This is a genomic window from Pseudoalteromonas piscicida, assembly GCF_002208135.1.
Taxonomy (GTDB): Bacteria; Pseudomonadota; Gammaproteobacteria; order Enterobacterales; family Alteromonadaceae; genus Pseudoalteromonas; species Pseudoalteromonas piscicida_A.
In genome coordinates this window covers 761,887-819,557 of record NZ_CP021647.1, presented here as the reverse complement: position 1 = coordinate 819,557, position 57,671 = coordinate 761,887, and the positions used below count along the sequence as shown (strand labels likewise).

Here is a 57,671-nt window from a genome sequence, read left to right as displayed (position 1 = left end):
ATGAAATTCCAGTCTTTTAAAGAGTGCTTGCTCAATAATTTCATCCAGTGTTAAATCATGATTTTCTGGCGCGCTCACAGTAGCAGTATTCATGGATTGCAACGCTGAGTGCGGTGTAGAGTTGAGCGCCAAATCACTGGCAAATACCTGAGCATTTGAACAAGTAAACACCGCGCGCTCCATCATATGCTTAAGCTCTCTCACATTACCTGGAAAATCGTATACATTCAGTGCTTTAGCTGCACAAGGCATGATGCTCGGTAGTGGTTTTTTATAATCATAGCTAAAGCGCATTAAAAAGCGCTCTGCTAATGGCAAGATATCCTCTGGGCACGCTCTTAAAGGCGGTATTTCTACTTCTATAGTATTTAATCGATAATATAAGTCTTGGCGAAACTGATTATTGGCAATCGCTCCATTGAGTTGGCAGTTAGTGGCAGAAATAATCCTCGCCGTATTGTCCAAGACTTTGTGACTGCCAACCGCCACGTACTTTCGCTCCTCTAGCACTTGAAGCAATTTTGCTTGAGACTGCAAAGATAAATTAGCGATTTCATCTAAAAACAACGAGCCATTACTGGCGAGTGTAAATGCACCCACGCGATCTGCTTTCGCATCAGTAAATGCCCCCTTTTTATGGCCAAATAACTCAGAGTTAAATAGCTCGTCGCTCACCGCCCCCATATTAATCGAGATAAAACTACCACCAGCACGGCTAGAGTGCTCGTGTACATACTGCGCGTAATAGCTCTTTCCTGTGCCATTTTCACCGGTCAGCAAGATGTTCATATCGCTTTGCGCTAACTGGGTGAGCTGTGTCAGCACACGCTGTTTTTTCTCACTTTGCGTAACAAAATCTACCGTTTGTTGGGGCTTTTTAAGGCGTTCGTTTTCAGCAGATAGCCGCGCTAAATGTTGTCTGTCAGCTCGCTTTTCGATTTGTACTTTGATGCTATGAGCAAGGCGCTCATCATCCCATGGCTTTTCAATGAAATCGGCCGCTCCTTGCTTTAACGCAGCGACGGCAAGGTCTAACGTCGCCCAGCCAGTCATCACCACAATGGGTAAGAGCGGATCGATTTGAATGAGCTTAGCGATCGCCGCCAGCCCTTCTTTGCCACTGGTGGTGTCTTGGGTAAAGTTCATATCCAATAGCACCAAGTCCACTTCCTGTGCACTGACATAATCAAATGCTGCCTCTGGTGTAACCACACCGTGACAAGCGTAGCCTTCATCCTCAAGTAAAAACTTCAGACTCGCTTGAATATCAAGCGAGTCGTCTACTATTAGCACCTTTTTCAAATTCTTATTCCATTCTTAAGCTAACCGCAGGTTGGACTTTTATGCTGCGTTTCACTGGGATATATAGCGCAAGGCATACCGCAGCAAATACCAGTAGTAAAGTGATACTACCCGCACCAAACATAACACTAAACGGCACAATACCGCGGAAAAAGTCTACAGCAAGATAACACAAGATATAGAAAATGAATGCAGAAATAGTCAGCCCCGTAACCGTATGGGTTAGATTTTTCTTGATAAATAACAACATGATCTGGCGATCTTTGGAGCCAAGCGCACGGCGAATGCCTATTTCATAGCTAGACTTATTGATATTACTCAAGCCCATGGCATAAATACCAATTAAAGAAAGCGTCAAGGCAAATCCACCCACTATCAAAAATACGTAAATGATGCTGGTGAAAGCTCCCATCATGGAACGGTGGTTGTCGTAGTGATCAAAAATATAGCTGGTTTCGAGCCTGCTTGAGAGCCTACCTAAAACACGATAGAAGGCTTCGTAACTTTGGCTTGGCGGCAGCTCGGTAATGAATTTAACCGTCATTGCGTTTTTCTTTGGCGCATATTGACGAAAACTAAAATAAACCTCATGACGACGATCACTGGCGACAACGCTCATTTCATCCACTGCAATACCAACTATTTTAGCGCTTGGCCATTTTGCATCACGTAACATCAGTGAGCGCCCTAATACATCTTCACTGCCAAACAAAGCGTGTGCGAGAGACTGGCTAATGATCACTACGGGCGCCGCTTCTGTGTTGTCTTGTGCCGTGAAGTTCCGACCGCTTTGCAGTTCGCGTTTAAAAAGATGAGACACCGTTTCAATATTTATGATTTTATCGGTATAAACTTCGCCCTCGCTTGTTAGCACATCAAGCTCCATCTCACGTTGATACACGCGCCCTTCTTTGAAGGCCGGATCCAATGTCATTCCCACGACCAATGCGTTTGCCATTGCGACCGCTTTATCACTCGAAAACTCGCTTTCAGTTTGAAATTGCAGCTCAGTTGAGTACACCCCTTTGAGGGTCTCGCCGTCAATATTTCCCGCCATAGAATACATCACATAGCCTATGGTGCTCGACGCCATCAGCATAAAGCTCACTAAGGTCACCTGCAAAGACAGTAGGCGTTTTGACATCAATCCCGCTTGTTTTCCGGTTGCGCCGCGTGTGCCGTCTCGCAATACATCATTGATGTTAAAGTTAGCTGTTTTCACCGCAGGTAACAGCACAGCAATAGCAAATACCAAGTTTATCAGCAATAGTGACACCAAAATGGTGATTGTATTTAGCTGCCAATACCACCAGTACGGCATTTTGCCACCAAACATCATATTCATAAAAAAATTCAGCGCTCGCAAACCAAGATCCGTGAGCAGTAGCGCCACGACCCAACTGCTAACGCAGTAAACCAAGCCCTCGCAAGCATGCTGCTGAACCACCCTTAACTTTTTCGCGCCGATCGCGGCGCGAATAGCCGATTCTTTTTGTCTCTCGATGATTTTGGCAAAAAGTAAGTTGCCAATGTTAATTGAGGAAATAAGCAAAATAAGTACGATACCAGCCATAAACAGGGTAAATATAAATACCGCTTCACCGTCGGTGTTGTATTCCACCAAGGTCATAGATTCAACACGAACGGTTTTATCTACCTCAAGTGCTGACTGGCTAACTCGTTGCTTTGCATAGTCAGTGAAGAATAGACTTAAACGCTGCTCAAGCTTTGCCTCAACCGTCTCATTTGGCATCTTATAAATAATATCGATGGTATCAGCAGGTGCTGTGTTATTGCCTTTAAGTGGCAGCCAAAGTTTAGAAAATATCGGGAAGTTATTGTGTTTGGGCATCACACCGATTATCTCGTAAGGCTTTTGGTCAACGACCATTGTGCGCCCTATGACGTCTTTGCGACCTTGAAATAGGTGCAACCAGAGATAGTCTGAAATCACGACCACATTTTGAGCTGCTCCCACAAAGTCCTCAGCAGTATAAAATCGCCCAAGAGCAGGTTTAATGTCCAGAAACTGAAAAAAGCGTTCATCAACATAGGAGCCTCGATAATGATTGCCTCGTTCAGCGTCACTTACCCAAACACTCGCTGGCGCAATATAAAGCCACTCCTCAAGTTGTTTAACTTCATCAAGTTCTTGTAGTTGTGGCAGCATGCTGTATTCAAACCGATTTTGCATGCTGATAGGGTTACGAACCTTAAAGATCCTGATTTCTGGGCTGTCACTACCCACTTGGCTATGTGAAAATGCCACCGTATAAATATAGTTAAAACCAATCAAAGATATGGTCAAACTGCCAACCATGATAAACATCATCAATAACGTAAACCGCATTGATTTGGCGATGTTTCTCAGTGCGTAACGAAAGTCTAGAAGTAATCCCATACTAAGCTCCTACGACTTTACTTGCGTGCTCAAGCTGCTTTTTGTCTCTTAAAATTGTGCCATCTAGCATAGAGATAACACGGCTAGCGTAAGTCGTAGATTCGATATCATGCGTTACCATACAAATCGTTTTGCCAGCAGCATGAAGCTCGCTTAACAGCCCAAGCACTTGCTGCGCATTATGTGAGTCCAAGTTACCGGTCGGCTCATCGGCGAGGATGAGGTCTGGGGAGTTAATCAAGGCTCTTGCAACTGCAGCGCGCTGCTGCTGACCGCCTGAAAGCTGAGAAGGAAAATGATTGATGCGGTTTTCTAATCCCACCATCGCCAGCGCGTCTTTGGCTTTTTGCTCCATTTCTTTTTGGCTAATGCCGCCGATATAAGTCAGCGGTAACATGACATTTTCGAGCACGTTTAAATCACTGATAAGATTAAAGGCCTGAAAAATAAAACCAATATGATTAGCACGAATGTGAGCACGCTCGTCCGAGCTTAAATTAAATGCTTGGTTACCACTGATAAAGTACTCACCGTTACTTGGTTCATCAATCAAGCCCAAAATTGACAGTAACGTTGATTTGCCGCACCCTGACGGTCCCGTGATAGCCACAAACTCGCCGGGCTCTACTACGAGATTAATGCCGTCTAGCGCTTGAGTTGCAATTTCGTCCGTCTGAAACCGCTTTTCGATATTATTAAGTTGAATGACTGAGTTCATAATGATGTCCTGTTAACGCACTAGCACTTGGCTATCTTGAGTATACTTTTCCATATCGGAAATAATGATAGTTTGATTTTTATTAAGTCCTTCAAGCACTTCGATGTAGTTTACCGAACGCTGACCAAACTTAACCGTTTTTTTCGTGGCGAGGTGTTCATCAACAACAAACACGCTAGCTTGATTATTTGCAACAGCATTGGCTGGCATTGCGACGAATATCGCCTCGGCCTTATAGCTCGTTACAATAACCCCTTCAATGTTGAGTTTATCTCTGGCTTCTCTTGGCAAAGTACCTTCAATGCTCAGCTCCACTTCAACTTGGCTGTTGGTAACTTTTGGGGAAACGCGTTTTACGATGGCGTTAAAACGCGAGGTGTAAGTATCGATTATAGCCGACTGCCCCACTTGTACATGGGGCGCATCTAGTTCCGCGATGTTTATCTTAGCAACCAGCAAACGTGGATCTGCCACCTCTGCAACCGAGCTGGTATTAGACAATTGCATGCCTACTTCAATCAACACATCCTGAATTTGTCCAGTGATTGGCGAGCGCACATCAAGCGCTGCGATATTCTCTTCAAGTAGCTTTATTTCGGAACGTAGACTTGCTTGCTCAGCCAGCTGCGCTTTGGCTTTAGCCTGTTGCACTTCTTGCTGAGTGGCAACCCTCGCTTGCTGTAACTCCACTTGCTTTTGACTACGCTGCATTGCAAACTCGCTGCGTTGATGGTCAAGCATAGAGATAGTGCTATTGCCCTTTTCTATTAAGGTTTTTTGCGCCTGCCACTGAATTTTGTCGGCTTTATAAGCCAGCAAAGCATCATGATATGCGGTGTGGGCCTCTTGCACTTTTGCCTTTAATTCTGCAAGTTCGGCCTCATGTTGCGCTGAAATTTTGGTAAGTTGGCTATGTTTTTGAATGAGCGCTTCGCGCAGTGATGGGTTTTCAAGCCGAGCAAGTAGCGTACCTTGAGTGACCATTTCACCCGGTTTAACCAACACTTCAACGACTTTCCCACCACTACTACTGGTAACCAAATGGCGTTTTTCCAATGCAAGACTACCAAGTCCCTTAACACTGAGTTCAAACTCGCCCTGTTGGACTTTAGCAATGATTAACTCTTCTTGGAAAACCACGTTTGATGCACTTTGGGTATATGCTTTGGCAAAAAGTACCAAACCGACCACAAATAGCACAATAACAAGCAATGCGAGCTTCTTAAGCGGCATGCGCTTTGGTTTCGCCAGTTTTATATCCATACTCTGTACTCCACTTTGAGAATACAGATGATGAATCAAATTTCAGGCTAAATGTTTTTCATTTAAAAATCAATACAATACAATACAATTGAGTTCGTATTCGATAAAATATGTGTCGAAATCGAGACACTAAAAACTTAATAACTGTGTCGGAAGTGGTACATTTGTATTTGCTGATAATCGTAGAGCGAAATTCCATGCTTTTTTAATGGGAACATCACTACAGTATTCAAGGCTCATATTTTACTTTCACATCGACTCTTAAACTACGAATGCACTAAGTGCAATACGTTACGAGCTTCAAGCCATGCAACTAATCCATTCTGATATTCCGTTGCGGGTTGCGCCAATTGAATACCGTAGCTAAATAAACGATAAGCAAGCACAGCATAAAATGCATCGACCATAGTTGGCTTTGCAAACATAAATGGGGAGTGAGCCGCAGCAAAAAGAGTTTCTACCCTTTTTAGCTCGCACTTTGCCGCATCCGACAAATTTATTGACGTATTTGGCGTGAAAGAAAAAGGTAATTCACAGCGTAGCGCAGTGAAGCCAGCGTGCATCTCAGCGACAAGACTACGTGCCTGTGCACGCTCATAAGGGTCTTGTGGTAGCAAACCGCCTTCACTAAGGTCGTTGAAGAACTCTGCAATCGCGAGTGAGTCAGCAATGACATGACCTTCCACGAGCAAAGCTGGTACTTGTTTAGTCGGCGATACATTGGCCAAATTTGCTTTGTCAACACAAGAGGTCAAATCGATAAGTTCAATATCTAACTCAATATCTAAGATAGACGCACATAATAGCGCTCTTAATGACCAAGTTGATTCGGTCCCAATCACCAATTTCATTTAATTTCCTTGATATTTCTGAGCATGTTGCTGTTTGCGCCTCGTACAGTATGCCAAGACTTTGAGCTTTTCATCTTCGCTGTAACTTGTCCAACTGGTGATTTCATTCAACGTTCTAAAGCAACCTAAGCACACATCTTTATCATCCAAACAACACTTTCTGATGCAAGGGGATTGGACTAAATTACAACTTGAGTGTGACATCGCAGCTCCTTTAAATAGATTTACTCAAAATAACTTGCCGGAAAACAAGACTCTCTCTTTTTGCCTTTAAAATGATGGCAGACCTCTCCCGTCTCAGTATTAATCAAAAAAGAGTGGTCAATATCCTTAAAGTAAAACCAAATGAACTCCATGCCTTCTTCTAAGAAGTGTTGTTCAAAAGTAGGCTCATCAAAGTGCGCTGCTAGCACATCAATATCCGTTATTTCATCGTAGCTTACGGCATAGACAGCTAGGCTCGTGAACATGGATAAAACAAAAAATACCTTAACTAGGCCAATATGCATCTTAATACCTTTAGTCATTTTATTGGACGCAATACACCATCTTCATCAATCAATATACAAATTAGGGCTATCCCCACCACATGCGCACTACCTGTTGCGCGTCGTTTAACTCAATATTGAGTCGCTGAGGTTGATGATCTTGGGTAAGCATATCTCCAGATTGGTACACTCTAACCACCTTACCAACGATTGTTTGTAGGGATTTTGAATAATCAATATCTTGCACCATTTTATCCTCATTTATGCTGGAAGTTTAAAGCCAACGACGCACTCTAGCTCGATAGCGTAAATAGGCGTCTCCAAAAGTTTGTTCCATCATCTTTTCTTCAAACCGAATGTACCATCTGTCGGTAATAAGTAAAAAAGCCAACTATTTCACTATCTGAGTGGATTGTTAAATAGTGTATGTTGGATTCAGAAAATAACTGCTGATGAGCAAGCAGCGAATTGCTCAAGATAAATTCCTTATTATCATCCGCATTCTCCATTTTGCTCAAAGCTGGAAGTTGTGTAAAAACACCTCGAACTACTGTGACCATCTCATTCGCTTTTATACTCAAGTAGGAGTTTCGAGTTAAGTTCACTAATAAAAAGGCTATCCTGTAATCTCGATTCTTGCTCGATCAACCATGCTTCAAAAACTTCTAATGTAGCTGATTGATAAAGCTTCGATAGCCAATCTTGGAGCGATACATTGAAAGCATCACATAAAGCTTGCTGACATAACCAAATATTTTCAGGCATCGCCACATCCTTACCATACTTGATGAGCTGAGAATGCTGAAAAGCACTTTTTACTCCAACCAGACCTAGCTTTCCAACCTCATCTAACAGCACAAGCTTACTTTCTAATACAAAACGTGGGGGTTTTGGAAAGTCAAAAACAAATTCAGGAGATTCATAATTGGTGTATTCATATTTGACAATAGCGCCAGCTGATAAATTAGTTGCTTCACATGGGATGGTAAACGGAATATTGAGACTGCATTCATTTTCACCAAGTGCATAGCGATCATAAACGACGATATCCGTTTGCAACTTAAAGCCATCTCCTGGCTGGTAGCTATCTGGGATAACCAGCTTCCCACTTAATAGCGTGTCGTCACCACCACTGAGTTTCTGTACCGAAGATTTCTGTAAGTTAAAAAACTCTCCAATGTGTATTTGCTCCCCTTTTCTATTCAATGTTGCCGATAATGCGATAGACTCAGGGATCAAAATACCGTCTTCCTTGAGGTAGGGAAATAGATGTTTGAAGATCCAAACTTGTGGCTCTCTTTTTAGTAGTGCTGTCATCGTCTCGGAAATCACGATATCAAAGCTACATTTTTCTTCACCTTGCCATTTTAATGCATCGCAACAAACCAGCTGTTCGATACAGTGCTCGACATCAAAAGTATCAATTAACTTTTTCACCGCTACGACATTTTCTGGGTGTATATCAATTAGGGTGGCTTTTATAGGAAGACTGGGGTGTAGTGCTAACAATGGAAGCAATAGTGTAGCGTAAGGACCGGTGCCTGCGTATAGAATACGAACTTCGGATAAGCCTTCACGCAGTTTGTCTTCAATCGCTGCTTTTACGCCCTGCATAAAAACCAAACTGCGCAGCTGTTCTTGAGAGCATTTTGCGGCCTGAACAGGAGAAATAGCAACACCATATTCAGTGTGAACACTACTCCAATCATTCATATCAAACTGAGTATCAATCCCACTCAATTTACCAAAAAATGTGATGAACTCACCAAACAGAGTAGTCAATTCAGGTGATTCCTTATTTGCCGCAAAAATACTTGCTAAACACCCGTCTTTAAAGCCATTAAGCTCCATCTTTTTTTTCCTGTGATATATCATGCTAGTTATATTAAGCACTTATTCTTATTCAAGTATTATTAAAGGATAGCGTGTATATGTTTGCAATAAAAACCTTCAATTAACTTACCAAATCGCTTTTTATTCCTTAACCTGCAACTAGCTGTCGCACTTTGACTCCACCACCTCTGTAACATCCCACCGAATAAAATAGACAAAAGACATACTTCCCACATCAGCCCCCAAAAACGGTCCATTGTTAACAAAAAAAGGATAAAAACGTAAAAAACCAGTTTTTACATAACAAAAAGTTGAAATACCAACCAAAAAGGGACTATATTTGTTCAAATACTAAAATAAGATGTAAATAAAATAATTAAAAACCATAACAAGCATGATGGGGAAATCCGATGTCAACTATAAACAAGTCAGCACTCACCCTCGCTGTAGTTACCGCTTTGTCTTCTTCTACAGTTTCTGCTGCGACGTACAACCAATATAATTTTGAAAATAAGCCATCTCTAAAAAGTCAATATCCAGAATTGAAGGATAAACAGACAAGGAAATCGACACGGAACGTCGTAACATGGTTAGTTAAATTAACAACGCCCTCGGTTGCTGAACAAAATCTCGCCGGTATTAGCTTCAAAAATGCAACTTCAAGTATTCAGCAAACTCAACAAAGTGTAGAGGCTGCAATCGCTAGCACTAGCCCAACACTTCAAGTTGTAGCGAAAACATCTAAGCTATCCAATGCAATTATCGTCAATGGCGAAAAAGCAGAAGTTAACAAACTACTGAACAATCCTTTAGTACATTCAGTGTTACCTGTATTTGATTATAAATTGAATGTGGCTGACAGTGCTGATTACATAAAAGCAACGCCTTTAGTTTCAACAGGTGAAGTTACAGGTGAAGGAGTTCGTGTAGCAGTACTCGATACGGGTATTGATTACACTCACCAAGCATTTGGCGGAGCCGGCACAGCTGAAGCGTATGAAGCCGCAGCAAGTAACCCATCAGACACTCCAGCTTGGCCGCAAGGCAAAGTGCTAGGTGGTTATGATTTTATTAATAACGATCCAGATCCAATTGACGTAGGTACTAACCACGGTACTCACGTATCTCACTCAGTAACAGGTATCGCACCGAATGTTGAGTTATTTGTCTACTCTGTCTGTGCTGAAAGCTGCCCAGGTTTAGCGCAGCTATTAGCACTAGAGTCTGCCATGGATCCAAATGGTGATGGTGATATTTCCGACCGCGTGGATGTAATAAATATGTCACTAGGCGGAGACTTTGGTGATAATCGTGCAGGGGCGGTACAAGAGCTTATTGATAAAGCCGTGATGCTAGGTACTAACGTTGTTATCTCTGCAGGTAACGATGGCCCTACGCCATTTATCGTTGGTGGCCCTAGTACAACAGATAATGCGCTTTCTGTTGGTGCGATGGAGCACTCTGTTATTAAAGGTAAACACATTTTAGCAACCTTAATGGGCGAAACGACTGAAGCTGGTGCGGCAAGTTTTAACCCTGAGAACTTTGAAGAGTTTGAATTTAGTAGTGACACAACCCCACTAGCATTCGTTGAGACTGAAAAAAATGACCGTGGAGATGCAACATCCATTGCTTGTGATCCTTTTGCTGACGACGTTGACTTTACAGGTAAAGCAGTCCTAGTTGACCGAGGGGGCTGTAATTTCACTCAAAAAGTACTAAACGCCCAAGCGAAAGGCGCTAAGTTGGTGATGATTGCCAATAATGTCGAAGGTGCTGGTCCAACAGAACCCGGTGGCAGTGCTCCAGGTATTGAGATCCCAACGATTGGTTTGAGCTACAGCCAAGGTAAAGCACTTAAACAACAGTTATTGGCTGGAAACAATGTTGCCTATAATGTGAGTGCCACAGTCATCCTAAAAAAAGGCATGATCGCGTCATTCACCTCTCGCGGACCTTCTATCAGCGGACGATTAAAACCAGAAATCACAGCGCCGGGAGTTAGCATTATGACTGCGCATCCGGGCCTTGGTGATGGACTTACCCCAGCGAGTGGAACTTCATTCTCTGGACCTATTACAGCTGGCGCCATGAGTATGCTTAAAGAAGCACTACCAAATCGCAACGGTTTTGAACTAAAAGCGACATTAATGAATGCGGCTAACTTAGATGTTACCGTTGAACCTCGCTCGCAAAACCCAAATGCAGCGCTTGCGCCAATCAGCTTTATCGGTTCAGGTCTTGTGGACGTTGAAAAAGCGGCAAGCCTTCCGGTTGCAGCATGGGCTGAAGATACTATGCAAGCGGCGCTATCATTTGGCTTGGTTTCACTATCTGAAACTTCATCTATCACCAAAAAGGTAGTCGTTAAAAACTTCTCGAATCAAGAGCAAACTTATACCTTAGCATATGAGCAGCGATTTGCAGACGACGCCGAACGCGGTGCACTTAGTATGGCTTTCCCAGAGTCGATCACCGTTCCCGCAGGACAAACCATTTCGTTTGACGTTACGGCAACTATAGATCCAACTAAACTACCTGAATGGACTTTAACTTCTGCCAACATGGCATTCTTGGATGCAACACACGACCTTACAACGTTAGAGCTTGACGGTGCCTTGAACTTTATGTCTGGCGACGAAAAAGCGCTGCACTTGGTTTATCACGTGATACCAAAAGCCGCTGCCAACGCGAAAGTTATGCCTGTCGTTGATGACCAAGGTGCTAGACACGTATTAACCAATACAGGGGCTGCAACATTAGAACCATTTTTTGCTCCGACTGTCGCAAAAGATGAAGCAGGTGATAGCGAACGTTTGGATATAATTGGTGCTTCTGTAGAAACAACTTCAGTTCCAACTAGCGTTTGTGATACCGGTTACATGCTTTTCACGACCATGGTCACTAATCAACCTATTATCCACACCTATCAAGGTGGATTTATGGCTGATTTCGATTTGCCTGCAGAAGGTGGTACGTCGCCAGATGGCACTTATGATGTAACTGTTCAAAACGGCAAGCTAGAATGGTTTGGCAATTACTTGTCAGGAAGCGCCATTACCTTCACTCACCCTTATGGCTCATCGAGCGGTTCAATTACCAATATTAATTTTGCATCAGGTAATAATTTCGTCACCATGAGCAGTTGTGCCGACGCGTTTGGACTTACAGCTGAGCAGGTTGCGACTGGAGTTGAAACCAAAATTCGCTTCCGCACGGAAGAAGAGACTTGGATGCCGATCCCATCAAATTCTCTAGACGAAATGTTCGCTGATAGTTTCATGATAAAAGCACCAGCAATGGAAGTAGCTACAACTGAGGCAGAAGGTTTAGCTATGCTAGTTGATGATGCTGGTAATGAAGTGACAGAGCTTGCTCCTGGTGAGTCAGCAAACCTAACGTTCTCCGACAATGATTTCATGATTCTATCAAGTAACGGAGCGGTGCCAGTTATTGTTTCTCCGTCAGAAGAGTCAGCAAAAGCGCCAATCATTACTGCTGATCAGTCATTCTCGGTTGAGGAAAATACAGCGGTAGATACCGTTATTGGACAGTTAGAGGTTGAATACGCATCTGACTTTGCGAACCCGGTTTCTGAGTTTATTGTTATTGCTTCTACTTCTTCAGCTATCACGGTTAATGCATCAGGACAGGTCGTTGTCGCCAACAGCGAGCAACTAGACTTCGACTCAGGACTAGAAAGCGTTGAGCTTGAAGTCGTGGCAACAGATACTGGTGGCAATGTATCTGAGCCTGTAAAAATTATGGTCGAGGTAACAAACTTAATGGATGAAGAGTCAGAACAGCCGACTCCAGATCCAACGCCAACGCCTACACCATCAAAATCTTCAAGTGGTTCACTGTTTTGGTTACTACTAGCTGCACCACTGGCGCTGCTACGTAGAAGAAAATAACTCCGTACTTTTTGTAATTAAGTAATGATATGGCGAGCATTGTGCTCGCCATTTTTGTTTACTCTCTTCTTATTCGTTGTTTCGGATCAAATTGCTCCTAGTTATAACTGCTAAGCTACGATCAACTCAATCAAGGAGCAAAAAGATGAAAGCAGCGTTAGTGCACCAATTTAAGCAACCATTAGAAATTAAAGAAATTGAAAAACCGGAACTCACTCAAGGGTCGGTCATCGTTGAAATAGCTGCCTGTGGCGTTTGTCACACTGATTTACACGCCTGCCATGGCGACTGGCCTGTTAAGCCTAAATTGCCACTTGTTCCCGGCCATGAGGGTGTTGGTACCGTTATCGCAAAAGCTGATGATGTTAAACACCTAGCCGTTGGTGATAGAGTGGGTGTACCTTGGCTACATAGCGCCTGTGGTCATTGTGAACACTGCCTCAAAGGCGATGAAAACTTATGCCCTGATCAGTTAAACAGTGGTTATTCAGTTGACGGCGGGTACGCTCAATTTTGCAAAGCTGACGCAAACTACGTAATAAAAATTCCAGAAGGGTTATCATTTGTCGATGCTGCTCCGCTGTTTTGCGCTGGCGTCACCACCTATAAAGCGTTAAAAGTATCAAAAGCCAAACCCGGTGAATGGGTTGCCATTATTGGTGTAGGAGGCCTTGGTCACTTAGCAGTGCAATACGCCAAAGCGATGGGGCTGAACGTGGTTGCGGTTGACACTGGCGAATCAAAATTAGCACTGGCAAAGGAGCTTGGCGCCGATTTATGTATCGACTTTAAACACAAGGATCCCGCAGAGTTGATGCAACATAAGCTAGGGGGTGTCCAAGCAGTGGTCTGTACCGCAGTCTCAAAGCCTGCATTTACCACTTCATTCAATAGTGTAAAGCGTGGCGGCACATGCGTTTTAGTTGGTTTGCCTCCTGAAGAAATGCCAATCCCGATTTTTGATACTGTGCTTAAAGGTATCAGTGTGGTTGGCAGCATCGTTGGTACCCGTCAAGACCTCACTGAGTGCTTGCAGTTTGCAGCTGAAGGCAAGGTAAAGGCCATCATAGAAACCAAACCTCTAGAGCAAATCAACGATATATTTGACGATATGCTTAACAGTGAGATTAACGGCAGAGTCGTACTTACTTTCGACTAGACCCATCGAGCAGCCAAATACTTGTTATCCATTTGGCTGCTTTCTCACTTCGGCAAAGTGACAAAAACCTAGAACGACCAACCAAAACATGGGATGACAACGGCCAAAGAACAAATTGTTATTCCGAGCTTAGGTTAACAATACTTTGTGTATTCGAGTCTTAACAACGTTGAATACATGGCAGCCAGTCAAAGCAACATACTTCACCCAAGTCAGTCGTTTAGCTTTAAGTACTTCTACCATATATCAGCGCTCTCCATGCTGCTTTTTTTTCTTTCTGTGGTGTTCACATTTTTGGCATTCGTCAATAAAGAAGAGCAAGAAATAGAAAGAAATAGAAAGAAATTTTAATCTTGTTCGTTTATACCAAGAGTTAAGACTCAGCTCAGATCAACTCACCATGATGGCTTGGGCTTAGGGCTAAGCGTTGCGCTCGCTATTGTCACTCAGTATTTTAATGGCGTAATTGAGTGTGAAACGGAATCTAATTCCGGAACATGCGTAATTATCAAGTTGCCGAGCTAACGGACCCAGCCGATACTTAACAACACTCGAGTACCAGCTTCTACTTTAGAAACGGAATGCTCTGATTTATCAAAACCTGAACACGAGATAACAACTTGTTCTCTAGCAGCTGTTATCCCTTACTACTGCGTTAAATTTGCTTGCAATAGGCCAGCTATTGACGCACAAATTTGCCTTGTATTAAGAAATAACTTCTGGCTAGAGTGATATTACGCTTTTGAACTTAGGTATTTTAGTGAATTAACTAACTTCTTATCCCGAGTTCAGGTTCAAAAGTTTGATGCGACTACTGCTATAAAGCGGATCTTTACACTTAAATTCACCGCCTAACTTCGCCCGCTTTAACACAATATTTAACCTGAAATGTTTCCCTGAAACGACTTTATCGGTATGTGGTGGTACTTCGCATCCAGTTGGAAACATTAGTAAATAACCTGAGGTTTGGATAAGATATGTTCTAACTGGTTGTTTTTAAACTAAAATAAAATTATTTCCTTATCTAGCCAGAGAGTTTTGGGGATAACAAGGCGAATTTACGTACTAATAGCTGGCTATTGGAAGTGAATTCAACGCAGTTAGCGCGAAAACTGGCTGCTAGAAAGGCATAGATTATCCGAAGCTCAGGTTAAATACATATCAAACTTAACTGGCCACATCGCGCTTGCTAGTAACATTTTTTGATAGCCGGACTGTTGTCTGCCAAGTTGCCAGCGAAAATACTTTGGTTTACTTTCCATAAATGCACACTTTAAGCTTCCCTATTATTGCGGTAGCGCTTTGTAAATAGAATACAAAGGAACAACACACTGCCACTCTTCTTGGGAGATAGAGTACACAGCAAGGTCAAAGCACTCGTTCCGATAAACACCTTCGCGACGTAATATACCATCAAAGTCCGCGCCCAACTTTTCTAGCTGCCGGCGTGCTATACTGTTACGCTTGTCGACTCGAAACTCCACAAGTGCCAACTTGAGATTATTCAAATACTCTGTCACCAGTACACAAAAAACCTTGTCATACAGGGCATCGTGGATGAACCAACTCTCTTCTACCAGCACTTTTTTAGCCGCAGAATCATCGAATTTAATTAAGATCATGCCGAGCATTTCGCGCGTTTGAGTTTGTCGCACACAAATGCAATGCTTTGATTTATCTTCAGTAGCTTGTAAAAAAGGTACTAGCACTCTTTGTTGTCGTAACTTTAATAACTCTTCGGCATCGTACTCATCACCATATCTAAGCGAAAACAGACGCTCCAACCGTTTATATTCCCCTATTCTTAACGTTCTCAAAGCAAACGCTGAGTCCGAAAACTCAACACTGATATCACTTATGGGGATGTCTTTTTCACCTGGTGGAACGATCATTGGCTTTTTTGAGTGGCGGATGCATAACTTAGATTATTACACCTATTTAAGCCTAAAAGCTATGCCAGTGACTTCCCATCAAACTCAAACGACAGATAGCCCGTAAAGAACAAGTACAACTAAAGTTAACGCAAAGCTAACTCGGATCCGCTTGAGCACGGTTTCATCTTTCAGCGTTTTAAAAATCACACCACCTAATGCCAACCATATTGTGTCGACCACTATCGCCACTACGTAGCACACGCTAGCGGCAAGTAGCGTAGCAACTAGATTTGAGCTTGCCGGCACCGAAGCCGTCGCAAAAATAGCGATACACGCAGCGTAGGCTTTGGGGTTGAGGAGGTTAAGAATAAACCCATCTTTAAAGCTCGGTAGCTGCGCACCTGCACTGCCAAGCGCCGCGTTGTTTGCTGCAATTTTATAGGCGACGTAAATTAAGTAGGCCGCTGCAAGCCACTTTAGCACGAGCGTCACCTGAGGCTGACTTACCAGCAATCCAGCCACTCCCGTAGCCGCACAGCTAACTGCGACTAACAATCCCGCCAAAATACCAGCTAAGAACGGAAAGCCATTTCTAACACCTTGACTCGCCCCCGTCGCAGCCAGCGCAAGTGGCGCAGGTCCGGGGGAGCCAAGTAACACTGCGGTTGTAACCGCTACCGAAAGTAAAGCTTCAAACATCATATCGTCCTTATAAATTACAAGTCTGCATGGTGGAAATCAAAGAAGAAGCCGAATGGCAGGCACACCTTCGCGACCGAGCAACAACTCGGGAGTTTTTTTATAGAGAATAAGGCTCTTGGGAACCAGAGCCTTTAACTTAGTATGGAGTTACGCCTCTGGGACGCGAACTCGGCCTTCCATTAGCACGCGAGCGCTGCGGCTCATGATGGCTTTTTTAGCTTGCCAACGGCCTGACTCTTGTAGTGCTTCAGCGCCAACCTTTAAGGTGCCTGACGGATGTCCAAAGGTCACTGAGTTTAGCTCACCACCACCAGCAGCTTCGTTAACTAGGGTGCCAGGAATTGCCGCTGCGGTTGCTATCGCCACAGCAGCAGTTCCCATCATCGCATGATGCAACTTACCCATAGATAACGCGCGAACGTTTAAATCGATGGTATTGGCTTCCACCGCTTTACCGCTCGATGCAGCATAAGATTTAGCGGGTGCAACAAAAGCAATTTTTGGGGTATGTTGGCGAACTTTCGCTTCGTCAATATGACCTATTAAACCCATTTTAACTGCACCATAAGCACGGATCTTTTCAAATCGCTCTAGTGCAGCTGAGTCTCCATTAATCGCTTCTTGTAACTCTGTACCTTCATAACCTAAATCGGAAGCACGGAAGAAAAGCGTTGGGATCCCGGCACTTATCATGGTCACTTCAAAGGTGCCTTCATCAGGCACAGTTAATGTATCGACGAGATTGCCCGACGGAAACATATCAACATCCGGGTCGCTTGGATCCATAAACTCAACAACCACTTCTGCCGCTGGGAAGGTTACGCCATCCAGTTCAAAGTCGCCCGTCTCTTGCACTTCGCCGTTACTGATAGGAATATGCGCCACTATGGTTTTGCTAATATTCGCCTGCCAGATTTTAACGACGGCGATGCCGTTCTCGGGTACTTTATTCGCGTCGACTAAACCATTACTAATCGCAAACGCACCCACTGCGGCCGTTAAATTGCCACAATTTCCGCTCCAATCGATAAAAGGTTTGTCGATAGCAACCTGACCAAAAAGATAATTCACGTCGTGGTCGGCTTTGTCACTTTTACTTAAAATCACCGTTTTGCTGGTACTGGAAGTTGCGCCGCCCATGCCATCGGTATGTTTACCATAGGGATCTGGGCTGCCAATCACACGTAACAGCAAATTATCTCGCGCTTCACCCGGTTGCTGAGCATACTCGGGTAAATCCGTTAAATTAAAGAACACCCCTTTAGAGGTGCCGCCACGCATATAGGTGGCGGGAATTTTAATTTGCGGCTTAAATTGGCTCATGGTTATACGCCTTCCGCTTCGAGGAAGTCTTGAGCGAAGCGCTGCAATACACCACCTGCAGAGTAAATAGACACTTCTTCAAAGGTATCTAAGCGACAAGTCACAGGCACCTCTACACGCTCACCACTTTGACGATTAATCACGAGAGTTAATGTAGCGCCAGGTGCAGGTTCACCTTCAACGTCATAGGTTTCTGTACCATCGAGTTCAAGCGTTTTACGGGTAGTGCCCGCTTTAAACTCAAGCGGTAGTACACCCATACCGATTAAGTTGGTACGGTGAATACGCTCAAACCCTTCAGCTACGATAACCTCAACTCCAGCTAAACGCACACCTTTTGCAGCCCAGTCACGAGACGAACCTTGGCCGTAATCTGCGCCAGCAACGATGATCAGCGGTTGTTTACGCTCCATATAGGTTTCGATGGCTTCCCACATTCTGGTCACTTTGCCTTCAGGCTCAACACGCGCCAGTGAACCTTGTACTACATCACCATTTTCCACCACCATTTCGTTTAATAGTTTAGGGTTAGCGAATGTCGCACGCTGCGCCGTTAAGTGATCACCTCGGTGTGTCGCGTATGAGTTGAAATCTTCCTCTGGTAAGCCCATTTTAGCCAAATATTCACCCGCCGCACTACTTGCCAAAATCGCATTCGATGGTGACAAATGGTCAGTGGTGATGTTATCGCCTAAAATCGCCAGTGGACGCATACCTTTCATGGTGCGCTCACTCGCGAGTGCCCCTTCCCAATAAGGAGGGCGACGAATATAGGTACTCGTTGGACGCCACTGATAAAGTGGGTCGTTGTCTTCACCATAGTCTACCGTGAGGTCAAACATTGGTTCATAAACGGCGCGGAACTGCTCTGGTTTTACGCTTTCTTTGATCACCGCATCGATTTCTTCATCGCTTGGCCAGATATCTTTAAGCGTGACCGGATTGCCGTCTTGGTCGCGACCTAAGACACCATTTTCAATATCAAAACGCACGGTGCCTGCAATTGCATAGGCCACAACCAACGGCGGTGAAGCTAAGAATGCTTGTTTTGCGTATGGGTGAATTCGACCATCAAAGTTACGGTTACCCGATAGCACTGCCGTTGAATATAAATCGCGGTCAATCACTTCTTGTTGGATTTTCGGATCAAGTGCGCCACTCATGCCATTACAAGTCGTACAAGCAAAGGCAACCACACCAAAACCGAGTTGCTCAAGCTCAGGTAGGAGCTTTGCCTCTTCCATATAAGAACGTACCGCTTTTGACCCCGGAGCAAAAGACGTTTTCACCCAAGGTTTACGAACAAGGCCTAGCTTATTGGCATTACGTGCCAGCAAGCCAGCGGCAACGACGTTACGTGGGTTACTGGTATTAGTACAGCTGGTGATCGCTGCGATGATCACCGCGCCATCTGGCATCAAGCCATCTTTTGGCGCTTCAATCTCTTTAACGATACCTTGATTAGCAAGGTCGTTAGTTGCAACGCGGCGATGCGGATTTGAAGGACCGGCAATATTACGAGTCACCGTTGACAAATCAAACTTAAGTACACGCTCGTACTGCACGTTTTCTAGCGAATCAGCCCAAAGCCCTGTCAGCTTAGCGTATTTTTCCACCAGCTTGATTTGCTCGTCGTCACGGCCTGTAAGCTTCAAATAATCAATGGTTTGCTCATCGATGTAGAACATAGCTGCGGTTGCGCCATACTCTGGTGTCATGTTTGAAATTGTCGCACGGTCACCTAAATTAAGGTCTTGCGTACCTTCACCAAAGAATTCTAAGTAGCTAGAAACTACGCGCTCTTTACGCAAAAACTCAGTGATTGCCAGTACGATATCCGTTGCGGTGATCCCCGGTTGGCGTTTGCCAATGATCTCAACACCAACAATATCCGGCAGTCGCATGTAAGAGGCACGACCAAGCATCACGCTTTCCGCTTCAAGGCCACCCACACCAACGGCAATAACACCCAGTGCATCAACATGTGGCGTATGGCTGTCGGTGCCAACAAGCGTATCAGGGAAGGCAACACCGTCGCGGGCTTGAATAACTGGCGACATTTTTTCCAAATTGATTTGGTGCAAAATACCGTTACCTGGCGGGATCACATCGACGTTTTTAAATGCCGTTTTGGTCCAGTTGATAAAGTGAAAACGGTCGTCATTTCGACGGTCTTCAATCGCGCGGTTTTTCTCAAATGCATCTTCTTCATAACCGGCGTGCTCTACGGCCAAGCTGTGATCGACAATCAGCTGAGTCGGTACGACTGGATTGACTTTTGCCGGATCGCCGCCTTTTTCAGCGATAGCATCACGCAGACCCGCAAGGTCAACTAGTGCAGTTTGACCCAAAATATCATGGCAAACCACGCGAGCAGGAAACCACGGAAAGTCCAAATCGCGACGACGCTCGATGATCTGTTCAAGATAATCATTGAGTTTTTCAGGCTCAGCGCGGCGTACTAAGTTTTCAGCAAGGACGCGCGAGGTATAAGGTAAAGTCTCGTAGCTACCTGGTTTGATAGCTTCTACCGCTTCTTTTGTATCGTAATAGCAAAGCTCAGAATCAGGTAAACGTTTACGGAATTGAGTATTCATAACAACTTCCAACAATCGGTGACGGAGAACAGGCGGTCATGGCGACCGCCAGAATAGATTCGAACAGTGTTCGATTAACGCTCAGAAATGGCAGGAACTGGGCGTAGCTCCTCGCCGGTGTATTCAGCCGATGGGCGAATGATACGGTTATCTGCGCGCTGCTCCATAACGTGTGCAGCCCACCCTGTTAAGCGTGACATAACAAAGATTGGTGTGAACAATTTAGTCGGGATCTTCATGAAGTTATAAGCTGATGCATGGAAGAAATCGGCATTACAGAATAGTTTTTTCTCGCGCCACATGACTTCTTCACAGCGCACAGATACAGGGTAAAGTACCGTGTCACCAACATCTGCCGCTAGTTTTTCAGACCAACGTTTGATGATTTCGTTACGAGGGTCACATTCTGAGTAAATAGCATGACCAAAGCCCATGATCTTCTCTTTACGCTCAAGCATACCCATCATTTCTTGCTCTGCGTGATCAGCCGACTCAAAGCGCTCAATCATTTCCATTGCGGCTTCATTTGCCCCCCCGTGAAGTGGACCACGTAGAGAACCAATCGCACCAGTAATACAAGAATGCATATCAGAAAGCGTTGAGGCACACACGCGCGCTGTAAAGGTCGACGCGTTAAACTCATGTTCTGCATAAAGGATAAGTGATACATGCATCACACGCTCATGTAGCTCACTTGGTTTCTCGCCGTGCAGTAAGTGTAAGAAATGTGCACCGATTGAGTCGTCATCCGTCTCCACATCGATACGAACGCCATCATGACTAAAGCGATACCAATAACAAATAATGCTTGGGAAACTTGCTAGCATGCGATCGGTTACTTTACCTTGTTCATCAAAGCTTGCTTCACCTTCAAGGTTACCAAGCATTGAACAGCCCGTACGTAATACGTCCATTGGATGTGCGTCAGCAGGAATACGTTCTAATACTTCTTTTAACGCCTGCGGCAAACCACGCATTGCTTTTAGTTCGCTTTTATAAGCGTCCAGTTCAGCTTGATTTGGTAAGTTACCTTTAAGGATAAGGTGCGCGACCTCTTCAAACTGACAATTTTCAGCTAGTTCCTTTACGTCGTAGCCACGATAAGTCAAACCTGAGCCCGACTTACCTACCGTTGATAGTGCTGTTTTTCCTGCTACTTGACCACGAAGGCCCGCGCCACTTAGTACTTTAGCCATATTATTGTCTCCTGAATTTTTTACCTGCTGGGTATTGATATTTTGTGCTGCTGAGCAACCCTCAGCAGCTTTAATTTTTTACTTATTTTTACCTTCGGCGAATAATGCATCGAGCTTTTGCTCATAATCGTGATAGCCAAGGTAATCATACAAATCCATACGGGTTTGCATAGTATCGAGTACCGCTTTCTGGTCTCCATTTTCTAAAATAGACTGATACACCAGCTCCGCCGCTTTGTTCATCGCTCTGAACGCACTCAATGGATACAGCACCATATCTACGCCCCACTCACCCAGCTCAGCTTTGTTCCAAAGTTCTGTCTTACCAAACTCAGTGATATTTGCGAGGATGGGCACATCAAGTGCTTCGCTGAATGCGCGATAGTGTTCTTCAGTTTGTACTGCTTCTGCGAAGATGCCATCAGCGCCTGCTGCAACATAGGCTTTCGCACGCTCAATTGCCGCATCTAACCCTTCTTGCGCAAACGAATCCGTTCTTGCCATGATAAAGAAGTCAGGATCGGTGCGCGCATCCACTGCTGCTTTAATACGGTCGATCATTTCTTCGGTCGACACAATTTCTTTATTTGGGCGGTGGCCACAGCGTTTTTGCGCTACTTGATCTTCCATGTGTACCGCAGCTGCACCTGCTTTTTCCATATCTCGGATGGTTTTTGCAATATTGAATGCACCGCCCCATCCAGTATCAATATCGACCATTAAAGGTAGATCACAAGCCGAGGTAATGCGACTTACATCTGCAATTACATCATTTAAAGATGTCATTCCTAAGTCAGGTAGCCCATACGATGCGTTAGCAACGCCACCACCAGAAAGATAGATAGCTTGGTGACCGATTTTCTTTGCCATCATCGCGCTATATGCGTTGATAGTGCCGACGATTTGAAGCGGTTTATTGGCTTTTAATGCTTCACGAAATTTTTTTCCTGCGCTCATGATGATCTTCTCTCTTAAAAGTGTGATTGATTGCTTGCTAATTTGGCTGCGATATTATTTTTAGAATATTGAATATGTCGACGCATCAGTATTTCTGCCAGTTCTGGGTCGCGGTTACTGATCGCGCGAACGATATGTTTATGCTCGTCAAATGCCGTGGTAACGCGAGGACCGGCCATCCCCAACTGCACACGATACATACGTACCAAGTGGTACAGTCCATTGACTAGCATAGAGATAAGGCTCGCATTTTTACTGCCCAGAATAATGCGGTAATGAAAGTCGAGATCGCCCGCTTCTTGATAATAAGAATGTTGGTTCTTGACTTCATCGAATTGACTCGACAACAAACCTTCTAAGTCTTGAATTTCAGCTTCAGTCATGTGTTGTGCTGCAAGTCTTGCCGCCATCCCCTCTAGCGCCTCACGGATCTGATAAAGCTCCATAAGGCCTTCTGGTGTGAGAGTAACAACGCGCGCCCCGACATTGGCTTTGCGCTCAACTAGGTGACATGACTCCAAGCGATTGATTGCCTCGCGGACAACCGCTCTGCTGACTTCATACTTTGTCGACAATTCCATTTCGCTGAGCTTAGAACCTGCTGTTATTTCACCTTCTACAATCTCCTTTCGCATGCGAAAGAATGCTTTGTCAGAAGAAGTAACCGCTTGCTCGTCAAAAAAGCTCATCATTAGTTAGCCAGTCTTAGTCATTTAAGTTGTAGACAATATAGTGCTGGTTGACGCAGACGTCAACCAGCCCCACCGCAAATTGTCGACAATTTCCAACATACGTAGTATTCACCATATTTATAGTTTGTGGCGAATAATCAGTTTGATGTATTTATTTCGACACAGTAGCAGCTAAGGATTAATTGCATCGATTAAAAATCAAGCATATTATGGAGATACCTTTATTTTGGCCTGAAGATCATGATGCGGTGTTTGCAAATAGTTATGCTTATCCTTTTGCTGCTAACCGGCTTAGCGCAGGCGAAAACCTATACCGTACTGGTCTATCACGGTGCCAATCCTCCTTACTATCTTGAAGAACAGGGAAAACCCAAAGGTATTTTTGTCGACATTTTTCAAGAGTTGGCAAAACTGACTTCACACCAGTTTGAGTTTATGCCACTCTCTGTCGCCAGAGGTCAACGCTATTTCGACCAAGGTAAAATAGATATTGAGCCTGGGATAAACAAATCGTGGCGGGCTGAAGCGGACGTTCCTGGGATTTACAGCATAGACTATGCCTTTTCAACAGAAGTACTGCTTGGTTATCAATCTCGCTGTGTGGGTAAACACAAGCCTGAGCAGTTTTACGGCGCATTAGTCGGTAAAGTAAGAGGGTATCGTTACGATAACTTTGAAGCCCATATAGGTAAGGACAAGATCGTGGTTTACGAAAATGTATCTGAGAAAGAACTGCTAGCACAGCTTGAGCATGAGCGTTTAGACTACATCATGATTGGGTCGGTGACAGCAGACTACTATATTTCGCAACAACCAAAGTATCGCAAATTTCAGTCCTGCTATGAAATAAGCCGATTACCTGTCCATATGCGCTTGCAGCCTCATCTGACTGAGTTACAAACAGAAATAAATATTGCCTTGCGACGAATGATTAATGACGGAAAAATAAAATCCATCTATGCTAAATATAGATTAACGCATTAACGGGTGGAGTATTTTAGTAATGACCAATGCTGTTGTTGGACGTCTACTACTGTTTATTTTGCTGATTAGCCCGTTGCCATTATGGGCGAAATTACAGGTTGTTACGGAACTTTCTCCACCCAATCAAACCATAGAAAACCACCAAGTTGCAGGCTCGAGTACCGATCTAGTCAAAGCGATTTTAAAAGCGGCTGAACTCGAAGGACAGTTTTCTATTTACCCTTGGGCTAGAGCTTTTAAATTAGCGCAGCATAACAAACATACCTTAATTTATAGCATCGCAAAGACACCCGCGAGAGAAGACAGTTTTCATTGGATTGGCCCCGTCGCTGTGTTTCATTTAGGGTTCGTTACCAATCGCTATCGCGAGGACATAAAAATCCAATCACTAGAGGATGCCAAACAATACAAAATAGCGGTTCAGCGTGGTGATATCGCCGAAGGCACACTTAAAGCACTCGGGTTTAACTTTGTTCAAACCAGCGACATCGAAAAGTCATATGAATTACTCGTCGCAAATCGCGTTGATTTAGTGATTGATGACCCGCGTTATATCAAGACCATGGCCATGGAGCTTAACCTTCCGGCTGACCACTTTACTTTTTTATACGATGTAGAAGCACTCTCGGTTAAAGGTTACCTTGCAACGAACAACCAATTACCAGCCGATATTGTCGAGCGCTTACGCATTGCGTTTGCAAAAGTGAGTAAAACACCAGCCTATCATAAGGTATTGGAGCTTTAGCTAATACCAATCACATTAATTCAAAGTACTTTCACTTATCCTGGTTTGTATGGACACGTTTAACCGTCGCTGTTTTCCATAAAAACCAATACCAAGCAAGTAGCTCATCTCAATAAAAAGAGATAACATTTCAGCCTAAACCTGCCGATTACAGTAACGATTAGAAAGGAAAAACAGTGATTGAACGAATTGACACCAAACAACGAATGAGCCGTATTGTAAAACACAATGGTACCATTTATTTATGTGGCCAAGTGTGTAAAGACGCCGAGCAAGGAATTAAAGAACAAACTGAAACCATGCTTGAGAAAGTTGATGAGCTACTTATTCAAGCAGGCAGCGACCGCAAACACATTCTTTCTGCGACAATTTATATTAAAGACATGAAGTATTTTGCAGCAATGAACGAAGTGTGGGATGCATGGGTGCCTGAAGGTTATGCACCAGCTCGCGCTTGTGTAGAAGCGAGCATGGCTCGTGATGCATTGCTTGTTGAGATTTCGGTGGTCGCTGCGGAAATCTAGTCTAAAGACATAAGCCTGATTTAGATAAGGCTTACCTTTACTCTGTCAGATTTGGTTTTTAGATATTGATCAAATCTGACAGCCGTATTTGACGCGGCAGTGTAAGGTGGTAATGATACCACCTAAAGTAGTGTCCGGATTTATTGAACCACAACAGTGGGTGTCTTTGGTTTATTGTTATGGCGCTGAACTCAAAGCTAGTTCTTGTATGTCAATTAGGTCAACTTCCCTACCCAATATTCGCTTATACTCTACGAGATGATGTACTGGAATAACTGGCAGTTCGATGTCTTGATAGTATTTTACCACTGACTCTGAAAAGTGGATTTCAAGCTCATGCCAAGAGCCATCTAGAGCCGACTGTATCTTCGTATTTTGAGATAAACCGATTTCAATTTTCTGATTTTGGTAAACCAACTGGAAATACTCTAGATCCCAACCGTACTCTGCATAATGACTTAACGGTTTAGATATGAACTGCGATACGCGAGCTAAGACCTTATTTGCGTCGGAGTTGTGGATATAAAGGTCTATATCAGCGATTTCACGACTGCCACCATGAATCGTTGCAGCTAGCCCACCGACAATTTGATACTCAACACCCTCAGAATCCAAGAGTTCTTTGAGCCATTTCAAGGCTACTTTCACTTTATTACTCATCTAATTCCCTTAGCTGAATTTTGCCCTGCGCCATAGACATAATGACTCCCACACGGTGTTAGCCTCCGCTTTTCGTGGGTTAGCTTAATTCAAAGCCAGAGCCATAATTAGTTTGTCAAATAACTAAACAGCAGAGGCTAACATGAATAAACATAGCACACTTTTTATCGCTCTTGATACACATAAAGAATTCAACGAAGTCGCCTATATTGAAGAACATAGAGGCGCAAACGCTGTTCACCTTGGCCGATTCTCCTCTTCCAAACTGGCCGTTCAAAAGCTCGTTCGCCAATTCGAATCTAAATACTCTGGCGCAACCCTTCACTTTGTTTATGAAGCGGGACCATGTGGTTATTGGATTTACCGATTAATTACCAGTCTTGGCCACTTCTGTTACGTGGTCGCTCCTTCGCTTATTCCTAAAAAGCCTGGCGAGCGTATCAAAACTGATAAACGCGATGCACTTAAGCTCGTAAAACTCCTCAAATCTGAAGACCTAACACCCATTTATGTCCCTGAGCCGGAAGATGAAGCCATCAGAGATTTATCTCGTGCTCGAGAAGTCGCCATGAAAGACTTAAAAGATGCTAAATATCAATTAAAAGCGTTGCTGCTTCGCAATAATATTAACTACAAAGGCACCGCAAATTGGTCGCAGAAACATTTACGTTGGCTCACTGAGCTAGTGCTTCCACATCCCGCACAGCACATTGTCTTACAAGAATTTCTGCAAACAATTACCGAGCGAATAAGCCGACTTGAACGACTAGATAATGAACTGACACATCACGTTCATCAGTGGCGTTATTACCCCGTAGTTAAAGCAATACAAGCTATGCGTGGTGTTCGCTTATTAGTCGCAACTGGCGTTGTCGCTGAGCTAGGAGACTTATCGCGCTTCGACCATCCCCGTAAATTAATGAGTTATCTTGGTCTTGTGCCCAGTGAACACTCAAGTGGTGGCAAACGCCATATTGGCGCCATCACAAAATGCGGAAATGGCCGAGCAAGGCGCCTCCTTGTCGAGGGCGCGCATACATATCGCTATGCAGCAAATATATCGACAGATATGCAAAAACGACAAGAAGGTTTGCCAAAGAACATTATTGATATTGCCTGGAAAGCACAGCTTAGGCTCTGCAAGCGTTATAAAAAGATGATAGCCAAAGGTAAACATTACAACCTTGTTGTCACTGCAATTGCCCGAGAAATGATTGCGTACATATGGGCAATCGCTAAAGAAGTGGTGCTTACGCCTGTGAATACAAAACTGAGATTGGCAAGAGTACCCGCATGAGAAACGAATTAGAGTTGATGCATGGGATCAAGCATCGGGTGTGGCACAACCACCGACGGCGTTAGGATGGCAATGCAGCTAACGCTGCATTGAACCACGAACATAGACTGAAGACAGGTGCCACGACGAACTAAGTAAGGTCTGCTCTGTTACTAGAAATAGTAATAACCAACGAATATCAGCAAAATAACCGACGACATTACTTGCTTCATCCTATGTATTAACTCGCTCTAATTCGAGTTGAAATAGTTATGGCTTAAAAAGTTAGGCGGGATCAGTGCGTTTAACTTGACAGTGGGAGTCATACCAACGCCGCGTTAAACGGCAGAGTAATGCTTGCTAAAATGTGAAGCGAAGCGGAACCGAGCAAGCGTTACGGTGTCCGACTTTTTTAACGCCTTGTTAGAAGCCGCCTCTTCGTTGTTCTTTTGAGGGATCATGTGGCTTTACATTGCCCCCTTGCGTAGCTTTATTTACGTACCCTAAATCAGTTTCAATTTCTACTTGAACCAAGTATGGTTTGCCCAATGAAGAGCGCCAGTAGTGATATTTTTCCTGATATTCTTGATTAAAGCTAAACTTAGCTGAAACTGACTTAATCCATTCATTTGGGAGCTTATGTGCGTTAAGCATTCGGTTCATTTCAGACTTCATCGATTGGCACATATCAGCTAATAAAGGTGAACTGATGTCGCCCCTGTAGTTTATTAAGTCTAGCGAAATAGTATCAACTCCATGTTCTTGCGCTAGCAGAAATAACTGACCTACGGCCCAATAGCCTAAATAATCATTATTTCGACCACTCAGTAATTCTGCGAGATTTTTCACAATCCCTTTAAATTCTCTACGACGAGGCATAAGTTCTCATAGGCTTCTAACGCCGCCGTAAGAGGCGGAAAATGCTTGGCTATAATTGGCGACGAAGGAGCGAAAGCCAAGCTTTTTACGTCCTTCTTGACGGCTTTGTTAAGCGCTTATTCTCCATCATCCCACGAGTTAAGAAAATCAGCTAAAACATCGCCGTGACAAGCTTCTGGTTTGCAAAAACAACCCAGCCTTTTTCCTTTGAGCTTGAATACTTCTGATTTTTCTTTATTTGGAAACTTTTCATAATCAAAGTCATATTTGAACTTACGGATAACTTCTTCTCGGCTTTCGCCTTCTTCGTGCATCGAATAAGGATTTCCCCAATATGATCCTCTACCTATATATTCATAGTTGGGAGTGCTTTTTTCATTCTGATATTCTGTTTCTCTTTTAATATTTATAACGCGTGTAATGGATATCTTTATTCGCCTAATCGGCTTCCCACTAGCTTTTAACTTTATTGTTTCTTCTAGGAATTCCTCACCATCATCAAAAATCAACGCATGAGTGATATTGTCATCTTCCCACGTATCTTGTTTTCTGCACAACACGCCGAAATCATGACAATACTTTTCAATAAAGCCATTAGGGTCTTGATAGTAAATGAATATACATTCATCTAGATTGGATGTGATCTTTTCAACCTTTCTAACGAACTTGGTGTAACAATTAAAAAGAGCTGGATAAAGTAATAATACATTTGCCATTAGAATAAGTGCTTAACTTTTAGGTCTAAATCAGAATGTTCATTAAGATATTCCACTACCAACCTTCTATGGCACAAGTGTGGTTCGTGCTCGCTGCATAACAAACAGCCATGATCTAGCAGCGCTGGCTTCACAGATTTTTCAATATTCCTTTGGCTCATCAAATTTATGAATTTGTCTTCATAAATTTCCCAAGTCATATCACCTTTCTTATAGGCATTTAATATATCCTTTGTCGGTGCCATTTCCGGTAAATGAACATAATCCGTACTGCACAGCTCTTTCAAAAAGAACTTTAGGTCATCTCTTTTTGCAAATCCTGCCAACTGAGAAACGTTATTCAAACGCACATCAATTAAAGTCTTTACATTTTCCCCCCTCAAAAAGTTGAAAAATGTTTCAGCATTCTTCTTTGTAAATCCGATCGTATAGATGTCAATGTCACGATCCATAGCTTCTAATCTCCTCATGAAAATCTGGAAACGAATAAATTCCATTAACCTGAAGCCAATAGCCATTCCTGTCGCCAACTTCCCATACCCTGCTGAGTCCTACTCTTAGGTAGATCGAATCCTGCTGGCTAATTAAATCTGTAACCTCGTTAAGCCTGCCATCATCCTGATGAGCTTTAGCATAGTCATGAAAGCCTCTGTCTGTAATAGATAAGTAACTGTATCTGTGTCCGCTATTATCAGTAAATGTTGCCTTTACCTTTCCGGGCTTGTATTGATCTTCATGAATTGTTAATTGATGAGGGGCGATTTTAATAGTTATTATCGAGCAGTTCGCCTCTTGATCGTGTGGAATGTGCTTTTGATTAACATCGAAATCAAAACCGAAACCATCTGAAACAGAATCACTTAATGAATTCTCTAAGATTTGAAGGAATTGATCGCCACTACATGCCCCATGAAAATTTAGATTTGAATAGTTTGCATCCTCTATATGAGGATTTTCTCTATTTGGTTGTAGGCTAAGGTTCCCTTTGAGGATTGCTCCTGGATGAATGCCTAGCTCCTGACATCTTGAGCTTTTCAAGTAAGGCATTGGTCGTAAGCATTCGCCCGTATTTACATCAATAACCGCAGTACAGACATTTTCACCGTTAGAGAATCTAGTTAGGTCTGTGATTATTACTTCTCTCATATTTACTCCTTGAGGTTGATGCTTACTTGCGCTTAACAGCTTATTAGCATGAATTCCTGAATATCTCACTTATCCACAAGAGAAATGAATACAACATTCAAGCTAACTTTATTTAATATTTTTAGTAAGTTACCAGCCAAACTTTGTCATTTCAACATGCAAATTACCTGAAAAAACGAGTTGGGACTTATCCGAGCCACAAATTGGCTCGCTAAGAACAAGTTGCAAATAGCTAACATATTAAAAATACTCAGTTTTAAATGGCACTTACGAGATATCCGAGCCTTTTTATTTCTCGTTATTGATCTTTTCTTAAAACATTAGGCAGCTTACCTTGCAATTTTGTTACCTGTCACTTATAACTGTATAAATAAACAGTGAACAAAGAATTCAAAATGCCTAAATCACCATTTTTAGAGTTTGTTAGGCTAGAGCTTAGAACAAAACGCTATAGCATCAGAACAGAGAAGTCCTACCTATTTTGGATTAAGTCCTACATTTTGTTTAATGATAAAAAGCACCCTGAGCAAATGGGCAATCAAGAAATTGAGCGTTTTTTAAACCACCTTGCGGTCAACAAGCAAGTTAGTAGCGCAACGCAAAACCAAGCGTTGTGTGCCCTTATTTTTTTATATCGCTATGTGATACAGCGGGAAATTCAAGGGTTAAAATACACGCTAACTAAAAAAGAGCAAGCAATCCCATGTGTACTAACTCATGAAGAGGCAATGATGATTATCTCTAAGCTACATGGCAAGTATCAATTAGTCGCATCTCTTCTTTATGGTTGTGGGCTCAGAATAAACGAAGCCTTACACCTGAGAATAATACCAATTAGCTTAATTAAGTGATCTATTTTGAGGCGAGAAAATCTTGTCGATAGCTAGGCGAAAATTTTGCTATTTAGTTGTTCTAAATGAGAAATTTTTAACGCAGTTAGCGTCAGATTTGTTCCTTCAAATTGAGCAAGTATTAAGACTAATTGGTATAAAAGATATCAACTTTACTAATAGCACTCTATTTGTATTTAGAGGAAAGGGCAAAAAAGACCGATATACGCTGCTGCCCAAGTCATTGCATTCGCAATTAACGGCGCAAATCGAATATGCAACCATGGTACATCAGCAAGATATAAAAGCGGGCTTTGGTTTTACATCTTTGCCTGTATCTCTTATCAAAAAATATAAAAATGCAGCTAAAGATCTTTCATGGCAGTACCTTTTTCCTTCCACTACTCGCTGTCAGCACCCCATGATGGCTATATTTGCCGGCATCACATACACGAAACCGCTTTTAGAAAACAGCTAAGGAGCGCTGTTAAGCAATGCAATATCCCAAAACAAGTTAAAGCTCATACTTTCCGACACACGTTTGCAACACAACTATTAATCAACGGAACCGATATCAGAACTGTTCAGGAGCTTTTGGGCCACACTGATATTCGTACAACTGAAAGATATACTCATGTTATTGGCACAAGATTTGGCACCACCCTCAGCCCACTGGAGAAACTTTAAAACTTCATAAACTTCAAGCACTTATCTACTTAAGTACTTGCTTTCTTCACAAACTTCGCTGTCACCATCATTTCACCAACGCCATCAACCTTGCAGTCAAGTTCGTGGTCTTTTTTATCGAGCACGCGCCTTACCAAGGCCTTAGTGCCAATCTTAATGACTTGTGAGCTGCCTTTGATTTTTAAATCTTTAATCACAGTGACTTTATCGCCATCGGCCAATAATGTGCCATTGGCATCTTTTACTTGAATGTCGTCCTCGGTAGCAGTCGCGTTTGGATCCCATTCGTAAGCACATTCAGGGCATACTAGCTGACTTTGATCTTGATAAACATATTCAGAATTGCACTTGGGGCAAGGTGGTAAAGACATATATTGTCCATTCACTAATTCAATTTAAAGCACATAGTAATATCAACGTTCTGAATTTAATAGGGATAATGTCAACTCTTTCGATCCGAGACTTTAGGATGAGATTTTGGCACTAAAATTGCTGGCTAATAATCGTATTTAACCAAATGCATGGAAGGAATTCTCAATGATTATTAATCAATCTAATAATGTCAGTGCCGTATACTCTCAACTCGCACAACAGCAGTCCACGTCTCGACAAGATGAGAAACAGGAAGTAGTAGCCACAGATACTGTAGCAATCAGTGAGGCTGGCAAACAAGCGCACCAGAACTGGCAAAATATTGCCTCTAAATATGATGTAAATAATATTTCGGCTCAAGAAGCTCGCGCTATGTCTAAAGAGTTGTTTGAAGGGGGCTTATCAGTACTGGTCAAATGATGGCGATCGGTGCACCAACTTCTATGGTGGAAAATCCATCTCAAAAATACAATCTACTTAATGACATGAAGCATACTTTTAGTTTATCAAACTCGCTTTCAGCTCAAACCAAAGAGGCTAGAGCCAACTATTTAAATTCGATATCGATTTTGGAAAGGCTCAATAGTGAAAGAAAGGGACTAAATGGCTAAAATATTCTAGATAGGTGCATTTAGTATTATTCAAATGCACCTTAGTGTTTAGTTCAAATCAAACTAATTAATATAAAGTGAGTCGCTTGACGTACCAAATGGCGAAGCTGTTGAATTTGAAGAAACTTTAACTTGACCAGACTCTTGACCTGAGAAGTCCCAACCATACAACCAACCCGTGACAGTTTCCCCAACCGAACAACGGTGTAAATCGTTGCCACACCGAGCTTCACTCAATCCAGTTGATTTAGAGATCCCATTCATCACCGCATTATTCGGATTGCCATAACCAAACTGCCAAGCGTAGATAAATAGATAGCTGCCACCGTGGTTAGTTCCTGTAGAAAGTTGACTTTGTGAAATAGTCTGATCGCCGCCTAATTGCGAACGTACGATACCCAGCTCAAAATACGTGATCCCTTGAGCCGGTGCCATTGGCATGATCTCAGCACTACTCATTGAAAACTCATCTCTCGCAACAGGTGCATGCATAGCAAGTGGGGGTTGTTCAAAGTCTAGCGAATAGTAAGTAGTTGGGTTTTTCATCACACCTTGCTCGATATCTCCAGCAACAGCAGAAAATGCGGAAGTGAGCGTCAACATTAGTAGCATTGAATAGCTTTTTTTCTTCATCTTAATTATCCTTTTAAACACTTTTTAAGTTATCGATGCCAGTGATGTCAATTCGTTTTAACTTATACACATTAGCAAGCTATGGATAACACTTTCAAAATTAAAACAAGCTCTTAGGTTAATCTTGAAATGCATATGGCTTAGCAAAAATTAAAGCGTTATCTACTCAAAGATAGATAACTTCATTACGAGGATTGATATAAACCGCCGCTGGCAGTTACAAACATTAACACAAAAACAACACCAAACAACAAAACAAACCAATTAATTTACACTTTGTATTTATAACAAGATCTGAATCAAGTAATAAAAATGTCAAGCACGCTGGACATCAGTAGTGCTAATGCGTTGTAAAGTAGAAAAGAGATGAGTAATACTCAAAAACTAAAGCGATTATAGTTATTGACTGAGTGGAAAATTTTTTGATATTCAGGCACAAAAAAAGCAAGCCTTAGCTTGCTTTTTCTTCATCAATTAAGCGATTAAAGCTTAACGATGTTCTCAGCTTGAGGACCTTTTTGGCCATCAGTTACTGTGAATTCTACTCTCTCGCCTTCAGCAAGTGTACGGAAACCGTCACCTGTGATTGCGCTGAAGTGTGCGAACACGTCAGGGCCATTTTCTTGAGCGATGAAACCAAAACCTTTAGACTCGTTAAACCACTTAACGGTACCTGTAAGAGTGTTAGACATAATACTAATCCTGATATAAAAACAAAAACCAATGCTGCGCATTGATGAGCTATGCCCATGTGGGCGCATAGACCTAAATTTGTAGAGTGGATAAAACTTCAGGACGGTACTACTACAAGCAAACACTTATACAACAACGTAATGGAGATTTTAAAACACTGACTCAAATTCTGTCTATGAACATCATATAGGGATTCCACCCTAAGTCAATGTATTTTTAATCATCAATATGACTTGCTAATGACAAATATCAATATTTTTTTGGCTACTTTTTCAACCCCCTATTTTTAAACACATTATTCCCCTAACTCCCCGAAAATTCTAGAGATTGCAATAAAATATTCATAAAGCTATCGGTGCTTTTTTGTCTCTAATTCTCGAATTAATTGTACCACCTGATCCACGACCACTTGCGGGGCATTCATAGGTACGGTGTGGTCACTTCCATTAGCAATAATGAGCTCAGAATCACAATGTGATGCCAACGCTTCTTGTCCTTCTCGCCACGCTTTTACATCGCGCTGAGTTGGATCAAATGGTCTTTGGGCGACAATGACACGACACGGAATATTACTCGGAGCTTGATGCGCCCGAACACTCGCAACAGTTTCACTTAGCGCTTGCGTTTCACGGCGTAGTGCTTCACCGAAGGTATTCTCTGGCAGCGTGCTCAACGGCTTAAGTAACTTATCCTGCGCTAAGGCGTGGGTTTTATCGATGAAATAAACGGTCACTGGGTCAACATACAACAAGGCAGCTACTTGCTCAGGATAATAGGTAATGTAATTTTGCATCATATAGTATGCGTATGAATGACCGACATAAATAAACGGCGGCCGAATATCAAGCGTTCTTAACACTTCACGAAGATTATGATTATCCGTATCAACACTGTAGGCTCTGCGGCTAAGCTCGCTTTTACCATAACCCTCACGGTTATAGGCTACCAACGCATTGGGTACTTGCTGTGCGAGGCCTATCATAACTGCCGTCCAGTAAATTGCAGGCGCAGCTGAACCACTTTCAAAAACAATGGCAGGTTCATTGCCCGCAACATGATAAACCTGCAAAGATACTTTGTTCGCAACCACGATGTGCTCTTGAATATCGCGTTCAAGCGCCGCCTGTGCATAAGCATTATTAATCAGCAAATAACCCAATAAAGTTAGCATGCGATACATATCGTCTCCTTGATATCTATAAATCGACTCTAAAGTTAGCAGCTAGATGCATCATAAGCTAATGACATTTTTGCTGCATTTCCCCTCTTTTCAACAAAGTGAAAGCTGTACTTAAAACTCAAATTCCAATGCAAGTCTAAAGCTATGATCTTTGCCGGATTGGCTGATCTCCGAAATAAAACCCGCTTCCCATTTCAGCTGTTTTTGACCTTCGAATCTATGCAGCCCAATAAATCCAGGACCAACACCAAAAAAGTCTTCTCCCACATAAACTTCAATCGCTGGCTGAAAAGCACTATACAAGCGATAGCGCAGTTGCGCTCTAAACTCAGACTCCCACTCATCTTCAATATCTTTGCCCCACTCCCTCACCAAGAATGCATTCATGGTTAGGCTCGTGCGACCAAATTCCTTCTCAAATAAAAACCCAGCGGTCGCTTCATAGGCATCAAATTTATGGCGTTTTTCAAGCTCAAACAGCATGCCAATATCCGCCCAATAGCGCCCTTGTTCCACAAATTGCCAACGCGACTCTAACTCGTAAGCCGCCAAGTCAAAATTGCCTTCATCGTCGCGCTCACCAATAGCATAACCTTCAATGGTCATCGTCTCCGTGAGACTCCAACCAAGTCCTAAGCGCTGTGCCAACACATTCCCTTGCTCGGTTTGGCGAGATAGCAGTCGCCACTCCAACTCACGTTCAAGCGGCATCACATAAGGGTGATAAACTTTGTCCACCACCATGCCATCCGCTTTTGCGCTGAACGCCACAACCCCAAAAACACTCACCAGCAGCGCGAGTAAAACATTATTTCGCATGCGCTGTTCTCCAATATGTACACCCCAAGAACGTAATCAACGCGCCCCCAAATCCTGCAAGAGTCGCAGCGTTTGGTGTTGCTTCATACCCCACTAATACTCTAAGCACTCGACCAACAACACTGTGTTCATCCACGATTTGTCGCAGGTCTATTTCAAGTCTGGCTGCACTAATTAAGTCCACCTGAAGCGCCAAGTCCAATGCCATCGACACCTTACTCGCACCGTGTAAAGCCAATAACAACAGCAACAACCAAGGTAAGTGCTTACTCTTCACCCAATCTAGGAAAAAGAAGAGCAGAATAGAAAAACTCAAACAGATCCCCACACCGAGCGAGGTGCCAATGGCGAGGGTTTGACCGTCCGCGGGCTTTGAATAAGAAAACGCAAAGCTTGCCAAATGGTGCAAATACAATACCACTGCAAGCCCAAATGCAGTGGCTGCAAGTGTCGTATGCCCGGTGCGTTTTGTTGCGATCATTAAGCAGAATAAACTGAGTAACAGACCTATTTGCAGTAATTCAAACCCGCGATAATCAAAACTCGAGGCTATCTCCCCACCCAAAAACCATATGCCAAGGCAGCCGGTCAGTCCCGCACTTAACGCGATGATTGTTGTTTTAAGCGGTAAAGCTGCGTTAGTGCATTGCGCTAACAGTACCCAAAGTACAGTTACTGGTAATAATTGGTTTACGCTCACCACCACCACATTAAGAAGCATTGTTTGGCTCCTTCACGATTACTATGCCTTGTGCTGTGTTTGGTGAAAATTCGCCAAAGAAACTATATTCACCAGGTGCCAGCGGGCCGATATAGATGACACTTTTGCGGTTTGGAAAGAGCACTTTTTCACGATTAAGATCAAAACTGTCAAACTCTTCAACTTGAGGGTCTTGATTTTCGATGATGAGCTTTACTTTACGGTTTGCTGGCACCTCAATTTGTGCAGGTGTAAACAAATGATTCTTAAGAATAATGATGTAACTTTCTTCCGCCCACAAGGCGAAACTACAGGTCACCAAAGGCAATCCAAGCGCGAAAGACAGCGAAGAGAGCTTACTCCTTAGCATTCAGCCCCCTCGGTAAACTTACACAGACTCTGAGCCCGCCTAAATGACTGCGAGCAAAAGAGATATCACCATGATAAATTGCAATAATATGATTGACTATCGCCATCCCTAAACCTGCCCCTTTTTCCCCTGAAGGGTGTTTATCTCCACCAACGCGATAAAACCTGTCAAAAATTCGCTCTATTTCCGAATCAGACATACCACAACCCGAATCATCAATTTGCCATACAATCCGCTGCGAATGCTGCTGAATTTTTACTTCTATGTCACCTTCAATTGGCGTGTATTTAATCGCGTTACCAATTAGGTTAGAAAATAATGTGGTTAATGTGAACTCACAACCCTCTATGCTCGCTTCTGATGCCTCTAAGCTGATGTTTTGTGATTTTTGTTCAATCCTCGGATAACTGCTAGCAATCAAGTTTTGCGTTAATGCCACTAAATCTTGCCGCGTAAATTGCTTATGCCACAGTTCGGGCTCTGTACGCGCTAACGTCAGCATTTGCTCAACCACATGGTTTAGCTGCTCAAGCCCTTTTGACATAGCAATGGCACTGGGATGCTTAGTATCGTGCGTTAAATTATGCAGATGGATTTTTAAGCTTGCGATCGGCGTTTTTAATTCATGAGCGGCATCGGACGCAAAATAACGCTCTTTAAGATACGCGACCTCAACCTTTTGAAAGAGGTCATTTAGCGTCGCGATAACGATTGCCACTTCCGCTTTGTCGCTTCGCACTTCCAACTGCGTAAAGTCTTTGGGGTTACGTCGCCTAAGTTCTTTAGAAAGATCTCGTAAAGGCTTTAACGCCGTATAAATAATCCATGCAATAAACACAGCAAGAAATGGCATGATCACCACCAAAGGTGTCATTGCGGAGACAATCATCCCCTCGGCAAGCGCAAAACGCTTTTGTACCGGCTCTGCTACCAGTACTAGCCTGTCACCAAACACTTCACTAAAGGTTCTGAGTCTAGTCGCCCCCACATTTTGGGTGCTAAATCCGGCATGATAATTGAGCTTATTTTTGTACTTAGCAAGTAACTCGCTGCCTGCAACAACCTGATTGTGCTCAAGGACTAAAAAGTAAAATGCGCTGTTACCCGCACCACTAGGCAAGGTAGTCGCGGTGACTTGAGTATTAACGAGTGTTGCGATGGACTCTAAATGGCTGTCTAATTGTGCTTGTGCCATCGTCATGCTGGAGTGATAACCTCGTAGCAGCGCCATGGATGCGGTCAACACTAAAGCTGACACTAAAATTAGGGTCAACTTTCTTGTGATGGAAGCACCACCTAGCGAGCTTCTCGTGCCCACTAAGCCCCCTTGCCAACAACATAGCCAATACCACGCAGCGTTTTAATAAATCCGTCGGGCATTTTCTTGCGTAGATGGTGAATATGTACCTCAATAGCATTAGAACCCAATGCTTCACCCCAATCATAGAGCTTAGATTCTAACTGGGTTTTAGACAGTACACGGCCGCTGTTTTCCATCAGAGCTTTGAGTAGCATATATTCTTTACGAGGCAATTCTTGAGCGTTACCACTGACAAGCACTTCGTGACTGGCAAGATCTAACACCACGTCGTTGCAACTCAACGTGCTACTCGCCTGTTTAGTGAAGCGGCGACCAACCACCCGTAAACGCGCAAACAGTTCTTTAGGCTCAAACGGCTTAGCCAAGTAGTCATCAGCACCTAGATCCAACCCTGCAATTTTATCATCGAGACTATTTCTCGCCGTTAAAATGAGTACTGCGGTTTGCGATTTGGTTTTCCTTAGTGCCTTGAGCACCGCCAAACCGTCTCCGTCGGGTAGGCCTAGGTCAAGCACCACCAGCTCAAACTCGCCTGATTCAACAAAGCTTATTGCTTGTCTTTGCGTCGGCGCATGCTCGATGGCGTACCCTTCTTTTTTTAGTGATGCGATGAGCCCTTGTGCCAGTAGCTCATCGTCTTCTACGAGTAATAGCCTCATTTATTCCTTCTTTTTAGCTTTTTTTCGACTTTTGCCAGTAGCTGCGCCACTTCTTCTTGACGATATTCGTCCGCTTTTTCTCTGCCTGGACGACTTGGCGCATTCTGCGCTTTTTTCAAGTGCGCAAGCGCGGCACTATAATCACGTTCGTCATATAAAAACTGTGCATAGAAATAGTTTACATCAATTCCTGCCGGATTGATCGCTAATGATTCTTGGAACAGTTTTTTCGCCTTTTTATCGCTGCCAAACCCAATTGGCCAGCCTGGGACCTGCGCATAGAGCGTACCTAAGCTCGTTAATGCCGAACCAGACAGTGCGTTTTTGTCAAGCTCAATGGCTTTTTCGAATGAGGCTTTCGCATCTTTAGCAAGACCAAGCGCGCCCAAGCCTCCTTTCGCCCCAGCAAAACTCGACTGTACTATACCGCGCCAGATATAAGCTTCAGCGCGATCTGGGTATTGCTCTACAAACTTCATACACTGCTTTACCAATTCTTCAAATGCTTTTTCTTGGGCATCGCCTTTGGTTTCATAATTCACCATTGCCCATTTAGTTTGGACTTGGCTAAGATCGTCGTCAAATGCTGCCCAAGCACCTTGGCTGAATACCAGTAATGTTGCTGAAGCTAACAAGGTTTTTAGTGCGTTCATCGTAATGACTCCTTAGTGGAAAAAATGGTTTGGATGGTTTTCACTTTTTTGATTAAAGCGTTATCAACAAGCTCTGGTAGCAAACCATTGAGTCTCGCAAACAACCTTTCAGGGAAGCCAATGGCAGTGCGTCTGTTGTTGCTACGGAGCAATTTCATAAAAGCTTGGGCGACGACTTCTGGTGAGTCCATCTGACTGCCTAGCGCATGATTTACCGCCGTTGCGCGGTCGTCATTCATGTCAGTGGTGGTTGCACGAGGTGCAAGATATTTAACTGCTACTTGACCATCAAGCTCTCTTGTCAGTGCCTCTGTAAAACCACGCAGACCGAACTTGGTTGCGCAGTAACTGCTTTGATATGGAAAGCCGATAGAGCCAAACGCTGAGCCCACGTTAACTATGGTGCCATGACTGGAGATCAGTTGTGGTAAACACGCTTGGCTAACTAGCATAGGCGCCAATAAATTGGTCTCCATCTGCTTTTTCAAATCAGTTGGTAAAATGTCAGCAAACCCAGCCATCGCATTAATGCCCGCATTGTTGACGAGTAAGTCAGCCCCCCCATGGTCGCCGCTTTTCTCGCGATTTGTATCGCGGCATCATCAGCTGTGATATCTAGCGCAAGATAATCGTGCTCTCCTGATAACCCCGCTATCGCCTGCTTTAACTTTTCGCTATCTCGACCAATCAGCAAACAGCGCCAATTATGCATAGCCAACTGCTTGCTAATTGCCCGGCCAATCCCCGAGATGCCCAGTGATAACGGCAAGTTTTGTTGCTTTCATCAGCTTACCTCCGCAAATTTAACGCCCGCGGGCTCCGCTTCAATATTGCGGAATATGTCGCCGTACAAGCGATAAAACTGTTTGGCGCTGTGAATGATGATCGCTTGCTCTTTTTCACAGGTGATCTTGTTCATCAGCCCTGCAAAAAAGTCAATATGCTCAACATCTAACGCGCCATGGGATGTTAAATAGGAAAATGCGCTACGAGGCAGGCCAAGCTTATTGGCAATTTGACGTGCAGCGTCATCGGCAAGTGCGATGGAAGTACCCTCAAGCACATTAACCATACCAAAGAAGCTCAATGGATGTTTGCGAGCAATACTGTCGTAAGCGTAAGACACCATCATTTCAGTTGCAAAGCTTGGCGCGCTATGACGTATTGCTTCTTTATCGACACCACAGGCGGCAATATCATTAAGGATCCACTCCTGGTGTCCCATTTCTTCTTCGATGTAATGCCCTAGTGCTTCTCGCAACCATTCTTTACTGTCATCTAGCCTTGCACCACAAGCCATAAGCAGCGGTACTGTATGTTTTACGTGGTGAAACGCCTGTTGCAAAAATGAAACGTATTGGCCTTTGGTGATCTGACCATGAAAGACATCATGAATAATTGGTGCGCTTAATAGATATTGGCGCGCTTGTTCAGTTTCCGATTGTAGTGTCTGGTAAAAATTGCTCATCGTCGTTTTCCTTTTAAATCGAAGCCTCAGGCTCTGCTACTTCGTATTGATTCTGGGAGTAAAGCGCTGAAATTTGCTGCGCGAAATTAGCTAAAATTACGTCGCGTTTTGGTCTACCGTTCGCGGTAAGCATGCCGTTGCTCACCGAAAAGGCTTCATCTATACGCACGTAACGTTTTATTTGCGCGTAATCTGGGAGTTGCTGGTTGGTAAGCTCAATGGCGTTATCAATCACGGCCGCTTTAAGCTGTGTAGGGGTGTATATAAGCGCCGTTAAAAATGGCTTGCCGTCACCTACCACAACGCATTGCAATAAAGGCATATAGGCAAGCAAAACGGACTCTGGCCACTCAGGAGATATATTGCGACCAAAACTATTGATCAGGACATTTTTAAGACGACCTTCAATGACAAAATGCTCTCCTCGCTGCGATACTCTGTCGCCGGTTTTTAACCACGCATCTCGCGCTATTGCTTCGCCGCCTAAGTAACCTAAAAAGTTATTACCTTTGATCTCTAACTCGTCTGCCACAATACGCGCTTGAATATGAGGCAGTAATCTACCGACGCTGCCATCTTGCTCACCCGTATTCAGCGCGACAACTGACCCCGACTCAGAAAGCCCATACCCCTGAAACACAGGTAAACCCAACTGTTTGGCTTGCTGTAACAGTTCTGCGTCAACTCTAGCGCCACCTACCGCAATAAAGCGTAAGCTTGCAGGTGGTTGCCACCCTTGCTGCGCCGCACTGATAAGGCAACGCAACAGCTCAGGCACTAAGATCAAGCTATTTGGCTGCACTTCGCTTATCTTTTGCAGCAACTTTTGTGGATAGAGCAATTGGCTGCCCGAAAAACCTAGAGATGCAAGTTCAGTTACCTCAACCATGCCACCACTTAGTAGGGGCGCATACACACCCGCGATGTTTTCTAGCAACACGGGCAGCGGTAACAAACATAAGTGCTTGGGGCGATTAAGTGCGATGGTTTCGCATAGACTGCTCGCCACTACAAGCTGGTTCTCAAAGGACAGACACACACCTTTTGGTGCACCTGTTGAACCTGAGGTGTATGTGATCTTTTGCGTTTTAGGAAAATAGCTTCCTGTGCTTTCGCACCTAGTTTGATATACATAGATTGCCTGACCAAAGACATCCAACACCGTAAATTCAGCGCTACTTTCAAGTCTAGTATCGCTTATTAGCCAGTTTGCTTTTGACTGCTCAAGGGTGTGCTCTACTTGCGCTGTAGTAAAAAAGTGAGGTACTGGGATAGATACTTTGTTCGCTTGCAACAATGCAAAATCTATCAATAGCCAAGCAATAGAGTTGTCTAGCGAAACCGCAACACTCTCGCCATTCATCACAATAAAGCGCTCTGCCAATGCTTGCGTGTAAGACTTTACCTCAGCAAAAGTGAGACAAGTTTGCCCCTGCTGTAAAATCACATCACTGTCTTGATGTGGCAGTTTTTTTAAGAAATCACACATATAAAAATGCCTCTTTCAAGCTCGCGATTTCCATCTTGAGCCCTTGTAATAAGTGTTGATACATTTCGGTGTTTGTGATCACCTGCTGGGCTTGATGTAAATCGACCGAACAAACCATGGGAGCACATTGATAATAGCTGCCATAGTCTTTGGCTGAAGCAATGGTGCCGTGTGCCAAAGAAATCTTGTTAACCTCGACTTGACATAATTTCATCAACGCACGTACTTGTTTGGTCGCCGTAAAAACCAAGTAGCGGATGTCACTCTCAAGCAGAGCTTGCGTCAGCACAATAAAGTGACTTAGCGTTGCCATTCGACCTGTTGAAAACAAATTGCCAAGCTCGGCGATATGACTGCGTTCTGCTACCATAGAGAGGCACTGCTCTACCGGGCAGTTAAGATACTGTTCCACAAATAAAGCGTCTTTGGTTGCAAATCTAAGACCTAAGAAGCAATCGCTTTGGCGGTAGTTCAAATGACTTAAAAGGGGATAATACTCATGAATGTCTGCGCCAAAAGCATGGGCAAAACCACTGTGGATAGCGTGCTCCAATTCACCGCGCGCGCCGCAAGTTTTGTTTGCCCATCTTAGGCGGCTTTGTGAGTTTACTGCTTGTAGTGCTTCGCCCATCGTTTTCACACCTTTCCCGTTTTGATGTAAAAACTTTAAAAGGCGAAAATTAAGAAAACCTTAAGTTTGAAAAAAAGAGGAAAATTTTGCTGTTTGTACAAATCAGCTCATGAGCTTGACTGTAAAACTTTAACGTCCTTGCTTTGGGCTATTTAGTCGCTCCTGAAACTAATTTAATGCTTTCAGCGGAACTATTTACGTAGCTCTCTGCGCAATGTTTTACCCACGGTAGATTTCGGTAATTTTTCCATAATTGTTACCTTTTTTGGTATTTTATAGTTTGTTAACTTCTCGCGACAAAAAGTAGAATGTCTTTCTCTTCAGCAACTGACTTTAATGTTACATAAGCGTGTACTGATTCACCCGTTTTCTCATCAGCTTTACCAACTACAGCCGCTTCTAATATTGCTGGGTGAGACACCAATACGTCTTCTATTTCGTTAGGATAAACGTTGAAACCCGAAACAATTATCATGTCCTTTAATCGGTCAACAATTTTAATATGACCATTTGACAATCTCAGGCCAATATCCCCTGTTTTAAAAAAGCCTTCAGCCGTCATTACCTCAGAAGTTTGCTTCGGCATATTCCAATACCCTTTCATCACCTGTTCACCTCGCACAACTATTTGGCCACATTTTCCATCAGCTACCGGAACATCATTTTCATCCCAAAACTCAACATCAGTACCTATAAGAGGACGGCCAACCGTACCAATTTCTTCGCTACCTGGTGTATTTAAAGTGACCACGGGCGAAGTTTCAGATAAGCCAAACCCTCTGTAATATTACAGCCTGTCACGTCTCGCCAAATTGAAGCAGCGGCACTCGTTAATGCTGTACCGCCTGAAAGAGTTAATCTTAGCTTACTAAAATCTAACTGACGAAATTTTGATTGATTGCACAAACCAACAAATAAAGTATTAATTCCAGAAAACCCAGTAATAGAAAATTCTTCTATCGCACCAATAAATGCATCATAGTCACGCGGGTTTGGTATAAGCACGTTCAATCCTCCTTTATGAAAAACCAGAAACATATTCATCATAAGCGCGTATATATGATATAGCGGAAGTGGACAAACAAAAATCTCCTGCTCTTCTTTTAAATAATCACCAAGGCGTTCTGATGCTTGAAAAGTATTAGCAATTAAATTTCGGTGCGTTAACTGAGCTCCTTTTGACACCCCTGTAGTACCGCCGGTATATTGTAATATCGCTACATCATCAAGCTCTGCACTAGAGCAAATTAACGGCAACTCTTCGCCCTTTTCAATCGCATAATTAAAGCGAATTACCTTATCATTATATAACCCCACTTCATCATTTATTAAATCATAGATATCAGTAACAATTACGTGTTCGATAAGTGTTTCAGCGTATATTTCTTCTAACGTCGGACATAAGTCACTCAATATAACAATCGCTTTAGCACCTGAATCATTAAATTGATACTTCATTTCTCTTGGTGTATAAAATGGATTAGTATTAACAACAATAAGCCCAGCTTTAAATGCGGCATAGGTCGCAATAGGGTATTGGATTAAATTTGGTAGCTGAATAGCAATGCGATCTCCGGCCTGTAAACCTAGCGATTGATAGTATGCAGCCAGAGCAGTTGACTTTTTATCAATGTATTCGAAAGTTACAGTTTGACCCAAACAACTATATGACGGTAGTTCAGCGAAACGTTTCATTGCCTCACAGATAAACTGATTGAGATTTTGATATTTACTAATACTGGAAAGCATTTAATTACCTCTACATTTTTCTCTTGAAACAGCCTCCTCAATAACTTGTAGCAGACGCCATTGAGGAAGCAGAAAACAGGTGACTATATTTATTCATTATAATTAGCAATGCCACTAGGTTTAATATATTTAACTTTCTCACCATTTAGCTTTGCAGCTTCAATTATCGCTCTTTCTATCCAACCTGCATCCATTATATTTATAAAGTTTCCATCTCCGTCAAAATTAATATTTGAACCTTGTATAAACATAACCGTATCCGTCACGCCTTCATTAGATTTTGGCGTATGGAACTGGTGTATTGAACCACCAGGTTCATATAAATAACTACCCGCCGTTTGAGGTTGATCAGGATATTCAAGATAATGCCAACTGCCACTCATAGTGTACAAATGCACAACACCTGTGTGAAAGTGCTTGGGTAATGTGACACCAGGCTCAAATAAGACCCTTAATACCCATACACCGTTCTCAGAATCCAGAAATAATGGCGACACGTGCACGCCAGGTAATACATCTTTTACAAATCCTCCATCATTAGTATTTAGCGTTAATAGTGATTCTTGATGATTAATAACTGTGGGTAATTGCATGACTCTCTCCTAATTAATTACAATTCTTACTTGAGTAATACTGCTTTATTTCTTCCATAGCCTTATCAAGCGTGATGTTAGGCTTATAGCCTAATTTTTGTTTGGCTTTCTTATTAACAAAAATGCTTTCAACACCCACTAAGCGATAAGCCAAGTTGGTCACCAAAGGGGCATTCTTTTGATTAACTAGATGCCCAATCCATTCCAACACCGGTGCTAATATTCTCGCTAGCCAATTTGGAATTCCCTTTGCTTCTGGCAGTTCTAGTGCTTCTGATAACGCGGCTAAATAGTTTTGCCAGGTAACGCCTGGTTCATCAGCAATGATAAAAATTTCTCCACTGCCTATGTCTGCTTTTTCCGCTGCAAGAATAAGCCCTTGAACAACGTGCTGGACGTGAACTAAACCTGCGTCCCATTTTCCGTCTCCCATTAACACGGGCTTTTTCTGGTTCATTAAATCAATAAAACGTGTTACCCATACGCTACCTACACCATAGACATTAGCAGGGCGAATAATGACTGCATTTAGCCCCCTTTGCGTCACTGCTTCTAGCGTTACTTGCTCCTGGATCTGTTTAACATATTCATAATTTGATGCTGGTTTACCGCATGGCGTACTTTCGTCTAAAAAGCCACTCCCCATCGCACTACCGAATGCCGCAACACTGGTAGTAACGACAAAGCGAGCACTGTTTTTAACTGCCAGTTCAATCGCCTGCTTTGTGCCATTCACAGTAATGTCAACATGCTCTCGTTTCCCTCCCCAATCACTCACAATCGCAGCTAAGTGAAAAATCGTGTCAAACGCGCCTATGTCATCATCAAGCTCAACCAATTCCCTTACATCACCAGTAATAATGCGTACCTTGCTGCCCCATTCTGTCGGTACAGACTCACCCGGCAACATTAATGCTGTGATCACCACATCTCTTTTTAATAATTCAGCAACCAAATGGCGACCTATAAAGCCACCTGCACCTGTAATAAATATCTTTCGCATCTTGCTTCCCTATTTTCCAACTTGCATTAATGATCCGTTGCGCCATGGTTCAATGATCACTTTAATGTGATCATTTGGCTTCAGTAATGTGCCAATCGCTTCAGTAACACCGTCAATACCGACTTTACCGGTACACATTTTTTGCCAATCCACTTTATCATCTGCGATATTCTGCAAAGACTCTGCAAATTCTTCGGGTTTATAGTAATAAGAACATTTAATATCCATTTCCTTTACCGTTGCATATCCGAAGTTGACTTGCGTGTCTGCGGTGTGAATGCCCGTAATTACAAGAGTTGCTCTCATTGGCGCACGCACAATAAAGCTATTTATTAACTGGTGAACACCAACACACTCAAAGATCACAACACGATTTTCGCCAGCAAGTTTTGCGGCAAAAGTCACCTCATCTATCTGAATCGGATCCACGGTGTGAGTGGCTCCAAACTGCTGCGCCACTTTCCTTTTATTCTCTTGAGGATCAGATGCAATAATATGCTTTACCCCTCGAATTCTTAATGCGGCGATTGCGGCCAAACCAATAGAGCCACAACCAGCAACCAACGCGATGTCCTCAGTTTTGATCTCTGAACGATTCACTGCGTGTAGCCCTACCGCTAAAGGTTCTGTAAGCGCAGCCGCAGCTGAAGAAACTGTTTCCGGTATCGGCAGCAATAATGCTTCATCAACGATAAAATACTCAGAATAAGCACCATGTACGTCAGGGGTAACACCTATCCCAACTCCTCCTTGACTCATTAGTAAAGGCACACATGTGACTCGTGTACCTATTGCAATATTGCCTTTAGTATTCGCGCCAAAAGATACAACTTCAGCCGCAAATTCATGACCTAACATTATATCTGTACTTGCACCTGCAACATCGGACATGACTCCAAGCTTTTTATATATATCAAATACTTCATCTCCATGACGTGTGATATGTAAGTCTGAGCCACAAATACCACACGCCAGACTCTTTACCAGCACCTGTCCTGATTTGGGTTTTGGTATATCTATTTCATTAAGGATGATTTCACCCTCGCGCATGCAAATGGATTTCATTGTAGTCATCGTCTACTTCTCCTTATTCAATGGCGTATACCAAATAGGTGAACTATAAGCGCGCTCTTGTATTGTTGTGGGGTAATGCTTGGGGTGCTTAACGTTTAAAGCGACTGCGTCATATAGGGTATGTCTGGGTGTTGGAATTTCTAACACCCGTACGTAGTAAAAGGCTTGTTGCTCTGGTTTGAATTCGGGATCTTGCCAAACACTCGCTAAACGAGACGATCCGCTTCGATTATCATAATTGAGGGTGGTTAGATTAACAGTGCTCTCTATTTTAGGCACCTTGCCGCTGGCGTTTATTTTGCGATCGCCCGACCAAACGACATCAAAGATCTTTTCGTGGCTATGCCCTTGAGAATCAACCCATCCTTTTATCACTTGTACACGGTCAAGTGCTGCCCTTGTGGGTCTTTAACGGCCTCAATTAAAAGCATTGGTGCCTGCCCGTCTGGCGCTATCGGTAGGTCGCTGCCCATAGGCTCGCCTTTGACATACCCAATTCTAGCTAAGTCAGGGTGACTTGCATCTTGGGCGGTGAATTGGTAACCGGCAAATACACGTAACCGAATGCGAGGCCCTGTGGTTGCATATACTTCTTTACGCTTAAATGCCGCAATGATACTTTCACGGGTATTTTCTTCAGCCCATACACCGGCGATACCCGCAGCACTCATATCCATACCTGTTGAATGAGGTGGGATAATAATCTTAGAAGGATCTAAAGTATTGGCAGGGGTAGAATCTATCGCCATTTTCCCCCAAAAGTTATCTTCTTCTACAGTAGAAAGCGCAGTGTGTGAATCAGACGCACCTATCATACCGACTTTATAGGGATTAACGCCGAGTTCTTCTTGCAACTCAATACCACGACGCAGTGCAGAACGAACATAATTAGCTTTTGTGTCTTCTTCTTTTACCGGTCCCTGCACTCCAACTTGCATCGCTTGTTCATATTTTTCATACCCCGAAAACTCATCATTGGGTGACAAACTTGGATGTGTTTCCGAATCTCCTTTTATTTGCGTGACTTCCACGACCGGCTCCCAGCGCATGCGGGTTTTGGCGTAACCTATATCAATTGGACTACCGTTACTATCTGTTATCGGAAACATTAGCCCCTTGCTGATATTTGAGTTATGTGGAATAGCTACAAAATCCACCCCAGTTCGTGCCGATGTTTGCTCTAGCCATTGCCAAAGATCTTCTGGTTTGTCACTGTCAAATAAGGTGTAAGGTAGAAATGCTTTTGCTGAGCTTTTATCCGCATCCGAAATTACGACACGGTGCAAATTGGCACCATCAGTTATTGAACTCCACTCCCAACCAACAAAGGTGGTAAAGCTACCCGGTTGATAGTGACGCTCAGCCGCGTCAACAATTTCACTCCATACGCTCGCTCGTACATCCTCTTGTTGCAATTCTGGCGAAGGTTTACGCTTATTAGCATGCTCACCCAACGCTTCAAAATATACTTGTCGCCCTTTGCCACTATTCGCTAACTGGTTCCAACGTCGACCTATTTCCGTTTGCATTAATAACGGATCACCCGCAAACACTTTTTGAATGATCCCCAAATATTCACCGTGGTCAGACACGACTAAAAAGTCAAGAGGGGTATTGGTCTGCACTTTAACCCCGGAGTAAGGGTGCACCACAGGTAAACCTTTAGCGAAGCGATAAGCGGTATCCGGCGTGGCATCTTTATTACCCATTAAATACGCATCAATAGAATATGATGTATGTAAATGTGTATCACCCCATAATAACTGGCGTTCGACTCCTCTTACCTCTCCCACCAGAATAAATAGAAAGAGCACCATCAGTTTTAAAGAGTTTATCTTGTGCATGTTTATACCTCTGGATAAAAAAGTGATATTGAGCGTTGCCAAAACCAAAACGCTGCGACACTGCCAATGACGTAGATATAAGTCTGAGAAGGAATATGTTTTACCCATTGCAGCAAAGGGATCTGAGAAGCGATTTTGAAGACAGTAACAACAGTGATAATAAAGGTGAGCTGACCCAGCTCTATACCAACATTAAAAGACACCAACCCCCAAAATAGCTCTACTTGCGGTAAGCCAATTTCATCGAGAACTGCAGCAAAGCCAAAGCCATGTATCAAGCCAAAGCTAGTAGCGACCAATACGGGTTGGCGATAACCCCATAACAGCTTGTCTCCTTTTGCAATTTCTACCGCCATAAACACAATGCTCAAAGCAATTAATATCTCGCAAAACGCTGTCGGTACACGAATCCAATTGAGTGCTGTGGCGATCAGCGTAATTGAGTGACCAAAGGTAAAGCCCGTAGCGGTAATAGCAATGCGACGTAGGCTGCCAGCTAGTATCACTAGACACAATACGAATAATAGATGGTCCCAACCTGCAAAAATGTGTAAAGCACCCATTTGAGTATATTGCCAAACAATTCCTCTAGCGTTTTCTTCGCTTGGTATCTGCCAATCAGTTTGCTGTGGTGCTAATAATTGCGAATGCTGTTGACCATTCTCTAGGTTCACAGTAACCAGAGTCGATAATGACGGGTTACTGGCTGGAAAGTGGATATTGAGTTGACGACCTGCTATGGACTGTTCACACTGCACAGTTTGTGACATGAGAAACGCGCCAGATTGATGTCGGAGGCGACTTTCCGCCTTTCCCTCACACTGAGCATCAATGGTTATCCTCGGTAATGAATCAGCTGACAATGACGCTGGTACCTTAATATTAATATCTGCCAATTGCGCACGTTGATTTATTTCAATCACAATGGGCCGAGCGTCATGAGCATGGATCTGCTGACTAAAGGTAACCAAACACATGGTCAAACACAGTAACAAAATTCGACTGTTCTGCATCATTGAGTTTCCCCCTTGACTTCGTTGACCATTACGCTGCTTAAATTAACGACGTGGTAACCATCAATGAGCCCCGCTATCAGTTCATCTGAAACCTTCCTACGATAAAAGTTGTGGGCATCAGCAATAACGTTATCTTTAATTTCATCAAACTTTGGTAACCTCGCGGCTTCTCTATCTAACAAAAATACGAGATGCCAACCATGTTCCGATGCGATAGGTCCTAACCATTTTCCACTCGTGACCGGCAGTTGTTGTAGGTTTTGAGTAAACAGTGAGCCAAAGTGGCTTTTAACCACGTCAACATTACGCTTCATATAATGACGGTTGTATAGAAATGCTTCACCAAGGTCGCCAGCACGCTCTGGCGTCACCTGCTCACCATTCAGCTGCGCTCGTAATTCAACTAGTCTTCCTTGTTGCGCAATATCAGCAGTATTGCTAAAAAATATATGGCTAAATGTTAATGATGCAGGTTTACGGTAATTTTGTTGGTGGCTTTGATAGTATGAATTTACCTGCGCTTCTGACAGCTCCGCCTCAGCAAAGTCACGACTAAGAAATTCCATTTTCTGAATAAGACGTTGGCGAATAACAAAGTCATTTTTTGCCAATTCCAAATTATTTGCTTCTCGAAACAACACTTCTTCACGGACATAGTCTTGGATTAAGTGCAGCTTCTGAGTCGAAGATAAGATGCCAAATTCTACCTCAACCGCCTCTGCGTCGAAGCGTTTGGTTCGGAATTGCCAGTAATTTTTTAATCGTTGATCACTGATCTCAATAGTCCGCTCTTGGATCTGTGTCGGAACTACATACTGGCGATACGCGATAAATAATGTAAAGCCAACAAGTAGAAACTGAGCGAGCGGTTGACGCAATAATGAAACCATAATCACAAGACCTTAAAAGTTTATTGATTAAAGAAAGTCCATCCCCACAAAACCTGAACAACCTCTTGGTTATTCACCAAATGTATAATCGAATCGTAATGCAAAAGAGCGCCCTGCAAGCGGCATGAAATTATGTGAACCAGAAAATAACGGTACGTCATTGATGTAGTCAAAGTGCTTTACATCTGTTAGGTTTTTACCCGTTAATGTGAGAGACCAACCTTCCTCTAAATCTGAAAGTGTCATGCTGGCATTGAGGAATACTTGTGATGGCTCTTTACCGATAGGATCAAGGTCATCTACTCGATATACCGAACTGTGATAATTCAAATCTAAACTTGAATTTAGTTCGAAGTCGCTAAAATCGGTAATGTAATTCGCCGTTAATGACGAAGTAGACTTAGGGGCGTTCGAGGCGGTGCGTCCCGACATATCGTTGATGCCTGCAATTGCACAGTTAGCATTGCTATAACCCATGGCAATACCAATTTGTGAAGCGATATCACCAGTAGCGGAGTCAAATAGCGCCTGTCTTTGGGCAATAAATTGATCACTGGTGCAGGCTTGATTAATAAACTCATCGTATTCAAAGTTAAGTAGCCCTATCGCCCCGGTCAAAGTTAATGCTTCCGTTGCACGCCAACGGCCATCGATCTCAAGACCATAGCTCACCGCTTTAGCTGCATTTTTTACCTCATAGGTCGTATTCCCACTAAATACCGACACCTGAATATCGTCAAAAGTTGAGTGAAATACAGCCATATTTAACTCTGCAGTCCCCTCAAACAATTCCGTCTTTAACCCAAGTTCAAACGCCAACACATTTTCATCCTCAAATGAGGCGTCTCTCGAGTCAGCGACATTGCCTCGCTGGGGGCTACGCATATAAAAAGAGTTAAAGCCACCGGACTTAAAGCCTGTACTTGCGGTAGCATAAGTCATTGTGTCGTCACTTGCGTCGTATTGGATGTTAACTGACCAAGTTGGGCTTTTCTCACTTCGCCTCATACCTGGATCTGAACTGGTGAAGTGGTGTGTTGCAAATTCGCCAACTTGTTGAGAAACCGCGATCACTAGCGGATTCGATGATTCTGTGCGGTTATTTACAGTAAAGTCTGTTGCATAACCGTCTTTGGCGCCTGTCTTATCTTCTTTGGTGTATCGCACACCAACAGTTGCACGCAATTGCTCAGATATGTGCCAAGTACCTTGGGCAAAAATACCCAAAGTGTCAGTATCCTGATCTAACAATGCATAACGTCCAACTCCAGTTGGAATACCGTCAAATGCCGCTGCGGTACCACACACATTAACTAATGAAGCGAAACCACCTAAACCGATAACACCAGCTCCGGTAGCTCCCACATTTCCTGACACGTAGACCTTATTAAAATCCCCTCCAAAGGCACTAATTCCTTGCTTACACCCCCCATTAATACCTGCTGTAAGGTTGGAATGTTAAAGAGTGACAATCCGTCTAGCACTAAACCTTGATGCTGCCAATACAACCCCGTCATGTACTCAAATTTACTGCCAATTGTTGAGGCAAAACGAATTTCGAGACTACTTTGACTAAAATCCTCACTGTCGCTGAAACGCAAACCATCCAACCCTGAATAATCGGCATCTAAATTGCGGTCAAATTGGTAAACCGAGTAGCCCGCCGTAATGGTTAAATCACCAGCATCAAAGTTAGATTCACTTATTAATGTAAATTCACTTGAATCCCCAATCATTGTTTGATTAGAACCAAAATCAATCACCGGATCGCTATTACCAATAAATGACGCTGTATAACTTGAAAATGAACCTAATGACGTCAGCGACCCAGGTTTTTTCATGGCATGTGGAAAGCTGCTAATATCAAAGTCGTTAGCCTCATAAACAAGCGTCATCAAGGAGTTGTCTGCGACATCCCATTCTAACGTTAATCGTCCCATCATTTCGTCACTTTGGGGAGTGTCACTATTGTAGTATTTGTTGTATACCCATCCCTTATCCATCTCCCTTGACATAACAAAGACTCTACCTCTGAGGCCGCTAGACAATGTACCAGTCACCATGCCACTCAATTCTGTTTGCCCAAACGTCGGTGAATAAGCCACCGAGACTCTGCCATTGAAAGTCTCGTCTGGCTTCGCTGTTGTAATATTTAAAGCGCCGGCGACGGTATTCTTACCGAATAATATACTCTGCGGCCCACGCATTACCTCGACACGTTCAACATCAACAAATGAGAAACGTGATTGAGCACCGCGCCCCCTGTAAATGCCGTTAACAAATGTACCTACTGACTGTTCGAAGCCTGCTAGGTTACCTGACTGCATGCCACGTATATTAATGCGATCAGCGAGGGAATCTTTTGCGACTTTAAAATTGGGAATATATGAAGATAAATCTTCCATGCGCTCAATGCCGACCTGTTCCATTTTGTCAGCGTTCATTGCCGAAACAGACAAGGGCACTTCTCGCAGAGGTTGGACACGCTTCTGTGATGTAACGATGATCCTTTCTAATTTAGTAGACTTGGTGTTTTCAAGTTCTTCAGCATTTACCGCTTTATAGCTCAGCGTACTTAAAATTACTGCACTTGCTAATGTTTTGGTAGCCGTTAAACCTTGGTCATATATCATAGCAATTCCCCCACCTTAGTCTTTCGAATTTGACGTACTCATCATTATTTCACTAGAAAAAGTGATGTAATTCTTATGAGTTAGTTCTTTTTATTAATGATAACTATTCTATTTTTAGCACTAAACTCACGGTAATTACTTGACAATTTGATACATTAAATTGACATTTAGAGACAGAAAAGAACCTAAAACAGATAAATATATAAAAATAATGATAATTAACGTTAACCATAAGAAATGATGATTACTAAATAAGGAGGGATAATGCAGTATTTTGTTAGATCAGCGTCTCTATCTGGATATGTTGAATTGGTCAATGAGCTGGGCGGAGATCCCATCGCGTTGCTCACTGCTGCTGATATTATTCCAGCGCAGTTAAATAACCCAGACAACATGATTTTGTATCACCAACTTGGTGATTTACTTGAAAACTCAGCAAAGCATCTCAATTTTCCAACTTTTGGTGCAGCACTCAGTTTAAAACAAAATATCACTACTATAGGGCTAATCGGTGCTTATATGTGTCAACAGAATACAATTGGTGACGCACTAAAGGTTGCACGCAGATATACTTATATGCATGCACAAGGTGCTTCTTTTGATATCGTAGAAGAGGCAACAGACTATTGTATGATTAAGTTTGAGTTGTTAATAGACAAAGAGCACCATTACACACAACTTGTGCAACTCAGTTTGGGTCTGATTTTCCGCGTAATTCAAGATATGGTTGGCAACAATTGGAAAGCTGATTGCATTTATTTTCGCCAGCCAAATCCCTTTTTCAATAATCATGATTTTTTAGCCGTATGCAAACAAAAAATTCAGTTTGAGCAAGAAATGGATGCCTTACGTTTCCCGTCAAAAGTATTAATGTACAAACCCCAAATGCCGATAAACCTGATAAATGACATCATAGCCAATCAATTTCGTCAAAATGACCCACCACAGAACCAATTAACGTTGCCGTGATCCGTCATGCAATCAACATGCTTCTATCTACGGGAGATTGCAACAAGAAAAATATCGCCTTGAGCTTAGGGTTACACCCAAAGAAACTTGAAAGAACACTTCAAGAGCATCAAACATCTTATAGAGATTTATTAGAAGAAACGAGAAAGGAAATAGCCCTAAGAATGCTACAATTGGGAGATGTTTCAATGACAACATTGGCATTAAACTTAGGGTATTCAGAGCTTTCAGCGTTTAGTCGTAGCTTCAAAACATGGTTTGGTGTATCACCAAATCATTATAAAAACCGGGTAAAGGATATCCAATAAAATAATCTGCAAACGCTGGTTATTTGTTTATAAAACAAAGCAGATTTAATAGCTTCCGATGCAAAAAATTATGTGACACTCGCGATGCTCCAAGAAGCAATAACGCAAGCATTTTATAAACAACGTTAAGTACTACTATTTAAACCTTCCTTTCGACTATTTACAAATACGGCAACGAGCGAAACCAAAACAAACAGTGCAGCGAGTAAGAAGGTCAGTGAAAATGCCATATTAAGTTGTGCAGAGCTTGCCAAGGCCGCACTCTGTGCCTGCAATAACAGGCTAAATACACCACCAAGTAATGAAGCCCCGGTCATTAGCCCTAAGTTTTTACATAAATTAATGAGCCCTGATCCCATACCCTTTTCTTTTTCGGCTACTGTCGTCATCACAAAGGTATGGTGAGCCGCTAAAAACAACTGCCTTCCGGGAGTTAACAAAAATAACGCCACAACATAGCCATAAAGTCCAAATAATGAAGGTAAGATTGCAAAGCTAATTGTCCCAATGAGGATCATCAGCAAGCCCAAAAACATGGCAAACGCGATACCAAAATGATCAACCACCTCACCTGACGGATAACCTGCGACAGCAGCAATACAAGGTCCAATAGACACAATAAGACCAACCGTGACCGGGCTCAGCCCTAACGCATAAGTGAGATAAAAAGGCCCGACAACTAATGTCGACATCGCAATGGCGTCAACTATAAAGCTCACGATTAACGAGGTATTGCGTAGCCTGTGTTTAAGAAAAGCCAAACTCACAAGTGGAAATTGAGCGCGCTTTTGACTTTGTACAAAACAGTAGATAAAAGCCACAGCAAATAAGAAAAATACGCTATGCAAGACAAGACTAAACGAACTACTCGACGGCATAGCCAACACATAAAATAGGCATGACGCCGACAGCCATACACTTCCAATAACATCAAAACGCTGTAGCTCGGGTGGATTTGCGACATCATCAGGCAGAAACCTTGCTATTAAAAAGTAAGCTGTCCCACCGAGCAATATCATCAACCAAAAAGTGAACTGCCATGATAACCATTCTAGCATTGCGCCACTTAGCAATGGCCCCAGAGCCGTGCCAATCGCAGCGGTAGTACCGAGTAACCCCATCGCAAGTCCAACTTTACGCTTTGGCATCGCAACACTTGCCAGCGCAAACACTTGGGATAATAACAGCGCAGCGCCAATGCCTTGGAACAGTCTAGCAGCAATCAACATCCAAAGATTTACGCTCAGCCCAGCGACAATGGAGCCCACGCAAAAGACACTAATCCCAATGCGAAGCGCCCTTTTTCGGCCAACCCTATCTCCAATAGCGCCAGCACCAAGAATAAATGCGGTAAGCGAAAGCAAATATGCCACAACGACCCAATTCACCAATGCCTGCCCCACGCCAAACTCCTCAGCAAGTGTTGGCAACAAGACATTGATACTACTCATGCCAAGCGTTGGCAAAATGAGTACCACAGCCAAGCTGAACAACACCCGCTTTTGTCCGGCTCCCAGAGCAGTTTGACCCTCTGTATTTACTGTATCTTCTAACATGCGTTACCACTCCTACCATTGCGCCATGCTAACAAGTGGTGACTGTACTACTTCAAGTGAGCTTGAGGTCAAGTGTGTGGTTAGGTTTGAAGCTTGATTGGCTTAATTGGATTAACAGCAAAGCCTGAGATAGTTTTAGCGAATCGAAAAGCCAGTAACTTAACGTGCTGAGCAGCAGTGATTGGATCTACGGCACAGCACTTTGATTATTAGAATCTTGCAGCTATGTTATTTATCACATTTTGAAACTGTAATTGTTGTCCAAAAACCTCTATTTTATGAACTACTTGCGCTTCAAGAACAAACACTATTCCATGCGCTTCCTCTTTGTTATAACTACTAAATATCGTAATTTCTTGAATAGATTTTTGTTGAACATTCTGTATTTGATAGGTGCTTGCGACCTCTTCTGAAAGTACCTGAAGCCAAGCTGGCAACCTCATTCTTGAGTCGACCTCAAACAAACTCCATACAAATTGATGTTCATGCCCAGATAAATCAACAGCAGGTACAAACCTTTGCGGATCTAACGTTTCGTGAAGCAACTTATTATCTTCAAACGTCAACACTAACGTTTCAGATACATGCGAAATAATAATAGGTGAGTCGACGTTTAACTTGGTGACCTTCGATAGGATCAACTCTTGAGCGCTAAGACTGGTTGCCCAAAAGAAAAAAATGAGTGTAAATACGGTCCTTGTCATACCATTACTCCTTTAA

Annotated in this window: 56 protein-coding genes and 4 pseudogenes (1 of these 60 running past the window's edge); 13 read left to right on the top strand and 47 right to left on the bottom strand. The window is 43.1% G+C overall.

Annotated elements, in window-relative coordinates; genetic code table 11:
• The 9 genes from B1L02_RS22115 to B1L02_RS22070 form a co-directional block, all read right to left on the bottom strand.
• Positions 1-1,302 carry the 5' portion of a sigma-54-dependent transcriptional regulator gene (locus B1L02_RS22115; RefSeq protein ID WP_088532888.1) on the bottom strand. It extends 81 nt beyond the left edge of the window, so 1,302 of the gene's 1,383 nt are visible here — the first part of the coding sequence; its start codon is at positions 1,300-1,302; its stop codon lies beyond the left edge, outside the window.
• 4 nt (positions 1,303-1,306) lie between these two features.
• The gene (locus B1L02_RS22110; protein WP_088532887.1) at positions 1,307-3,703 is read right to left on the bottom strand and encodes an ABC transporter permease; all 2,397 of its coding nucleotides are present in this window, start codon (positions 3,701-3,703) and stop codon (positions 1,307-1,309) included.
• Position 3,704: 1 nt separating this feature from the next.
• Positions 3,705-4,421, bottom strand: coding sequence for an ABC transporter ATP-binding protein (locus B1L02_RS22105; RefSeq protein ID WP_010370144.1), 717 nt, complete (start codon positions 4,419-4,421; stop codon positions 3,705-3,707).
• Positions 4,422-4,433: 12 nt separating this feature from the next.
• On the bottom strand, positions 4,434-5,684 hold the full coding sequence (locus B1L02_RS22100) for an efflux RND transporter periplasmic adaptor subunit (protein WP_088532886.1): 1,251 nt from the start codon (positions 5,682-5,684) through the stop codon (positions 4,434-4,436).
• Positions 5,685-5,950: 266 nt separating this feature from the next.
• Positions 5,951-6,535, bottom strand: a complete 585-nt coding sequence (locus B1L02_RS22095; protein WP_088532885.1) for a glutathione S-transferase N-terminal domain-containing protein — start codon at positions 6,533-6,535, stop codon at positions 5,951-5,953.
• On the bottom strand, positions 6,536-6,739 hold the full coding sequence (locus B1L02_RS22090) for a DUF1289 domain-containing protein (RefSeq protein WP_088532884.1): 204 nt from the start codon (positions 6,737-6,739) through the stop codon (positions 6,536-6,538). It abuts the gene before it with no gap.
• A 20-nt stretch (positions 6,740-6,759) separates the two neighbouring features.
• Complete coding sequence (locus B1L02_RS22085; protein WP_088532883.1) at positions 6,760-7,044, bottom strand: hypothetical protein; 285 nt, start codon at positions 7,042-7,044, stop codon at positions 6,760-6,762.
• 67 nt (positions 7,045-7,111) lie between these two features.
• Positions 7,112-7,273 carry an I78 family peptidase inhibitor gene (locus B1L02_RS22080; RefSeq protein WP_010603803.1) on the bottom strand — a complete coding sequence of 54 codons (162 nt, stop codon included), beginning with the start codon at positions 7,271-7,273 and terminating at the stop codon, positions 7,112-7,114.
• A 311-nt stretch (positions 7,274-7,584) separates the two neighbouring features.
• Positions 7,585-8,874 (bottom strand): phytanoyl-CoA dioxygenase, encoded by a 1,290-nt coding sequence (locus tag B1L02_RS22070; RefSeq protein ID WP_088532882.1) that lies wholly within the window; start codon positions 8,872-8,874, stop codon positions 7,585-7,587.
• A 392-nt stretch (positions 8,875-9,266) separates the two neighbouring features.
• On the opposite strand from B1L02_RS22070, the gene B1L02_RS22065 reads away from it, so the two are divergent.
• The 3 genes from B1L02_RS22065 to B1L02_RS25145 all read left to right on the top strand — a co-directional run bounded on the left by B1L02_RS22065 (position 9,267) and on the right by B1L02_RS25145 (position 14,454).
• Entirely contained in the window at positions 9,267-12,770 is a 3,504-nt protein-coding gene (locus B1L02_RS22065) for a S8 family serine peptidase (RefSeq protein WP_088532881.1), read from the top strand.
• Between the two features lie 145 nt (positions 12,771-12,915).
• The gene (gene adhP / locus B1L02_RS22060) at positions 12,916-13,929 is read left to right on the top strand and encodes an alcohol dehydrogenase AdhP (RefSeq protein ID WP_088532880.1); all 1,014 of its coding nucleotides are present in this window, start codon (positions 12,916-12,918) and stop codon (positions 13,927-13,929) included.
• 408 nt (positions 13,930-14,337) lie between these two features.
• The gene (locus B1L02_RS25145; RefSeq protein WP_335682211.1) at positions 14,338-14,454 is read left to right on the top strand and encodes a hypothetical protein; all 117 of its coding nucleotides are present in this window, start codon (positions 14,338-14,340) and stop codon (positions 14,452-14,454) included.
• 252 nt (positions 14,455-14,706) lie between these two features.
• Here B1L02_RS25145 and B1L02_RS24825 read toward each other — a convergent pair.
• The 8 genes and pseudogenes from B1L02_RS24825 to B1L02_RS22020 all read right to left on the bottom strand — a co-directional run.
• Positions 14,707-14,886, bottom strand: a pseudogene (locus B1L02_RS24825) (hypothetical protein); the annotation flags it as partial.
• 329 nt (positions 14,887-15,215) lie between these two features.
• Positions 15,216-15,821 carry a GNAT family N-acetyltransferase gene (locus B1L02_RS22050; protein WP_223192149.1) on the bottom strand — a complete coding sequence of 202 codons (606 nt, stop codon included), beginning with the start codon at positions 15,819-15,821 and terminating at the stop codon, positions 15,216-15,218.
• An 84-nt stretch (positions 15,822-15,905) separates the two neighbouring features.
• Positions 15,906-16,505 carry a LysE family translocator gene (locus tag B1L02_RS22045; protein ID WP_223192150.1) on the bottom strand — a complete coding sequence of 200 codons (600 nt, stop codon included), beginning with the start codon at positions 16,503-16,505 and terminating at the stop codon, positions 15,906-15,908.
• Between the two features lie 147 nt (positions 16,506-16,652).
• Positions 16,653-17,828 (bottom strand): 2-methylaconitate cis-trans isomerase PrpF, encoded by a 1,176-nt coding sequence (prpF, locus tag B1L02_RS22040; protein WP_088532878.1) that lies wholly within the window; start codon positions 17,826-17,828, stop codon positions 16,653-16,655.
• A 2-nt stretch (positions 17,829-17,830) separates the two neighbouring features.
• Positions 17,831-20,425: a Fe/S-dependent 2-methylisocitrate dehydratase AcnD gene (gene acnD, locus B1L02_RS22035; protein ID WP_088532877.1), complete on the bottom strand. Its 2,595-nt coding sequence runs from the start codon at positions 20,423-20,425 to the stop codon at positions 17,831-17,833.
• Between the two features lie 74 nt (positions 20,426-20,499).
• A complete protein-coding gene (gene prpC, locus B1L02_RS22030) occupies positions 20,500-21,621 on the bottom strand; it encodes a bifunctional 2-methylcitrate synthase/citrate synthase (RefSeq protein ID WP_088532876.1) in 1,122 nt (373 codons plus the stop codon).
• A 78-nt stretch (positions 21,622-21,699) separates the two neighbouring features.
• The gene (prpB, locus tag B1L02_RS22025; RefSeq protein ID WP_088532875.1) at positions 21,700-22,578 is read right to left on the bottom strand and encodes a methylisocitrate lyase; all 879 of its coding nucleotides are present in this window, start codon (positions 22,576-22,578) and stop codon (positions 21,700-21,702) included.
• A gap of 14 nt (positions 22,579-22,592) precedes the next feature.
• Positions 22,593-23,267 (bottom strand): GntR family transcriptional regulator, encoded by a 675-nt coding sequence (locus B1L02_RS22020; RefSeq protein ID WP_174694595.1) that lies wholly within the window; start codon positions 23,265-23,267, stop codon positions 22,593-22,595.
• A gap of 267 nt (positions 23,268-23,534) precedes the next feature.
• Between B1L02_RS22020 and B1L02_RS22015 the strand changes: the two genes are divergently transcribed.
• The 3 genes from B1L02_RS22015 (at position 23,535) to B1L02_RS22005 (ending at position 25,523) form a co-directional block, all read left to right on the top strand.
• Complete coding sequence (locus B1L02_RS22015; protein WP_088533141.1) at positions 23,535-24,254, top strand: substrate-binding periplasmic protein; 720 nt, start codon at positions 23,535-23,537, stop codon at positions 24,252-24,254.
• Positions 24,255-24,273: 19 nt separating this feature from the next.
• Positions 24,274-24,999 carry a substrate-binding periplasmic protein gene (locus B1L02_RS22010; RefSeq protein WP_088532873.1) on the top strand — a complete coding sequence of 242 codons (726 nt, stop codon included), beginning with the start codon at positions 24,274-24,276 and terminating at the stop codon, positions 24,997-24,999.
• Positions 25,000-25,175: 176 nt separating this feature from the next.
• Positions 25,176-25,523, top strand: coding sequence for a RidA family protein (locus tag B1L02_RS22005; protein ID WP_088532872.1), 348 nt, complete (start codon positions 25,176-25,178; stop codon positions 25,521-25,523).
• A gap of 177 nt (positions 25,524-25,700) precedes the next feature.
• Here the strand turns inward: B1L02_RS22005 and B1L02_RS22000 are convergent, their stop codons facing one another.
• Positions 25,701-26,183: a MazG-related protein gene (locus tag B1L02_RS22000; protein WP_088532871.1), complete on the bottom strand. Its 483-nt coding sequence runs from the start codon at positions 26,181-26,183 to the stop codon at positions 25,701-25,703.
• Positions 26,184-26,325: 142 nt separating this feature from the next.
• Here B1L02_RS22000 and B1L02_RS21995 point away from each other — a divergent pair, with 142 nt between their 5' ends.
• Positions 26,326-27,480, top strand: a complete 1,155-nt coding sequence (locus B1L02_RS21995) for an IS110 family transposase (RefSeq protein ID WP_088532870.1) — start codon at positions 26,326-26,328, stop codon at positions 27,478-27,480.
• A 402-nt stretch (positions 27,481-27,882) separates the two neighbouring features.
• On the opposite strand, the gene B1L02_RS21990 is transcribed toward B1L02_RS21995, so the two are convergent.
• From B1L02_RS21990 to B1L02_RS21975, 4 genes are all read right to left on the bottom strand, one after another.
• Positions 27,883-28,338 carry a hypothetical protein gene (locus tag B1L02_RS21990; protein WP_088532869.1) on the bottom strand — a complete coding sequence of 152 codons (456 nt, stop codon included), beginning with the start codon at positions 28,336-28,338 and terminating at the stop codon, positions 27,883-27,885.
• 116 nt (positions 28,339-28,454) lie between these two features.
• Complete coding sequence (locus tag B1L02_RS21985) at positions 28,455-29,054, bottom strand: DUF4326 domain-containing protein (protein WP_088532868.1); 600 nt, start codon at positions 29,052-29,054, stop codon at positions 28,455-28,457.
• A complete protein-coding gene (locus B1L02_RS21980; protein ID WP_223192151.1) occupies positions 29,054-29,506 on the bottom strand; it encodes a DUF488 family protein in 453 nt (150 codons plus the stop codon). The genes B1L02_RS21985 and B1L02_RS21980 overlap by 1 nt, the downstream gene beginning before the upstream one ends.
• On the bottom strand, positions 29,496-30,200 hold the full coding sequence (locus B1L02_RS21975) for a dual OB domain-containing protein (RefSeq protein WP_088532867.1): 705 nt from the start codon (positions 30,198-30,200) through the stop codon (positions 29,496-29,498). Before B1L02_RS21975 ends, B1L02_RS21980 begins: the two co-directional genes overlap by 11 nt.
• Positions 30,201-30,595: 395 nt before the next feature.
• Between B1L02_RS21975 and B1L02_RS21970 the strand changes: the two genes are divergently transcribed.
• Genes B1L02_RS21970 through B1L02_RS24820 form a run of 3 tightly spaced genes read left to right on the top strand, consistent with a single transcriptional unit; the run spans position 30,596 to position 31,717 of the window.
• A complete protein-coding gene (locus tag B1L02_RS21970; RefSeq protein ID WP_088532866.1) occupies positions 30,596-31,051 on the top strand; it encodes a phage integrase N-terminal SAM-like domain-containing protein in 456 nt (151 codons plus the stop codon).
• 22 nt (positions 31,052-31,073) lie between these two features.
• Positions 31,074-31,508 carry a hypothetical protein gene (locus tag B1L02_RS21965; protein ID WP_223192217.1) on the top strand — a complete coding sequence of 145 codons (435 nt, stop codon included), beginning with the start codon at positions 31,074-31,076 and terminating at the stop codon, positions 31,506-31,508.
• Entirely contained in the window at positions 31,409-31,717 is a 309-nt protein-coding gene (locus tag B1L02_RS24820; RefSeq protein WP_223192153.1) for a tyrosine-type recombinase/integrase, read from the top strand. The genes B1L02_RS21965 and B1L02_RS24820 overlap by 100 nt, the downstream gene beginning before the upstream one ends.
• 29 nt (positions 31,718-31,746) lie before the next feature.
• Here B1L02_RS24820 and B1L02_RS21960 read toward each other — a convergent pair whose 3' ends face one another.
• Positions 31,747-32,088: a zinc ribbon domain-containing protein YjdM gene (locus B1L02_RS21960; protein WP_088532865.1), complete on the bottom strand. Its 342-nt coding sequence runs from the start codon at positions 32,086-32,088 to the stop codon at positions 31,747-31,749.
• 166 nt (positions 32,089-32,254) lie between these two features.
• Between B1L02_RS21960 and B1L02_RS24815 the strand changes: the two genes are divergently transcribed.
• Positions 32,255-32,509, top strand: a complete 255-nt coding sequence (locus tag B1L02_RS24815; protein ID WP_223192154.1) for a hypothetical protein — start codon at positions 32,255-32,257, stop codon at positions 32,507-32,509.
• A 254-nt stretch (positions 32,510-32,763) separates the two neighbouring features.
• Here the strand turns inward: B1L02_RS24815 and B1L02_RS21950 are convergent, their stop codons facing one another.
• The 22 genes and pseudogenes from B1L02_RS21950 to B1L02_RS21845 form a co-directional block, all read right to left on the bottom strand.
• Positions 32,764-33,333 carry a DUF4879 domain-containing protein gene (locus tag B1L02_RS21950; RefSeq protein ID WP_223192155.1) on the bottom strand — a complete coding sequence of 190 codons (570 nt, stop codon included), beginning with the start codon at positions 33,331-33,333 and terminating at the stop codon, positions 32,764-32,766.
• A 482-nt stretch (positions 33,334-33,815) separates the two neighbouring features.
• Positions 33,816-34,025, bottom strand: coding sequence for a cold-shock protein (locus B1L02_RS21945; protein ID WP_088532864.1), 210 nt, complete (start codon positions 34,023-34,025; stop codon positions 33,816-33,818).
• 350 nt (positions 34,026-34,375) lie between these two features.
• On the bottom strand, positions 34,376-35,206 hold the full coding sequence (locus B1L02_RS21940; RefSeq protein WP_088532863.1) for an alpha/beta fold hydrolase: 831 nt from the start codon (positions 35,204-35,206) through the stop codon (positions 34,376-34,378).
• 111 nt (positions 35,207-35,317) lie between these two features.
• Positions 35,318-36,025 carry a hypothetical protein gene (locus B1L02_RS21935; protein ID WP_088532862.1) on the bottom strand — a complete coding sequence of 236 codons (708 nt, stop codon included), beginning with the start codon at positions 36,023-36,025 and terminating at the stop codon, positions 35,318-35,320.
• Entirely contained in the window at positions 36,015-36,746 is a 732-nt protein-coding gene (locus B1L02_RS21930) for a hypothetical protein (RefSeq protein ID WP_088532861.1), read from the bottom strand. The genes B1L02_RS21935 and B1L02_RS21930 overlap by 11 nt, the downstream gene beginning before the upstream one ends.
• Positions 36,736-37,095, bottom strand: a complete 360-nt coding sequence (locus B1L02_RS21925) for a cupredoxin domain-containing protein (RefSeq protein ID WP_088532860.1) — start codon at positions 37,093-37,095, stop codon at positions 36,736-36,738. The genes B1L02_RS21930 and B1L02_RS21925 overlap by 11 nt, the downstream gene beginning before the upstream one ends.
• Positions 37,082-38,413, bottom strand: a complete 1,332-nt coding sequence (locus B1L02_RS21920; protein WP_088532859.1) for a sensor histidine kinase — start codon at positions 38,411-38,413, stop codon at positions 37,082-37,084. The genes B1L02_RS21925 and B1L02_RS21920 overlap by 14 nt, the downstream gene beginning before the upstream one ends.
• Positions 38,413-39,075 (bottom strand): response regulator, encoded by a 663-nt coding sequence (locus tag B1L02_RS21915; RefSeq protein ID WP_088532858.1) that lies wholly within the window; start codon positions 39,073-39,075, stop codon positions 38,413-38,415. Before B1L02_RS21915 ends, B1L02_RS21920 begins: the two co-directional genes overlap by 1 nt.
• Positions 39,072-39,728 carry a tetratricopeptide repeat protein gene (locus B1L02_RS21910; RefSeq protein WP_088532857.1) on the bottom strand — a complete coding sequence of 219 codons (657 nt, stop codon included), beginning with the start codon at positions 39,726-39,728 and terminating at the stop codon, positions 39,072-39,074. Before B1L02_RS21910 ends, B1L02_RS21915 begins: the two co-directional genes overlap by 4 nt.
• Positions 39,725-40,440: pseudogene (locus B1L02_RS21905) on the bottom strand (SDR family oxidoreductase). The gene B1L02_RS21910 and the pseudogene B1L02_RS21905 overlap by 4 nt, the downstream one beginning before the upstream one ends.
• 72 nt (positions 40,441-40,512) lie before the next feature.
• Entirely contained in the window at positions 40,513-41,196 is a 684-nt protein-coding gene (locus B1L02_RS21900) for a TenA family transcriptional regulator (RefSeq protein WP_088532856.1), read from the bottom strand.
• Between the two features lie 13 nt (positions 41,197-41,209).
• Positions 41,210-42,685, bottom strand: coding sequence for an AMP-binding protein (locus B1L02_RS21895; protein ID WP_088532855.1), 1,476 nt, complete (start codon positions 42,683-42,685; stop codon positions 41,210-41,212).
• Complete coding sequence (locus B1L02_RS21890; protein WP_088532854.1) at positions 42,678-43,316, bottom strand: thermostable hemolysin; 639 nt, start codon at positions 43,314-43,316, stop codon at positions 42,678-42,680. The genes B1L02_RS21895 and B1L02_RS21890 overlap by 8 nt, the downstream gene beginning before the upstream one ends.
• Before the next feature lie 191 nt (positions 43,317-43,507).
• A pseudogene (locus B1L02_RS21885) lies at positions 43,508-45,065 on the bottom strand (AMP-binding protein).
• Between the two features lie 89 nt (positions 45,066-45,154).
• Positions 45,155-45,658 (bottom strand): 2,4'-dihydroxyacetophenone dioxygenase family protein, encoded by a 504-nt coding sequence (locus tag B1L02_RS21880; protein WP_088532853.1) that lies wholly within the window; start codon positions 45,656-45,658, stop codon positions 45,155-45,157.
• A 13-nt stretch (positions 45,659-45,671) separates the two neighbouring features.
• Positions 45,672-46,661 carry an NAD-dependent epimerase/dehydratase family protein gene (locus tag B1L02_RS21875; RefSeq protein WP_088532852.1) on the bottom strand — a complete coding sequence of 330 codons (990 nt, stop codon included), beginning with the start codon at positions 46,659-46,661 and terminating at the stop codon, positions 45,672-45,674.
• Between the two features lie 9 nt (positions 46,662-46,670).
• Positions 46,671-47,735, bottom strand: a complete 1,065-nt coding sequence (locus tag B1L02_RS21870; protein ID WP_088532851.1) for a zinc-binding dehydrogenase — start codon at positions 47,733-47,735, stop codon at positions 46,671-46,673.
• Between the two features lie 3 nt (positions 47,736-47,738).
• Positions 47,739-49,552: pseudogene (locus tag B1L02_RS21865) on the bottom strand (DUF3604 domain-containing protein).
• A gap of 29 nt (positions 49,553-49,581) precedes the next feature.
• Positions 49,582-50,595: a HupE/UreJ family protein gene (locus B1L02_RS21860; protein WP_088532850.1), complete on the bottom strand. Its 1,014-nt coding sequence runs from the start codon at positions 50,593-50,595 to the stop codon at positions 49,582-49,584.
• The gene (locus B1L02_RS21855; protein ID WP_088532849.1) at positions 50,592-51,485 is read right to left on the bottom strand and encodes a peptidyl-prolyl cis-trans isomerase; all 894 of its coding nucleotides are present in this window, start codon (positions 51,483-51,485) and stop codon (positions 50,592-50,594) included. The genes B1L02_RS21860 and B1L02_RS21855 overlap by 4 nt, the downstream gene beginning before the upstream one ends.
• A gap of 69 nt (positions 51,486-51,554) precedes the next feature.
• Entirely contained in the window at positions 51,555-52,862 is a 1,308-nt protein-coding gene (locus B1L02_RS21850; RefSeq protein WP_157757273.1) for a TonB-dependent receptor, read from the bottom strand.
• The gene (locus B1L02_RS21845; RefSeq protein WP_088532847.1) at positions 52,817-54,118 is read right to left on the bottom strand and encodes a TonB-dependent receptor; all 1,302 of its coding nucleotides are present in this window, start codon (positions 54,116-54,118) and stop codon (positions 52,817-52,819) included. The genes B1L02_RS21850 and B1L02_RS21845 overlap by 46 nt, the downstream gene beginning before the upstream one ends.
• A gap of 264 nt (positions 54,119-54,382) precedes the next feature.
• Here B1L02_RS21845 and B1L02_RS21840 point away from each other — a divergent pair, with 264 nt between their 5' ends.
• Entirely contained in the window at positions 54,383-55,087 is a 705-nt protein-coding gene (locus B1L02_RS21840; protein WP_088532846.1) for an AraC family transcriptional regulator ligand-binding domain-containing protein, read from the top strand.
• Entirely contained in the window at positions 55,084-55,395 is a 312-nt protein-coding gene (locus B1L02_RS21835) for a helix-turn-helix transcriptional regulator (RefSeq protein ID WP_232003195.1), read from the top strand. Before B1L02_RS21840 ends, B1L02_RS21835 begins: the two co-directional genes overlap by 4 nt.
• A gap of 125 nt (positions 55,396-55,520) precedes the next feature.
• On the opposite strand, the gene B1L02_RS21830 is transcribed toward B1L02_RS21835, so the two are convergent.
• Positions 55,521-56,951: an MFS transporter gene (locus B1L02_RS21830; protein ID WP_088532844.1), complete on the bottom strand. Its 1,431-nt coding sequence runs from the start codon at positions 56,949-56,951 to the stop codon at positions 55,521-55,523.
• Positions 56,952-57,160: 209 nt separating this feature from the next.
• The gene (locus B1L02_RS21825) at positions 57,161-57,655 is read right to left on the bottom strand and encodes a hypothetical protein (protein WP_088532843.1); all 495 of its coding nucleotides are present in this window, start codon (positions 57,653-57,655) and stop codon (positions 57,161-57,163) included.
• Positions 57,656-57,671 lie beyond the last annotated feature (16 nt).

Bases quoted from the DNA above. Each gene is read 5' to 3' on its own strand.
- B1L02_RS22110 (WP_088532887.1), bottom strand. From the start codon at position 3,703: ATGGGATTACTTCTAGACTTTCGTTACGCACTGAGAAACATCGCCAAA.
- B1L02_RS22105 (WP_010370144.1), bottom strand. From the start codon at position 4,421: ATGAACTCAGTCATTCAACTTAATAATATCGAAAAGCGGTTTCAGACG.
- B1L02_RS22100 (WP_088532886.1), bottom strand. From the start codon at position 5,684: ATGGATATAAAACTGGCGAAACCAAAGCGCATGCCGCTTAAGAAGCTC.
- B1L02_RS22095 (WP_088532885.1), bottom strand. From the start codon at position 6,535: ATGAAATTGGTGATTGGGACCGAATCAACTTGGTCATTAAGAGCGCTA.
- B1L02_RS22090 (WP_088532884.1), bottom strand. From the start codon at position 6,739: ATGTCACACTCAAGTTGTAATTTAGTCCAATCCCCTTGCATCAGAAAG.
- B1L02_RS22085 (WP_088532883.1), bottom strand. From the start codon at position 7,044: ATGCATATTGGCCTAGTTAAGGTATTTTTTGTTTTATCCATGTTCACG.
- B1L02_RS22080 (WP_010603803.1), bottom strand. From the start codon at position 7,273: ATGGTGCAAGATATTGATTATTCAAAATCCCTACAAACAATCGTTGGT.
- B1L02_RS22070 (WP_088532882.1), bottom strand. From the start codon at position 8,874: ATGGAGCTTAATGGCTTTAAAGACGGGTGTTTAGCAAGTATTTTTGCG.
- B1L02_RS22065 (WP_088532881.1), top strand. From the start codon at position 9,267: ATGTCAACTATAAACAAGTCAGCACTCACCCTCGCTGTAGTTACCGCT.
- adhP (WP_088532880.1), top strand. From the start codon at position 12,916: ATGAAAGCAGCGTTAGTGCACCAATTTAAGCAACCATTAGAAATTAAA.
- B1L02_RS22050 (WP_223192149.1), bottom strand. From the start codon at position 15,821: ATGATCGTTCCACCAGGTGAAAAAGACATCCCCATAAGTGATATCAGT.
- B1L02_RS22045 (WP_223192150.1), bottom strand. From the start codon at position 16,505: ATGATGTTTGAAGCTTTACTTTCGGTAGCGGTTACAACCGCAGTGTTA.
- prpF (WP_088532878.1), bottom strand. From the start codon at position 17,828: ATGAGCCAATTTAAGCCGCAAATTAAAATTCCCGCCACCTATATGCGT.
- acnD (WP_088532877.1), bottom strand. From the start codon at position 20,425: ATGAATACTCAATTCCGTAAACGTTTACCTGATTCTGAGCTTTGCTAT.
- prpC (WP_088532876.1), bottom strand. From the start codon at position 21,621: ATGGCTAAAGTACTAAGTGGCGCGGGCCTTCGTGGTCAAGTAGCAGGA.
- prpB (WP_088532875.1), bottom strand. From the start codon at position 22,578: ATGAGCGCAGGAAAAAAATTTCGTGAAGCATTAAAAGCCAATAAACCG.
- B1L02_RS22020 (WP_174694595.1), bottom strand. From the start codon at position 23,267: ATGAGCTTTTTTGACGAGCAAGCGGTTACTTCTTCTGACAAAGCATTC.
- B1L02_RS22015 (WP_088533141.1), top strand. From the start codon at position 23,535: ATGCTTATCCTTTTGCTGCTAACCGGCTTAGCGCAGGCGAAAACCTAT.
- B1L02_RS22010 (WP_088532873.1), top strand. From the start codon at position 24,274: ATGACCAATGCTGTTGTTGGACGTCTACTACTGTTTATTTTGCTGATT.
- B1L02_RS22000 (WP_088532871.1), bottom strand. From the start codon at position 26,183: ATGAGTAATAAAGTGAAAGTAGCCTTGAAATGGCTCAAAGAACTCTTG.
- B1L02_RS21995 (WP_088532870.1), top strand. From the start codon at position 26,326: ATGAATAAACATAGCACACTTTTTATCGCTCTTGATACACATAAAGAA.
- B1L02_RS21990 (WP_088532869.1), bottom strand. From the start codon at position 28,338: ATGCCTCGTCGTAGAGAATTTAAAGGGATTGTGAAAAATCTCGCAGAA.
- B1L02_RS21985 (WP_088532868.1), bottom strand. From the start codon at position 29,054: ATGGCAAATGTATTATTACTTTATCCAGCTCTTTTTAATTGTTACACC.
- B1L02_RS21980 (WP_223192151.1), bottom strand. From the start codon at position 29,506: ATGGATCGTGACATTGACATCTATACGATCGGATTTACAAAGAAGAAT.
- B1L02_RS21975 (WP_088532867.1), bottom strand. From the start codon at position 30,200: ATGAGAGAAGTAATAATCACAGACCTAACTAGATTCTCTAACGGTGAA.
- B1L02_RS21970 (WP_088532866.1), top strand. From the start codon at position 30,596: ATGCCTAAATCACCATTTTTAGAGTTTGTTAGGCTAGAGCTTAGAACA.
- B1L02_RS24820 (WP_223192153.1), top strand. From the start codon at position 31,409: ATGGCAGTACCTTTTTCCTTCCACTACTCGCTGTCAGCACCCCATGAT.
- B1L02_RS21960 (WP_088532865.1), bottom strand. From the start codon at position 32,088: ATGTCTTTACCACCTTGCCCCAAGTGCAATTCTGAATATGTTTATCAA.
- B1L02_RS24815 (WP_223192154.1), top strand. From the start codon at position 32,255: ATGATTATTAATCAATCTAATAATGTCAGTGCCGTATACTCTCAACTC.
- B1L02_RS21950 (WP_223192155.1), bottom strand. From the start codon at position 33,333: ATGAAGAAAAAAAGCTATTCAATGCTACTAATGTTGACGCTCACTTCC.
- B1L02_RS21945 (WP_088532864.1), bottom strand. From the start codon at position 34,025: ATGTCTAACACTCTTACAGGTACCGTTAAGTGGTTTAACGAGTCTAAA.
- B1L02_RS21940 (WP_088532863.1), bottom strand. From the start codon at position 35,206: ATGTATCGCATGCTAACTTTATTGGGTTATTTGCTGATTAATAATGCT.
- B1L02_RS21935 (WP_088532862.1), bottom strand. From the start codon at position 36,025: ATGCGAAATAATGTTTTACTCGCGCTGCTGGTGAGTGTTTTTGGGGTT.
- B1L02_RS21930 (WP_088532861.1), bottom strand. From the start codon at position 36,746: ATGCTTCTTAATGTGGTGGTGGTGAGCGTAAACCAATTATTACCAGTA.
- B1L02_RS21925 (WP_088532860.1), bottom strand. From the start codon at position 37,095: ATGCTAAGGAGTAAGCTCTCTTCGCTGTCTTTCGCGCTTGGATTGCCT.
- B1L02_RS21915 (WP_088532858.1), bottom strand. From the start codon at position 39,075: ATGAGGCTATTACTCGTAGAAGACGATGAGCTACTGGCACAAGGGCTC.
- B1L02_RS21910 (WP_088532857.1), bottom strand. From the start codon at position 39,728: ATGAACGCACTAAAAACCTTGTTAGCTTCAGCAACATTACTGGTATTC.
- B1L02_RS21900 (WP_088532856.1), bottom strand. From the start codon at position 41,196: ATGAGCAATTTTTACCAGACACTACAATCGGAAACTGAACAAGCGCGC.
- B1L02_RS21895 (WP_088532855.1), bottom strand. From the start codon at position 42,685: ATGTGTGATTTCTTAAAAAAACTGCCACATCAAGACAGTGATGTGATT.
- B1L02_RS21890 (WP_088532854.1), bottom strand. From the start codon at position 43,316: ATGGGCGAAGCACTACAAGCAGTAAACTCACAAAGCCGCCTAAGATGG.
- B1L02_RS21880 (WP_088532853.1), bottom strand. From the start codon at position 45,658: ATGCAATTACCCACAGTTATTAATCATCAAGAATCACTATTAACGCTA.
- B1L02_RS21875 (WP_088532852.1), bottom strand. From the start codon at position 46,661: ATGCGAAAGATATTTATTACAGGTGCAGGTGGCTTTATAGGTCGCCAT.
- B1L02_RS21870 (WP_088532851.1), bottom strand. From the start codon at position 47,735: ATGACTACAATGAAATCCATTTGCATGCGCGAGGGTGAAATCATCCTT.
- B1L02_RS21860 (WP_088532850.1), bottom strand. From the start codon at position 50,595: ATGATGCAGAACAGTCGAATTTTGTTACTGTGTTTGACCATGTGTTTG.
- B1L02_RS21855 (WP_088532849.1), bottom strand. From the start codon at position 51,485: ATGGTTTCATTATTGCGTCAACCGCTCGCTCAGTTTCTACTTGTTGGC.
- B1L02_RS21845 (WP_088532847.1), bottom strand. From the start codon at position 54,118: ATGATATATGACCAAGGTTTAACGGCTACCAAAACATTAGCAAGTGCA.
- B1L02_RS21840 (WP_088532846.1), top strand. From the start codon at position 54,383: ATGCAGTATTTTGTTAGATCAGCGTCTCTATCTGGATATGTTGAATTG.
- B1L02_RS21830 (WP_088532844.1), bottom strand. From the start codon at position 56,951: ATGTTAGAAGATACAGTAAATACAGAGGGTCAAACTGCTCTGGGAGCC.
- B1L02_RS21825 (WP_088532843.1), bottom strand. From the start codon at position 57,655: ATGACAAGGACCGTATTTACACTCATTTTTTTCTTTTGGGCAACCAGT.